The organism is Comamonas sp. JUb58, from assembly GCF_004364775.1.
In the GTDB taxonomy this organism is placed as follows: Bacteria; Pseudomonadota; Gammaproteobacteria; order Burkholderiales; family Burkholderiaceae_C; genus Comamonas.
This window is the reverse complement of the sequence record NZ_SOAL01000025.1, coordinates 1-57,671: the sequence shown is the minus strand read 5'-3', so window position 1 is coordinate 57,671 and position 57,671 is coordinate 1. Positions and strand designations below refer to the sequence as shown.

Annotated in this window: 49 protein-coding genes and 1 tRNA gene (1 of these 50 running past the window's edge); 33 read left to right on the top strand and 17 right to left on the bottom strand. The window is 65.3% G+C overall.

Features of this window, described 5'->3' with window-relative positions:
- Window positions 1-563 carry the 5' portion of an outer membrane lipoprotein chaperone LolA gene (lolA, locus tag EDF71_RS22045; protein ID WP_133858677.1) on the bottom strand. It extends 70 nt beyond the left edge of the window, so only the first 563 of its 633 coding nucleotides appear in the window; it begins with the start codon at window positions 561-563; the stop codon falls past the left edge of the window.
- Window positions 564-707: 144 nt separating this feature from the next.
- Window positions 708-3,059: a DNA translocase FtsK gene (locus EDF71_RS22040; RefSeq protein WP_243854404.1), complete on the bottom strand. Its 2,352-nt coding sequence runs from the start codon at window positions 3,057-3,059 to the stop codon at window positions 708-710.
- Window positions 3,060-3,630: 571 nt separating this feature from the next.
- On the opposite strand from EDF71_RS22040, the gene trxB reads away from it, so the two are divergent.
- From trxB to rpmG, 3 genes are all read left to right on the top strand, one after another.
- The gene (trxB, locus tag EDF71_RS22035; RefSeq protein WP_133858675.1) at window positions 3,631-4,584 is read left to right on the top strand and encodes a thioredoxin-disulfide reductase; all 954 of its coding nucleotides are present in this window, start codon (window positions 3,631-3,633) and stop codon (window positions 4,582-4,584) included.
- Between the two features lie 263 nt (window positions 4,585-4,847).
- Complete coding sequence (gene rpmB, locus EDF71_RS22030; RefSeq protein WP_021026859.1) at window positions 4,848-5,081, top strand: 50S ribosomal protein L28; 234 nt, start codon at window positions 4,848-4,850, stop codon at window positions 5,079-5,081.
- 11 nt (window positions 5,082-5,092) lie between these two features.
- Entirely contained in the window at window positions 5,093-5,263 is a 171-nt protein-coding gene (gene rpmG, locus EDF71_RS22025) for a 50S ribosomal protein L33 (RefSeq protein WP_133858674.1), read from the top strand.
- Window positions 5,264-5,369: 106 nt separating this feature from the next.
- Here the strand turns inward: rpmG and EDF71_RS22020 are convergent, their stop codons facing one another.
- The gene (locus tag EDF71_RS22020; RefSeq protein WP_243854405.1) at window positions 5,370-6,860 is read right to left on the bottom strand and encodes a PLP-dependent aminotransferase family protein; all 1,491 of its coding nucleotides are present in this window, start codon (window positions 6,858-6,860) and stop codon (window positions 5,370-5,372) included.
- A 303-nt stretch (window positions 6,861-7,163) separates the two neighbouring features.
- Between EDF71_RS22020 and EDF71_RS22015 the strand changes: the two genes are divergently transcribed.
- Window positions 7,164-7,556 (top strand): hypothetical protein, encoded by a 393-nt coding sequence (locus tag EDF71_RS22015; RefSeq protein ID WP_133858673.1) that lies wholly within the window; start codon window positions 7,164-7,166, stop codon window positions 7,554-7,556.
- 1 nt (window position 7,557) lies between these two features.
- Here EDF71_RS22015 and EDF71_RS22010 read toward each other — a convergent pair whose 3' ends face one another.
- Window positions 7,558-8,829 (bottom strand): RsmB/NOP family class I SAM-dependent RNA methyltransferase, encoded by a 1,272-nt coding sequence (locus EDF71_RS22010; RefSeq protein ID WP_133858672.1) that lies wholly within the window; start codon window positions 8,827-8,829, stop codon window positions 7,558-7,560.
- Window positions 8,830-8,874: 45 nt separating this feature from the next.
- Window positions 8,875-10,836 (bottom strand): M48 family metallopeptidase, encoded by a 1,962-nt coding sequence (locus EDF71_RS22005; RefSeq protein WP_133858671.1) that lies wholly within the window; start codon window positions 10,834-10,836, stop codon window positions 8,875-8,877.
- Between the two features lie 84 nt (window positions 10,837-10,920).
- Between EDF71_RS22005 and EDF71_RS22000 the strand changes: the two genes are divergently transcribed.
- Window positions 10,921-11,166, top strand: a complete 246-nt coding sequence (locus EDF71_RS22000; RefSeq protein WP_133858670.1) for a DUF1653 domain-containing protein — start codon at window positions 10,921-10,923, stop codon at window positions 11,164-11,166.
- Window positions 11,167-11,182: 16 nt separating this feature from the next.
- Here the strand turns inward: EDF71_RS22000 and purN are convergent, their stop codons facing one another.
- The gene (gene purN / locus EDF71_RS21995) at window positions 11,183-11,764 is read right to left on the bottom strand and encodes a phosphoribosylglycinamide formyltransferase (protein WP_133858669.1); all 582 of its coding nucleotides are present in this window, start codon (window positions 11,762-11,764) and stop codon (window positions 11,183-11,185) included.
- Window positions 11,765-11,884: 120 nt separating this feature from the next.
- Here purN and EDF71_RS21990 point away from each other — a divergent pair, with 120 nt between their 5' ends.
- A complete protein-coding gene (locus EDF71_RS21990) occupies window positions 11,885-13,204 on the top strand; it encodes a methyltransferase (RefSeq protein WP_133858668.1) in 1,320 nt (439 codons plus the stop codon).
- 84 nt (window positions 13,205-13,288) lie between these two features.
- Here EDF71_RS21990 and EDF71_RS21985 read toward each other — a convergent pair whose 3' ends face one another.
- Window positions 13,289-13,846, bottom strand: coding sequence for an HNH endonuclease (locus EDF71_RS21985; RefSeq protein WP_133858667.1), 558 nt, complete (start codon window positions 13,844-13,846; stop codon window positions 13,289-13,291).
- A 202-nt stretch (window positions 13,847-14,048) separates the two neighbouring features.
- Here EDF71_RS21985 and EDF71_RS21980 point away from each other — a divergent pair, with 202 nt between their 5' ends.
- From EDF71_RS21980 to EDF71_RS21885, 20 genes are all read left to right on the top strand, one after another.
- On the top strand, window positions 14,049-15,089 hold the full coding sequence (locus EDF71_RS21980; RefSeq protein WP_133858666.1) for a bifunctional riboflavin kinase/FAD synthetase: 1,041 nt from the start codon (window positions 14,049-14,051) through the stop codon (window positions 15,087-15,089).
- Between the two features lie 150 nt (window positions 15,090-15,239).
- The gene (gene ileS, locus EDF71_RS21975; protein ID WP_133858665.1) at window positions 15,240-18,095 is read left to right on the top strand and encodes an isoleucine--tRNA ligase; all 2,856 of its coding nucleotides are present in this window, start codon (window positions 15,240-15,242) and stop codon (window positions 18,093-18,095) included.
- Entirely contained in the window at window positions 18,095-18,613 is a 519-nt protein-coding gene (gene lspA, locus EDF71_RS21970) for a signal peptidase II (protein WP_133858664.1), read from the top strand. The genes ileS and lspA overlap by 1 nt, the downstream gene beginning before the upstream one ends.
- A gap of 203 nt (window positions 18,614-18,816) precedes the next feature.
- Window positions 18,817-20,475, top strand: a complete 1,659-nt coding sequence (locus EDF71_RS21965; protein WP_133858663.1) for a Na/Pi cotransporter family protein — start codon at window positions 18,817-18,819, stop codon at window positions 20,473-20,475.
- Between the two features lie 68 nt (window positions 20,476-20,543).
- Window positions 20,544-20,631: transfer RNA gene (locus EDF71_RS21960), tRNA-Ser, on the top strand.
- A 240-nt stretch (window positions 20,632-20,871) separates the two neighbouring features.
- Entirely contained in the window at window positions 20,872-21,408 is a 537-nt protein-coding gene (locus tag EDF71_RS21955) for a hypothetical protein (protein WP_133858662.1), read from the top strand.
- 552 nt (window positions 21,409-21,960) lie between these two features.
- Window positions 21,961-24,051, top strand: a complete 2,091-nt coding sequence (locus EDF71_RS21950; RefSeq protein ID WP_133858661.1) for a DUF11 domain-containing protein — start codon at window positions 21,961-21,963, stop codon at window positions 24,049-24,051.
- A gap of 226 nt (window positions 24,052-24,277) precedes the next feature.
- A complete protein-coding gene (locus EDF71_RS21945) occupies window positions 24,278-24,745 on the top strand; it encodes a sigma-70 family RNA polymerase sigma factor (RefSeq protein ID WP_133858700.1) in 468 nt (155 codons plus the stop codon).
- Window positions 24,745-25,740: a FecR domain-containing protein gene (locus tag EDF71_RS21940; protein ID WP_133858660.1), complete on the top strand. Its 996-nt coding sequence runs from the start codon at window positions 24,745-24,747 to the stop codon at window positions 25,738-25,740. Before EDF71_RS21945 ends, EDF71_RS21940 begins: the two co-directional genes overlap by 1 nt.
- A 144-nt stretch (window positions 25,741-25,884) precedes the next feature.
- Window positions 25,885-28,473: a TonB-dependent siderophore receptor gene (locus tag EDF71_RS21935; protein ID WP_133858659.1), complete on the top strand. Its 2,589-nt coding sequence runs from the start codon at window positions 25,885-25,887 to the stop codon at window positions 28,471-28,473.
- A gap of 51 nt (window positions 28,474-28,524) precedes the next feature.
- The gene (locus EDF71_RS21930; protein WP_208301115.1) at window positions 28,525-30,114 is read left to right on the top strand and encodes a PepSY-associated TM helix domain-containing protein; all 1,590 of its coding nucleotides are present in this window, start codon (window positions 28,525-28,527) and stop codon (window positions 30,112-30,114) included.
- The gene (locus EDF71_RS21925) at window positions 30,111-30,434 is read left to right on the top strand and encodes a hypothetical protein (RefSeq protein ID WP_243854402.1); all 324 of its coding nucleotides are present in this window, start codon (window positions 30,111-30,113) and stop codon (window positions 30,432-30,434) included. Before EDF71_RS21930 ends, EDF71_RS21925 begins: the two co-directional genes overlap by 4 nt.
- Window positions 30,431-30,874: a DUF3325 domain-containing protein gene (locus EDF71_RS21920; RefSeq protein ID WP_133858657.1), complete on the top strand. Its 444-nt coding sequence runs from the start codon at window positions 30,431-30,433 to the stop codon at window positions 30,872-30,874. The genes EDF71_RS21925 and EDF71_RS21920 overlap by 4 nt, the downstream gene beginning before the upstream one ends.
- Window positions 30,867-31,172, top strand: coding sequence for a transcriptional repressor (locus EDF71_RS21915; RefSeq protein WP_021027622.1), 306 nt, complete (start codon window positions 30,867-30,869; stop codon window positions 31,170-31,172). Before EDF71_RS21920 ends, EDF71_RS21915 begins: the two co-directional genes overlap by 8 nt.
- A 130-nt stretch (window positions 31,173-31,302) precedes the next feature.
- Window positions 31,303-31,806 (top strand): sigma-70 family RNA polymerase sigma factor, encoded by a 504-nt coding sequence (locus EDF71_RS21910; protein WP_243854401.1) that lies wholly within the window; start codon window positions 31,303-31,305, stop codon window positions 31,804-31,806.
- Complete coding sequence (locus tag EDF71_RS21905; RefSeq protein WP_133858656.1) at window positions 31,806-32,771, top strand: FecR family protein; 966 nt, start codon at window positions 31,806-31,808, stop codon at window positions 32,769-32,771. The genes EDF71_RS21910 and EDF71_RS21905 overlap by 1 nt, the downstream gene beginning before the upstream one ends.
- 87 nt (window positions 32,772-32,858) lie before the next feature.
- Complete coding sequence (locus EDF71_RS21900) at window positions 32,859-35,294, top strand: TonB-dependent receptor (RefSeq protein ID WP_166656616.1); 2,436 nt, start codon at window positions 32,859-32,861, stop codon at window positions 35,292-35,294.
- Window positions 35,294-36,415, top strand: a complete 1,122-nt coding sequence (locus tag EDF71_RS21895) for an iron ABC transporter permease (protein WP_243854400.1) — start codon at window positions 35,294-35,296, stop codon at window positions 36,413-36,415. The genes EDF71_RS21900 and EDF71_RS21895 overlap by 1 nt, the downstream gene beginning before the upstream one ends.
- Window positions 36,412-37,215, top strand: a complete 804-nt coding sequence (locus EDF71_RS21890; protein WP_133858654.1) for an ABC transporter ATP-binding protein — start codon at window positions 36,412-36,414, stop codon at window positions 37,213-37,215. Before EDF71_RS21895 ends, EDF71_RS21890 begins: the two co-directional genes overlap by 4 nt.
- A complete protein-coding gene (locus EDF71_RS21885) occupies window positions 37,212-38,354 on the top strand; it encodes an ABC transporter substrate-binding protein (RefSeq protein ID WP_133858653.1) in 1,143 nt (380 codons plus the stop codon). Before EDF71_RS21890 ends, EDF71_RS21885 begins: the two co-directional genes overlap by 4 nt.
- Before the next feature lies 1 nt (window position 38,355).
- Here the strand turns inward: EDF71_RS21885 and EDF71_RS21880 are convergent, their stop codons facing one another.
- Complete coding sequence (locus EDF71_RS21880; RefSeq protein ID WP_133858652.1) at window positions 38,356-39,279, bottom strand: LysR family transcriptional regulator; 924 nt, start codon at window positions 39,277-39,279, stop codon at window positions 38,356-38,358.
- A gap of 151 nt (window positions 39,280-39,430) precedes the next feature.
- Between EDF71_RS21880 and EDF71_RS21875 the strand changes: the two genes are divergently transcribed.
- Genes EDF71_RS21875 through EDF71_RS21865 form a run of 3 tightly spaced genes read left to right on the top strand, consistent with a single transcriptional unit; the run spans window position 39,431 to window position 42,655 of the window.
- On the top strand, window positions 39,431-40,615 hold the full coding sequence (locus tag EDF71_RS21875) for a CoA transferase (RefSeq protein WP_133858651.1): 1,185 nt from the start codon (window positions 39,431-39,433) through the stop codon (window positions 40,613-40,615).
- Between the two features lie 13 nt (window positions 40,616-40,628).
- Entirely contained in the window at window positions 40,629-41,645 is a 1,017-nt protein-coding gene (locus tag EDF71_RS21870) for an NADPH:quinone oxidoreductase family protein (protein ID WP_133858650.1), read from the top strand.
- A complete protein-coding gene (locus EDF71_RS21865) occupies window positions 41,642-42,655 on the top strand; it encodes a tripartite tricarboxylate transporter substrate binding protein (protein WP_133858649.1) in 1,014 nt (337 codons plus the stop codon). Before EDF71_RS21870 ends, EDF71_RS21865 begins: the two co-directional genes overlap by 4 nt.
- On the opposite strand, the gene EDF71_RS21860 is transcribed toward EDF71_RS21865, so the two are convergent.
- On the bottom strand, window positions 42,652-43,935 hold the full coding sequence (locus EDF71_RS21860) for an MFS transporter (protein ID WP_133858648.1): 1,284 nt from the start codon (window positions 43,933-43,935) through the stop codon (window positions 42,652-42,654). The two genes, EDF71_RS21865 and EDF71_RS21860, sit on opposite strands and share 4 nt — an antisense overlap.
- Window positions 43,936-44,023: 88 nt before the next feature.
- Here EDF71_RS21860 and EDF71_RS21855 point away from each other — a divergent pair, with 88 nt between their 5' ends.
- Entirely contained in the window at window positions 44,024-44,611 is a 588-nt protein-coding gene (locus EDF71_RS21855) for a TetR/AcrR family transcriptional regulator (RefSeq protein WP_166656615.1), read from the top strand.
- A gap of 106 nt (window positions 44,612-44,717) precedes the next feature.
- Here the strand turns inward: EDF71_RS21855 and aldA are convergent, their stop codons facing one another.
- Genes aldA through EDF71_RS21835 form a run of 4 tightly spaced genes read right to left on the bottom strand, consistent with a single transcriptional unit; the run spans window position 44,718 to window position 49,530 of the window.
- The gene (gene aldA, locus EDF71_RS21850; protein WP_133858646.1) at window positions 44,718-46,151 is read right to left on the bottom strand and encodes an aldehyde dehydrogenase; all 1,434 of its coding nucleotides are present in this window, start codon (window positions 46,149-46,151) and stop codon (window positions 44,718-44,720) included.
- Between the two features lie 10 nt (window positions 46,152-46,161).
- Complete coding sequence (locus tag EDF71_RS21845) at window positions 46,162-46,962, bottom strand: HpcH/HpaI aldolase/citrate lyase family protein (RefSeq protein ID WP_133858645.1); 801 nt, start codon at window positions 46,960-46,962, stop codon at window positions 46,162-46,164.
- A 57-nt stretch (window positions 46,963-47,019) separates the two neighbouring features.
- Entirely contained in the window at window positions 47,020-48,207 is a 1,188-nt protein-coding gene (rhmD, locus tag EDF71_RS21840; RefSeq protein ID WP_133858644.1) for an L-rhamnonate dehydratase, read from the bottom strand.
- 24 nt (window positions 48,208-48,231) lie between these two features.
- Window positions 48,232-49,530: an MFS transporter gene (locus tag EDF71_RS21835; protein WP_133858643.1), complete on the bottom strand. Its 1,299-nt coding sequence runs from the start codon at window positions 49,528-49,530 to the stop codon at window positions 48,232-48,234.
- 274 nt (window positions 49,531-49,804) lie between these two features.
- Between EDF71_RS21835 and EDF71_RS21830 the strand changes: the two genes are divergently transcribed.
- Window positions 49,805-50,773, top strand: a complete 969-nt coding sequence (locus tag EDF71_RS21830; RefSeq protein ID WP_243854399.1) for a LysR family transcriptional regulator — start codon at window positions 49,805-49,807, stop codon at window positions 50,771-50,773.
- Window positions 50,774-50,786: 13 nt separating this feature from the next.
- On the opposite strand, the gene EDF71_RS21825 is transcribed toward EDF71_RS21830, so the two are convergent.
- Window positions 50,787-51,680 (bottom strand): dihydrodipicolinate synthase family protein, encoded by an 894-nt coding sequence (locus EDF71_RS21825; protein ID WP_133858641.1) that lies wholly within the window; start codon window positions 51,678-51,680, stop codon window positions 50,787-50,789.
- A gap of 137 nt (window positions 51,681-51,817) precedes the next feature.
- Here EDF71_RS21825 and EDF71_RS21820 point away from each other — a divergent pair, with 137 nt between their 5' ends.
- Entirely contained in the window at window positions 51,818-53,284 is a 1,467-nt protein-coding gene (locus tag EDF71_RS21820) for a PLP-dependent aminotransferase family protein (protein ID WP_347876685.1), read from the top strand.
- Here the strand turns inward: EDF71_RS21820 and ygiD are convergent, their stop codons facing one another.
- Both ygiD and EDF71_RS21810 read right to left on the bottom strand, forming a co-directional pair.
- The gene (gene ygiD / locus EDF71_RS21815; RefSeq protein WP_243854398.1) at window positions 53,285-54,148 is read right to left on the bottom strand and encodes a 4,5-DOPA dioxygenase extradiol; all 864 of its coding nucleotides are present in this window, start codon (window positions 54,146-54,148) and stop codon (window positions 53,285-53,287) included.
- 158 nt (window positions 54,149-54,306) lie between these two features.
- Window positions 54,307-55,350, bottom strand: coding sequence for an NAD(P)-dependent alcohol dehydrogenase (locus tag EDF71_RS21810; RefSeq protein ID WP_133858638.1), 1,044 nt, complete (start codon window positions 55,348-55,350; stop codon window positions 54,307-54,309).
- Between the two features lie 628 nt (window positions 55,351-55,978).
- On the opposite strand from EDF71_RS21810, the gene EDF71_RS21805 reads away from it, so the two are divergent.
- The gene (locus EDF71_RS21805; protein WP_133858637.1) at window positions 55,979-56,785 is read left to right on the top strand and encodes an IPTL-CTERM sorting domain-containing protein; all 807 of its coding nucleotides are present in this window, start codon (window positions 55,979-55,981) and stop codon (window positions 56,783-56,785) included.
- On the opposite strand, the gene EDF71_RS21800 is transcribed toward EDF71_RS21805, so the two are convergent.
- Window positions 56,782-57,264, bottom strand: coding sequence for a GreA/GreB family elongation factor (locus tag EDF71_RS21800; RefSeq protein WP_133858696.1), 483 nt, complete (start codon window positions 57,262-57,264; stop codon window positions 56,782-56,784). The genes EDF71_RS21805 and EDF71_RS21800 overlap by 4 nt on opposite strands.
- Window positions 57,265-57,671: the final 407 nt, after the last annotated feature.

The window sequence follows — 57,671 nt, the reverse complement described above, 5'->3', positions numbered from 1 at the left end:
GCCTTGAAGCCGACAAAGCGCAGCACCGAGCGCTGGCCAAAGCCGTCTTCGATCTCCAGGGTCTGCAGTTCATCGCCCTTGAAGCCGACCTTGACCTGCTTGATCTGGCCGTCCTTGTTCTTCGGGATGGCCTGGGCCCATTGCTGGCCATCGGCCTCGGGCAGGCTGCTGACATCGAACTCGGCCTTCAGCGCCTGCAGGCTCGAAGCGGAGGCCAGCAAGGCGGCAGGCGTCTGGCCCAGGGCCTTGCTCTGCTGGCGCTGGGTGACCTGGTTCAGGTCGGCGTCATAGACGGTCAGCACCGTGCCATCGGCAACGATGGTCTGGTCAAACGGCTTTTGGTAGATGAACTTGAACTTGCCCGGCCGCTGGAAAGCAAAGCTGCCGCTGGAGGTCTTGACCCGTCCGGCCTGGCCCTGCTTGGCGGGGGACGTTACTGTCTGCGTGAACTGGGCTTCACCGGCCTGCGAGCTGGTCATGAACTTTTCCAGGCTTTGCAGGCCATCGGCCTGCGCCCAACCAGCCAGGCTGACCAGGGCTGCTGCTGCGATCCATTGTTTCATCGTGAATCCTTTCGGGCTTTGCGAACAAAGCCAATGCATGGGCCCTTTCAGGCCAACAAGGGGTTTGGAGTGCGGCAGCGGGCTACAAGTGCCCGCTGTGGGCCGCAAAGGCCTTGGCTTTGCGAATGTTTACCGGCAATGGCGCTATTCTTCACCGCCAGGGCGGTGGGCCACCAGCACTTCGCGCTGGCCGCTGCCCGTCAAGGCGCTCACCAGGCCGGCGCGCTCCATCTCTTCGAGCAGGTTGGCCGAGCGGTTGTAGCCGATGCGCAGCTTGCGCTGCACGTAGGAGATGCTGGCCTTGCGGTCCTTGAGCACGATCTCGACCGCCTGGTCGTACATCGGGTCCTTCTCGCCACTGCCGCCGCCTTCTTCATCGCCAAAGCCGGAATCGCCCTCGCCGGTGCCGCCTTCGAGGATGCCGTCGATATAGTCGGGCTCGCCTTGCTCCTTGAGGTAGCTGACCACGCGGTGCACTTCCTCGTCGGACACAAAGGCACCATGCACCCGCACCGGGAAGCCCGTGCCGCTGGCCATGTAGAGCATGTCACCCATGCCGAGCAGCGCCTCGGCGCCCATCTGGTCCAGGATGGTGCGGCTGTCGATCTTGGAGCCCACCGAGAACGCGATACGCGAAGGGATATTGGCCTTGATCAGGCCGGTGATCACATCGACGCTGGGGCGCTGCGTGGCCAGGATCAGGTGGATACCGGCGGCGCGCGCCTTCTGTGCCAGGCGCGCAATCAGCTCTTCGATCTTCTTGCCGACGACCATCATCAGGTCGGCCAGCTCGTCGATCACCACGACGATATGCGGCAGGCGCTGCAAGGGCTCGGGCGACTCAGGCGTCAGGCTGAAGGGGTTGGGGATGCTTTCCTCGCGCGCCTTGGCCTCGTCGATCTTGGTGTTGTAGCCCGCCAGGTTGCGCACGCCCAGCTTGCTCATCAGCTTGTAGCGGCGCTCCATCTCGGCCACGCACCAGTTCAGGCCATTGGCGGCCTGCTTCATGTCGGTCACCACCGGGCACAGCAGGTGCGGAATGCCTTCGTAGACCGACATTTCCAGCATCTTGGGGTCGATCATCATCAGCCGCACATCCTTGGCCTCGGCCTTGTAGAGCAGCGACAGGATCATCGCGTTGATACCCACCGACTTGCCCGAGCCGGTGGTACCGGCGACCAGCACATGCGGCATCTTGGCCAGGTCGGCCACCACGGGCTTGCCGATGATGTCCTTGCCCAGGCCCATGGTCAGCAGGCTCTTGGCGTCGTGGTACTCATGCGAGCCCAGGATTTCGGTCAGGCGGATGGTCTGGCGCTTGGCATTGGGCAGCTCCAGCGCCATATAGGTCTTGCCGGGGATGGTTTCCACCACGCGGATCGACACCAGGGACAGCGAACGCGCCAGGTCCTTGGCCAGGTTGACGATCTGCGAGCCCTTGACGCCGGTGGCCGGCTCGATTTCGTAGCGGGTGATCACCGGGCCAGGGGCGGCCTCGACCACACGCACCTCGACGCCAAAGTCCTTGAGCTTTTTCTCGATCAGGCGGCTGGTCATCTCCAGGGTTTCGTAGGAGACGCTCTCCTGCGTCTTGGGCGCGGCATCGAGCAGGTCCACCTGAGGCAAACGGGTGTCGCGCAGCTCGTTGAACAGAGGCTTTTGCCGTTCCTTGACCACACGGGCGCTGGGCTGCGTCTGGGGCTTGAGCGGCTGGGCGATGTGCAGGCCCGAATCGACAGCCGCGCCGCGCGGCGCGGTGGGCAGCATGCTGTCCAGGCCATCGCCGGTGGGTTCCATGCGTGATGCCATTGGCGCGGGGGCTGCGCTGCTGACCTCGGCCTCACGCGCCTGCGCTGCCTTCTTGCCCACGGCCTTGTCGGCGGCGGCTTCGCGGCGCAGCATCAGCTTTTGCAAGGTACGTTCGATCCCGGCGCCCACCTTCTCGGCGATCTGGCCCCAGGAGAAACCCAGAATCCAGGACAGGCCCAGCAGCAGCAGCATGACGCCGACAATGCCCGAGCCGGTAAAACCCATCCAGCGCTCGGCCAGCGGGCCCAGCAAAAAGCCCAGCACGCCGCCGGCAGCGCCGGGCAGGATGGGCTCAAAACGGTAGAGGCGCGACCACTCCAGCGCTGCGCTGGCAAGCAGCAAGACCACGAGGCCGCCCCAGAACACCATGCGGCGCAGCCACAGCGGGCGCGGATCGTTGGGCGGTGCTTCCCCGGCACGCAGCCAGCGCGCCAGCGACGAGAACCAGGCCAGCACGGCCGCCACCACCAGCCACCAGACCGAGAAACCGACCATGAAATAGCCGCCGTCAGACACCATGGCGCCCAGGCGCCCCATCCAGTTGCTGACATGGCCGGCAATCTGGGTGCCCGAGGTGGACCAGGCCGGGTCCTTGGGCGAGTAGCTGACCATGGCCGCAACGCAAAAGGCCATCAGTAAAAAACTGACGATGAGCACCAGCTCGTGCCCAAAACGGCGAACCCCCATCACCAGCGAATTGCCGGTCTGGGGTGCTGTCTTTGATTTCTTTGATGAGTAAGCCATAACCTAGGAGCGAGAGCTTACCTTAAGCGGATTGCAAATTCGATAGCAGGCCAGGCGCCTGGGGCCGGGTGATGCCCCGGTGCGACGCGGTGGTTCAGGCAAAGCGCGAGGGGCTCTGCAGCGCAGGACCGCCCGCCAGGGCAGTAGCAGCATCTGTGGATTGGCAAAAATACGCAATAAAAACATGGATCTCATGCAGCAAAAGCATTGGCTCGCGATGCCTGTGCAGCCCTGTCTCCAGGCAATACGCAACATTTTGTAATCTACCTATCTTCCTACAATCCCACCCCTTGCGCGCGCAGGCTGCAACGATTGTTGTCATTGGTGCGCCCAGGTCGTGCCAAGCGGCCGCCGACGCGGCGATGACTTGCAACAATCAAGGACATTGACACAAGCCATCCACAGGCGGGCCGTAGTGTTTGATACTCTTTCATGTTTTGCTGCGCACGAGCCAGCCCCCTTGATTGATTCGCAGATGCCCCGCATCTGCCCCCATGAATGCGATAGGAGTTCTATGTCCGCCATCCACCAACATGCCAAAGTACTGATTCTGGGCTCGGGCCCTGCGGGCTACACGGCCGCCATCTATGCAGCGCGCGCCAACCTGGACCCCGTTTTGATCACCGGCATGGCCCAGGGCGGCCAATTGACGACCACCACCGAAGTGGACAACTGGCCCGCCGACGTGATGGGCGTGCAAGGCCCCGCGTTGATGCAGCGCTTCTTGGAGCATGCCGAGCGCTTCAAGACCCAGATCATCTTCGACCACATCAACCAGGTTGATTTCAGCAAGCGCCCCTTCACCCTGACCGGCGACAGCGGCACCTACACCTGCGACAGTCTGATCATCGCCACCGGCGCATCGGCCAAGTACCTGGGCCTGCCCACGGAAGAGGCCTTCATGGGCCGTGGCGTGTCGGCCTGCGCCACCTGTGACGGTTTCTTCTACCGCGAGCAGCCCGTCTGCGTGATCGGCGGCGGCAACACCGCTGTCGAAGAAGCGCTCTACCTGTCCAACATCGCCAGCAAGGTGACCCTGGTGCACCGCCGCGACAAGTTCAAGGCCGAGCCCATCCTGGTCGACAAGCTGATGGAGAAGGTCAAGGAAGGCAAGATCGAGCTCAAGACCCACTTCACCCTTGATGAAGTGCTGGGCGACCAGTCGGGCGTCAACGGCATCCGCATCAAGAGCACGCAAGACGGCCGCACCGAAGACATCGCGCTGCAAGGCTGCTTCATCGCGATTGGCCACCACCCCAATACCGACATCTTCCAAGGCCAGCTGGAGATGGAAAACGGCTACCTGGTGACCCAGATGGGCCGTGGCGGCTTTGCCACACAAACCAGCGTGCCCGGCATCTTTGCCGCCGGCGACGTGCAAGACCACATCTACCGCCAAGCCATTACCAGCGCGGGTACCGGCTGCATGGCCGCGCTGGATGCCCAGCGCTTCCTGGAACAGGAATAAGCCGACCAGCGATGGGGATAGCCCGAATTTTGCTTTCGGGCTATAATCCTTGGCTTTGCTGCTTGCCGCCTTTTGCTATTTCGCAATCCCCGGCGCGTGAACAGGAAACTACGGCAGGTTGATCCAGGGTCTTGCACCTCGGGCAGACCTGCTGTGAACATGGGCTACCGCCACCCTTTGATTGGCGAGGTGAGGCTGCAAGCCGCGCTGCTTTTCACGAGGCAGACAGGGCAAGCAGCTGTTAAAACTTTCGGAGTGTCCTGATGGCACGCGTTTGCGAAGTAACGGGCAAGAAGCCCATGGTGGGAAACAACGTTTCCCACGCCAACAACAAAACCAAGCGCCGGTTCCTGCCGAACCTGCAATACCGCCGTTTCTGGGTGGAAACTGAAAACCGCTGGGTTCGCCTGCGTGTTTCCAGCGCCGCTCTGCGTCTGATCGACAAGAACGGTATTGATTCTGTGCTCGCAGACCTGCGCGCACGTGGCCAAGCTTAAGGAGTATCACCATGGCATCCAAAGGCGGACGCGAAAAAATCAAGCTGGAATCGACAGCCGGCACCGGTCACTTCTACACGACCACCAAGAACAAGAAGACAATGCCTGAAAAGATGTTGATCTCCAAGTTCGATCCCAAGGCTCGCAAGCATGTGGATTACAAGGAAGTGAAGCTGAAGTAATCAGCCTGTAGGCCACCATTCACATGGTGGCATGCAAACACCACAAAGGACACCTCGGTGTCCTTTGTGTTTTTCTGCGTCCGGTTCTCGTTGACCGGCGCCCGCATCAAGCCCTGGGTGGCAGGCCCAGCTGCGCATGCATCATGCGGCCCAGGCTGCGGTAGGCATCGTCCACCGCCTCGGTAAATGGCATGCCACAGCTCAGCCGCAGAAAGTGGTCGTAGTGACCGGTGTTGCTGAACATATCGCCAGGCGCCACACGGATGCCGACCGCCAGTGCCTCGTCATACAGGCGGCTGGACGATATCTGCTCGGGCAGCTCCAGCCAGATGCTCAGACCGCCAGCGGGCAGGCTCAGGCGCGTGCCGATCGGAAAATAGCGCGCAACCGCCTGCGCAGCGGCCTGGCGCTGCACGCGCAGCTGCTGGCGCAGCCGCACCAGGTGACGCATGTACGAAGGCGAGCCCACCGTGCGCGCCCCCAGCAACTGGGGCCAGACCGGCAGGTTGCGCGAGCGGGCGAACTTGATCATCTGCACCCGCTCCTGCCAGCGCCCGGCATTCATCCAGCCCAGGCGCAAGCCCGGCGCATAGCTTTTGGACAGCGAGGAGCAGTAGATCACCGAGCCATCGGTGTCCCAGGCCTTGCAGGGCTTGAGCACCTCATCGGATTCGACAAATTCGCGGTAGATATCGTCCTCGATCAGGGCCACCCGGTACTCGCGGCACAGGGCCACCAGGCGCTTCTTGTGGCTGTCGGGCATGGTGGCGCCCTGGGGCATCTGCAAATGGGGCACCACCACGACGGCCTTGAGGTTGGGGTGGGTGCGCAAGGCCAGCTCCAGCGCCTCGATCGACATGCCGGTGTGCGGGCTCGACGGGATCTCCAGTGCCTGCAGCTTCTTGGCTTCGATGGCCTGCAGGATGCCGTAGAAGGTCGGTGACTCAATCGCCACCATATCGCCCGGCTGGGTCAGCGCATCCAGCGCCAGGTTCACCGCCTCGGAATTGCCAAAGGTGGCTGCAATGTCCATCGGCGCCAGGCGCACGCCAAACCCCAGCGCATAGCGCGCCATCGAGGCCTGGAAATCCGGATGGGTGAACGGCGCCGAAGGCCCATGCACCAGGATCTGGGGCTGCTCGCGCAGCAGGGCCACCGCCAGCTGGTTGAGCAGTTTGGCGTCGAACAGCTCGGGCGCCGGCATGGCGCTGCCCAGGTCCACCTTCAGCGGCCCCTTGAGGCGCGCCTTGTTCAGGTACTCGGCCGCGCGCTCGCCAATGCCTTCAAAGCGGTGGTCCTGCATCGGGAAGGGGCCCAGCTGCTGGGGCTCGCGCGCAGCGGGCATCTGCAAGGCCGTATCACTGACGAAATAGCCCACGCGGGGCCGCGCCTCGATCAGGCCGCGCGATTCGAGCACGCGCAGCACCTGCAGCGCTGTGCTGTGGCTCACATGGTGCTGGCGCCGGATATCGCGCACCGAGGGCATGCGTGCGCCCACGCCCAGGGTCTGCTGCGCAATGGCCTGCTCAAAATGCGCCGCGATGCGCTCGTACAGAAAGGCATCGTCCGCGGGCGGGCTGTCCGCCGCGTCCGCCACGTGGCTTTCGGGGATGTCACACAGACTTTCTTCTAACAGCGGCACAGCAGGACTCCTGGTTCCAGAAACCTGTCCATTGCCTGGTGGCGCCAGCGCAGTGGCCAAGACGAGGTTTCCCTAAGCAGCGCTATGGTCTCAGGTTCAACCCTGGCAGAACAGATACAGAAACTGCGATTTTGAACCAGAACAGCCGCTTTGTGCTTGCGCTGTTCTGCCCCACCCTGGCCGCGACTGTGTCTGTTGCGTTGGGCGGCGTTTTTTTACGCTAGAGCCCTGTTCTGAAACGCTCAGGAAAGCGCAAAAATGACCACCTCCAGCACCACCGCCCGCCTCGCCACCGCCCTGCCAGGCAGCGCCACGACCCAGGCCCAGGCCAGCGCCCCGGCGCAGCCCGGCACCAATAGCAGCAGCCTGGCCTTGCGTGCAGGCCAGGGCCAATGGTTGTATCTGGAAGCGGGCAGCAGCCTGTACTGCCGCGCCGGGCAGCTGCAGATCAGCTCGCCCTGGCACAGCGCGCTGCGCCTGGTGGCGGAGGACGCCCCGCACTGCAATGGTGCGCATGCGGGCTGGTACTGGCTGCAAGCAGAAGGCCTGCAGCCCGCCCAATTGCTGGTGCTGGTGCAGGCCTATGCGGGCTGGCGTGCCGGTTGGCGCAGTGTGGCCGACTGGCTTGGCCTGCTGGGCTGGAAGGACTGACTTACTTGCGTTGCCAGACGGCGGCAAAGAAGCCGTCGGTCTGGTGCAGGTGGGGCCAGAGGCGCAGGTACTGGCTGCCGCTGTCGCCACCGCTGCAGAGGCTGGCGGCTTGCTCGACCTTCAGGCCTGCCAGCAGCTCGCCGGCGTCCAGCGGCACAAAGTCCGGGTGGGCGGCGGCAAAGGCTTCGGCGATCGCCTCGTTCTCGGCGGGCAGGATGCTGCAGGTGGCATAGACCAGGCGGCCGCCGGATTTCACCATGCGGGCACTGCTGGCCAGAATGGCGGTCTGCTTGGCCGTCAGCTCCTCGATCGCCTTGGGGCTTTGGCGCCACTTCAGATCGGGATTGCGGCGCAGGGTACCCAGGCCGGAGCATGGTGCATCGACCAGCACGCGGTCCATCTTGCCCACAAGGCGCTTGACCCGCTCATCGCGCTCATGCGCAATCGCAGCCGGGTGCACATTGGACAGGCCCGAGCGAGCCAGGCGCGGCTTGAGCGCTTCCAGACGGTGGGCCGACACATCAAAGGCATAGAGGCGGCCGGTGCTGCGCATGGTGGCGCCAATGGCCAGGGTTTTGCCGCCTGCGCCAGCGCAGAAGTCGGTCACCATCTCGCCGCGCTTGGCATCCAGCAACAAGGCCAGCAGCTGCGAGCCCTCGTCCTGCACCTCGACTCGGCCTTTGACAAAGGCCTCCAGGCGCGACAGCGCTGGCTTGTCGGCCACGCGCAGGCCCCAGGGCGAGTACGGGGTGGGCTCGGCCTTGATGCCGGCGTCCTTGAGTTCCTTTTGCAGCTCGCTGCGCTTGGTCAGCAAGGCATTGGCGCGCAGATCCAGCGGGGCCATCTCCAGCATGCTGGCGGCCAGTTGCTCGAACTGGTCACCGACCTGGGCCTGCAGCGGCTCCACCAGCCATTCGGGCAGATTGTGGCGGTGCTGGGGCATGAGGCTGCCCGGCGCAATCGCGTCACAGTCGTCCAGCCATTGCACTTCCTGGTCGCTGAGCGCGCTTTTGACAAAGCTGCGCGGGCCGGCAAAGCCCAGGATGGCCAGGCGGCGCTCACGCGCACCACTGCCCGAGCGGGCCAGGGATTCAAACAGCGTTTTCTTGCGCAGCACGGTGTAGACCGTCTCGGCCAGGGTGCCACGCTCACGCGGCCCCAGGTTGCGGTGTTCACGGAAATAACGCGACACCACGGCGTCGGCCGGGTGTTCAAAAGTAAGGGCCTGCGCAACCAGCTCGGCGCAGGCATCTAAAAGGGCTTTGGGATGCATAGCCGCTATTGTCCCATTGCGCCAGTATCCGGGCGCCAGGCCCGGCTAACCGGACAGGGGCGCTGCCCCGCTGCGCATGCCAGCGGGCTGCTCCGCGCGGTCATAGACCAGGCCCCAGGGCATGGCCGCCAGCTGCCGCACCCCCGTGGGGCCCAGCTCATCCACATGGCTGATCCACAGCGGCATCAGCTTGCACAACAGCAGCTCGCGCTCCAGATAGCCGCGCCATTGCTGCGCCAGCCGTCGGTTGTCCTGGTAGTGCACACCGGGCCGATCGAGCACCAGCACCAGCGCATAGGCATCGGGCACGCTGCGCAGCGGCCGCGCCAGCAGCCAGGCCCGGCGCAAGCGCGGGCAGTGCTGCAGGTGGATCTGCAAGCTGGCCAGCTCGGAGGCCCAGAGCGGATGGGGCAGCGCGGTGCAGGCGCGCGCGCCCAGCAGGCTGCCCAGCGCTAGGCGCTCATCGTGCAAGGCCTGCAGCTGCACGCGGGCCAGTGCCTCGCGCGCACGCCAGTCGCTGCGCAGCTGGCGCACCGAGGCTTCGTCAAAATCCTCGTCTTCCAGCACATCGAGCACGCCGGTGGCCAGCCGGCACCAGGCGCTGCCCATGGCCGGAAGCTGTGCAAATGCCTGGGCCAGGTACTGCAGCTGCGCCTCCCAGTCCATGCCCATGTGTAGGCTGGCACAGGCGGCCAGCGCGCGGGCATTGGCCGGCTCCAGCTCCAGTGCGCGCTGGTAAATGGGCAAGGGGGCATCCTGGTGCTGCAAGGCCGTGCTTTGCAGCTGCCAGCCCAGCTCCACCAGCTGGTCGGCATCGAGGTAGGGCTCGCGCGGCATCAGTGCAGCCACGCGCGCGGCCGAGGCAGCCAGGATCTGGCGGTAGGCCACCCAGTCATGGCCATGGCGCACACACCAGCGCTGGTCGAGCAGCTCGATCCAGCGCTCCGAGCGCTTGCCCAGCCAGGCCAGGCAGTTGCTGCTGGACATGGGTGTGAGGCCCGGAGGCACATCCAGGCCCCGCAGCCGCTCGCGCAGGCTGGGGGGCGTGTCCTGGTAGCTGGCGGGCGCATAGTATTCCTGCTTCCAGCCCTGGTAGACCCAGTTGACATCCATGCGGTGGTTCATCACCCCGGCCATCAGGCTGAACGGCCCCATCGGCGAGGCCAGTTCACGCGCGCGCAGCCAGTGCATGGTCCAGAACTGCTCCCGGAACCAGCGCCCGCGCACGGCCACCTCGGACAGCGCCTCGCCCATCAGCGGCTTGCTGACCCAGCGGGCCGCCATGCGGTCGGCCAGGGCCTCGTCCTGCCGCGCCACCACAAAGCTGGCGGCCCACCAGCGCGGCAAGTACCAGCGCATAAAGCGTTCATTGGCCCAGCCCAGGTGCGTCATCTGGCGCGCATCGGCCAGGCGCTCATGCAGACCTTGCAGGCGACGGCGGGCGCGGAAGACTGCCGCCTGCAGCCAGCCCTGGCGGCGGCGCAGATGGCTGTATTCCTGCGCAATCATCGCCAGCAGGCGCGGCCGGTCAATCGCCATCGCCAGCGGCAGGCCCAGCAGCAGGTGGTAGCGCGCTGGCAGCAGCCCGCCCAGCCGCATCTGCTGCGCTATGCGCAGACCGTAGTCTTCGGTGATCACCAGGTGGGAGATTCGGGGCCCGCGCAGCTTCTGGCGCACGCGCTCCAGTGCCTCAAACAGGCGCGGGCATTCAGCAGCGGGCACGGCAATGCCCTCGGGGGCGACCCAGTCGGAGCGGGTCAGGCGCAGCACGCTGATCAGCAGCGCCACACCGGCAAAGAAACCAAAGAATTGCAGGCCGTGAAAGCCCTGGTAGACATAGGACAGCAGGGACCAGGCCAACAAGACCAGGCCCAGCAGCAGACCGCCCCAGATCCACAGCCCTGCCAGCACAGCCATGCCCAAGACACTGCGGTCAAACCTGGCCGGGTCGTTCGCAGCGGCCTGCGCATAGGCATCGACCCGCTGCACAAAATCGATCTGCTCCACCCCACCCTCCGAATAAGTTCTTGTCCAGCAAAGCGATAGCGTCTGCTAGTCTTGTTTATTTTTCAGATTATGGAACAGCACCCTATGCCAGCACCAGCTATTTCGCCCGGGCTCTACCGCCACTACAAGGGCCGGCTCTACCAGGTCTGGCAGCTGGCGCAGCACAGCGAAACACGAGAATGGCTGGTGGTCTACCAGGCCTTGTATGGCGATTACGGCTGGTGGGTACGGCCAGCAGCCATGTTCAGCGAGGACGTGGAAGTGAACGGCCAGCGCCAGCCCCGGTTTGCGGCTTATACACCACAGACCGACACCCCTGACCCGGTTTGACAGCGCTGCGCAGCGCTCAGCGTAGCTGCAGCAGCGCGCGCACCGCCTTGGGGTAGATCTGGTGTTCTTGCACCAGCACGCGCGCGGCCAGCAGCTCGGCCGTGTCGCCCGGCAACACGGGCACCAGGCCCTGCTCCAGGATGGGGCCGGCATCCAGATCGGCCGTCACCTGGTGCACCGAGCAACCGGCAAACCTGCAGCCGGCATCGATCGCGCGCTGGTGGGTGTGCAGCCCGGCAAAGGCCGGCAACAGCGAGGGGTGGATATTGATGAGCCGGCCGCTGTAGTGCGCGACAAAGCCGGGGGTCAGAATGCGCATGAAACCCGCCAGCACCACCAGCGAGGGGGCATGGGCATCGATGCACTGCATCAGTGCCGCGTCAAAGCTCTCGCGGCTGTCATAGGCCTTGTGGTCTACCACGGCGGTGGCAATGCCCTGCTCCTGGGCAAACTGCAGGCCGCCGGCCTGGGCCTTGTTGCTGACGACCGCCGCCACCCTCGCTCCCAAGGTCTCCTGCCAGCGCTCTTGCTGCGCGGTTCGCACGATGGCAGCCATATTGGAGCCGCTGCCGGAGATCAGGATGACGATGTTTTTCATGGAGGCGGCATTATCGCAGGGTGCAGAACGTCCCGAAACACGCTGCAGCCTCAAATGGCGGATAATCAAAGGCTTTACTGAATTCACAGCCACGTTTACGGGCTCGCCCGCAGTTACTCCATGAGCGCAAAAGCACCTGTCGATCCGATTCGCAAATTCCTCGAAACCGCCCGCCACCAGATTGCTGTGGGCAACCTCACGGGTGCCGCCCAAACCCTCAACGATGCACGGCGTCGCTCACCACGCGATGCACGTTTGTTCATGCTGGCCGGCCTGATGGCCGAGAAGTCGGGCAACCTGCGCGGCGCCATTGATGCCATGCAGCGCTGCGAAAGCCTGGCCCCTGACTGGGCGCCCGGCCTGCTGGAACAGGCCCTGCTGTATGCCCGCCACAACCGCGAGCACGAGGCCATGGCTGCCGCCGAGAAGGTGATTGCGCTGGAGCCCAACAATGCCCGCGTGATCGCTGGCGTCATCGATATCGCCCACCGCGTGGGCAATACCGAGATGGCCATCCGCCACCTGCGCCGCGTGCTGGAGCTAACCCCTGAGGACCGCGTGCTGCGCCGCTACCTGGCGGTCGACCTGGGCACCGTGCGCCAGTACGACGAAGCTCTGGCCGTGTTTGGCCCGCTGATCGATGAAAAGCCGGACGACCACCTGGCACGCATCGCCCGTGTGCAGATGCTGCAGGCACGCGGCACCATGCAAGAAGCCCTGCCCGATACCGAGGCTTTGCTGGCCCTGCAACCCGACGACAAGATCTACCAGTACTACCACCAGCTGGCCCAGGGCCAGGTGCCCGCGCATGTACCGGTCGAACTGACCACCCACATGTTCGATGAGATGGCCTCGGTCTATGACATGCACATGGTGCGCCATCTGTCCTACCAACTGCCCAAGCAGGTGGCTGACCAGTTGCTGCAGATCTACCCGAACCGCCGCTTCAACCTGCTGGACCTGGGCTGCGGCACCGGCCTGCTGGGCGCAACGCTGGGCGCCATCGACGGCTACATCCTGGGCGTGGACATGTCGGCCAAGATGCTGGAGCAAGCGGCCAAGCACAAGGTCTACTACAAGTTCCACCAGGTGAACCTGCTCGAAGCGCTGGCGGCCACCCCCGCCAACACCTTCGAGGCCATCACCGCGCTGGACGTGCTGATCTATGTCGGCGATCTGCAGCAAACCCTGGCCGACGCCTACCGCGTGCTGGCCCCCGGCGGCGTGCTGATCTTCTCCTGCGAGCACGGCGATGTCACCGGCCCGGATACCCAGCTGCAAGCAGTCGGCCGCTACACCCACACCTTGAGCAGCACCGTGCGCCTGGCCAAGGCGGCCGGTTTCGACCAGGTCGATACCCGCGATGTGGAGCTGCGCATGGAAGGCGGTCAGGCCGTGGATGGCTTTGTGGTCACCGCCTACAAGCCCAAAGAAGCCTGATAGCCAGCGGCTGAGAGCCATCTCCTAAGGAAAAGGCCTTGTCTTGCGACAAGGCCTTTTTGCTGGTGACGCCAAAGGTAGCGGTCAAGCCGTCAAACGCGAGCTTTTGGGCACATGGGCCATCAGGAACTCCATCTGGTCGGTCAGGATGCGGCGGTTGCGCAGGATGAAGTCTTCCCAGAGGCTGGGGGTGTAGGGCGCATAGAGCAGCGGCATATGCGCCTGCTCGGGCGTGCGGCCGGCCTTGTGGTGGTTGCAGGATGCGCAGGCCGTCACCACATTCATCCAGGTGTCGGGCCCCTTCTGGGATACCGGAATGATGTGTTCGCGGGTCAGGTTTTCTTCGTCGAAATGCTCGCCGCAGTAGGCGCAGATATGACGGTCGCGGCCAAACAGCTTGCTGTTGGTGAGCGTCATGCGCATGGCAAAAGGGTCGATGCCGGGCTTGCCGCGCGTGCCGATGATGCTGGCCACATCGATGCGCGACTGCAGGCCGGTGATGGCGTTATGGCCGCCACGGAAGCAGGCCACACTCGAGCCCGCCTCCCAGCGCACATCGCCTGCTGCGTAGTGCGTCACCGCCTCCTGCAGACTGATCCAGGATTGCGGAACGCCACTTGCCGATAACTTCAACACCTTCACAATGGGCCTCCTGCGCATTGGGAATTGAACCGAAATACCGTCGACCCGCGCGGCGCCTGGCCACGAAAAATGCCACTGCCCACGCACATGCTGCACGCAGACCCGGGCACCAAGTCATAATGGTCAATATACACTTTTATTGTGAAATTGCACACCAGCGCTCGGCTCGAAAGCGCAAGCCGCTACAAAAAACAAAGCAAAGATGAAAATCTTCAGAGGACTTGACCACCCCGAGGTCACCAGGCACTGCGCGCTGACCATCGGCAATTTTGATGGGGTGCACCGGGGCCACCAGGCCATGCTGGCGCTGCTGCGCAGCGAAGCGCAGCGCCGGGGCCTGGCCAGCTGCGCGCTCACTTTTGAGCCTCATCCGCGCGACTACTTTGCCCAGATCCTGAACAAGCCCGACCTGGCGCCGGCCCGCATCTCCACCCTGCGTGACAAGCTCGACCAGCTCGCCCAATGCGGCATTGACCAGACGATTGTGCTGCCCTTCAACGCACGCCTGGCCGCGCAAGCCCCGCAGGCCTTTATCGACGATGTGCTGCTCAAAGGCCTGGGCACCGGCTACCTGCTGGTGGGCGATGATTTCCGCTTTGGTAACCAGCGCGCGGGCGACTACGCGATGCTGGTCGAGGCCGGCCGCAAGCAGGGCTTTGATGTGGCGCGCATGAACAGCTACGAGTCCGATGGCCTGCGCGTCTCCAGCACGGCAGTGCGCCATGCGCTCAGCCAGGGCGATATGCCGGCGGCAGCCAAGTTGCTGGGCTACCCCTATGCGATATCCGGCCATGTGGTGCATGGCCGCAAGCTGGGCCGCCAGCTGGCCGAAAGCCGCATGGGCGCGGGTGACGGCTTTCGCACCCTGAACCTGCGCTTTGACCACTGGAAACCGGCGGCCAGCGGCATTTTTGTCGTGCTGGTGCACGGCCTGTCGACCGAGCCCTTGCCGGGCGTGGCCAACCTGGGCGTGCGCCCCTCGCTGGACCCGAATGATGTCAACGGCGGCCGCGTGCTGCTGGAGACCCACTGCCTGCAATGGCCCGCTGAACTGGGTGGTGACGGGGCATACGGTAAAATCATCCGAGTGGAACTCCTACACAAACTGCACGACGAGCTCAAATACGACAGTCTGGAAGCCCTGACCACAGGGATTGCCAAAGACTGCGCGGATGCCCGTGCCTTCTTCCATACGGCCAGCCACGCTGAAACCCGTCGCCAGACCACGCGCGACCGAATTTGACGCTGACCTGACTGCGCCGTGCCGCGCAGAAGTCAGCACTCGCCTGCACCACGGTGCACGTCAGACAACACTTCTGCGCTATACATTTTTCCACTGACCGGCATGATCACCCCGCCCGGATCAGGACCATGTTTTGCTTTGAAGGTATTTATGTCCGACAAATCGTCCCCCGCAGAAAAGGCCTCTGCGTACCGCGCCACCTTGAACATGCCCGACACCCCGTTTCCGATGCGCGGCGATCTGCCCAAGCGCGAGCCGGGCTGGGTCAAGGAGTGGGAGGACCAAGGCATCTACAAGCGCCTACGTGATGCCCGCAGCGGTGCGCCCAAGTTCATCCTGCACGACGGCCCACCCTACGCCAACGGCAAGATCCACATCGGCCACGCCGTCAACAAGATCCTCAAGGACATGATCGTCAAGAGCCGCCAGCTGGAAGGCTATGACGCGCTGTACGCGCCAGGCTGGGACTGCCACGGCCTGCCGATCGAGAACGCGATCGAAAAACTGCATGGCCGCAACCTGCCCCGCGACGAGATGCAGGCCAAGAGCCGTGCCTTCGCCACCGAGCAGATCGGCCAGCAGATGGCGGATTTCAAGCGCCTGGGCGTGCTGGGCGACTGGGACCACCCCTACAAGACCATGAACTATGCCAACGAGGCGGGCGAGCTGCGCGCACTCAAGAAGGTCATGGAGCGTGGCTTTGTCTACCGCGGGCTGAAGCCCGTCTACTGGTGCTTTGACTGCGCCTCGTCGCTGGCCGAGTTCGAGATCGAATACGCCGACAAGCAAAGTCAGACCCTGGATGTGATGTTCCCGGCGGCCGATCCGGCCAAGCTGGCAGCCGCCTTTGGCCTGGCCAAGCTGGACAAGCAAGCCTTCATCGTCATCTGGACGACCACCGCCTGGACCATCCCGGCCAACCAGGCCCTGAACGTCAACCCCGACCTGGAATACAGCCTGGTCGATACCGAGCGCGGCCTGCTGGTGCTGGCCAGCGCGCTGGTGGACAAGTGCATGGAGCGCTGGGGCATCGAAGGCAAGGTGATCGCATCGGCCCCCGGCAAGGTGCTGGACCACATGCCCTTCAAGCACCCGCTGGCCCATGTGGACAAGGGTTATGACCGTATCTCGCCCGTCTACTTGGCTGACTACGCCACGGCCGACGACGGTACCGGTATCGTGCACTCCGCGCCCGCCTACGGTCTGGATGACTTCAACTCCTGCGTCAGCAATGGCATGGACTACAAGGACATCCTCAACCCGGTGCAGGGCAATGGCGTCTATGAGCCCGAGCTGCCGCTGTTTGGTGGCCAGCACATCTGGAAGGCTGTGCCCGTCATCCTGGACGCGCTCAAAGTTGCCGGCCGCCTGATGGACACCAAGACCATCACCCACAGCTACCCGCATTGCTGGCGCCACAAGACGCCGGTGATCTACCGCGCCGCCGCCCAGTGGTTCATCCGCATGGACGAAGGCGAAGGCGTGTTCACCGACCCGGCCCAAAAGCCGGCCCAGACCCTGCGCCAGATCGCGCTGGACGCGATCGAGCACACCAGCTTCTACCCGGAAAACGGCCAGGAGCGCCTGCGCGCGATGATCGCCGGCCGGCCGGACTGGTGCATCTCGCGCCAGCGCAGCTGGGGCGTGCCCATCCCCTTCTTCCTGCATGTGGACACGGGCGCACTGCACCCCCGCACGATGGAGATCCTGGACCAGGCCGTCGAGATCGTCGCAGAAGGCGGCATCGAGGCCTGGAGCCGGGTGACCGGTGAAGAGATCCTGGGCGCTGAAGAAGCCAAGCTCTACACCAAGAGCACCGACATCCTGGAAGTCTGGTTCGATTCGGGCTCGACCTTCTGGCATGTGCTGCGCGGCACCCACCCTGAGCACCACCACGACAGCGGCCCCGAGGCCGACCTGTACCTGGAAGGCCATGACCAGCACCGTGGCTGGTTCCACAGCTCCTTGCTGCTGGCCTCGGCCATCTTTGGCCGCGCGCCCTACAAGGGCCTGCTGACCCACGGCTTCACCGTGGACGGCCAGGGCAAGAAGATGTCCAAGTCCGTGGGCAACACCGTCGCGCCGCAGGATGTGAGCAACAAGATGGGCGCCGAGATCATCCGCCTGTGGGTGGCCTCGACCGACTACTCGGGCGACCTTGGCATCGACGACAAGATCCTCGCCCGCGTGGTGGATGCCTACCGCCGCATCCGCAACACCCTGCGCTTCCTGATGGCCAACATCAGCGACTTTGTTGTGGCCAAGGATGCGGTCGCCTACGAAGACATGCTGGAGATCGACCGCTGGGCGCTGGCCCGCTCGGCACAGTTCCAGGCCGAGCTGCTGGCGCACTACAAGGTCTATGAGTTCCACCCCGTGGTGGCCAAGCTGCAGCTGTTCTGCTCCGAGGACCTGGGCGGCTTCTACCTGGACGTCCTCAAGGACCGCCTCTACACCAGCGCCGAAGGCAGCCTGGCACGCCGCTCGGCCCAGACCGCGCTTCACCAGATCACACAGGCCATGCTGCGCTGGATGGCGCCCTTCCTGTCCTTCACCGCCGAAGAGGCCTGGAAGATCGTTGGCAACAGCGAGACCATCTTCCTGGAGAAGTTCTGCGACCTGCCCGCTGGCGACGAGGCCCTGCTGGCCAAGTGGGCGCGCATCCGCGAGATCCGCGATGTCGTCAACAAGGACATCGAAACCCTGCGTGCCGATGGCAAGGTGGGTGCATCGCTGCAGGCCGAAGTGGCCATCAGCGCCCAGCCGGAAGACCTGGCGCTGCTGCAGACCCTGGCTGACGACCTCAAGTTTGTGCTGATCACCTCGGCCGCTACGGTGGCCGCCGGTGATGCGCTCAGCGTGGCCGTCAACCCATCGGACAAGGCCAAGTGCGAGCGCTGCTGGCACTACCGCGACGATGTGGGCCAGAACCCTGCCCACCCGACCCTGTGCGGCCGCTGCGACAGCAACCTCCATGGCGCGGGTGAAACCCGTCTGATGGCCTGATGAACGCCGCCGCCACCCCTGTGCTGGGCAGCGCCGGCAAAGGCCGGTTTGTGCTGTGGCTGGTGATTGCTGCGGTGATTTTCTGGCTGGACCAGTGGAGCAAGGAATGGATCCTGGCCCACTACCAGCTGGGCGAGTACACCACCATCACCGGCTTCTTCAACATCGTCCGGGCGCACAACCCCGGCGCGGCCTTCTCCTTCCTGGCCAGCGCCGGCGGCTGGCAGCGCTGGCTGTTCACCGGTATTGGCGTGGTGGTCACCGCCGTCATCGTCTGGCAGCTCTACCGCCACAGCCACAAGTCCCTGTTCTGCCTGGCGCTTACCTGCATCATGGGCGGCGCCATCGGCAATGTGGTGGACCGCATGCGCCACGGCTATGTGGTCGACATGCTCGACTTCCATTGGATGGGCAGCCACTTTCCGGCCTTCAACCTGGCCGATTCGGCCATCTGCCTGGGCGCGTTCCTGCTGATTCTGGACGAGCTGCTGCGCATGCGCCGGGGCGAGAAAAGCTGATCAGGCTGTTGAACGCCTTTATAGGCAACACCCAGACACCGCCCTCGCACCACGACGGCGGTGTTTTTTATCCATTGTTCACCCTTCGCCCAAACCCGCCCTGCCAGGCGCAAACCAGCGCCTGGCCTGCATAAAAAGAGACACAATGGCATTCGCCCTACAGCGCGGCGCGCGTATCAGGGGTATAGTGTCCGGTTCGCCTTATGAAACACTTGCTCAATCTTCTTGCCGCCATTGCGTTGCTGGTTTGGGGCTCTCATATGGTGCGCACAGGGGTGCTGCGCGTCTTTGGCGCCAACCTCCGCAACCTGCTGGCGCGCAGTATGAGCAACCGTTTTACCGCGATGCTCTCGGGCATCGGGGTCACGGCCCTCGTCCAGTCCAGCAGCGCCACCTCCCTGATGACCGCGTCCTTCGTCGGCCAGGGCCTGATACCGCTCACCGCCGCCTTGTCGGTGATGCGCGGCGCCGACGTGGGCACCGCCTTGATGGCGGTGCTGTTCTCGACCGACCTCTCCTGGCTCTCGCCGTTGCTGATTTTCTCGGGCGTCGTGCTGTTCATCTCCAAGCAGGATTCCACACCCGGCCGCGTGGGCCGCGTCTTTATCGGCCTGGGCCTGATGCTGCTGGCGCTGCGCCTGATCGTGGAGGCCACCGAGCCCCTGCTCGCCTCCGACGCCGTGCGCACCCTGCTGGTCAGCGTCAAGAGCGACTTCTTCATGGAGCTGCTGCTGGGCGCCATCCTGGCCATCATCGCCTACTCCAGCCTGGCCATCGTGCTGCTGATCGCCGCCATGGCCGCGTCGGGCGCCATCACCGGCGACATGGCCCTGGGCCTGGTGCTGGGTGCCAACCTGGGCAGCGGTGTGCTCGCCGTACTGCAAACGGCCAAGTCCAGCATCGAAGTGCGCCAGGTCACCATCGGCAACCTGATCTTCAAGATCATGGGCGTGGCCATCGTCTCGCCTTTCGTCGGTCTCTGGGTCACCCATGCGATGCCCTACATCAACGATGCGGGCCGCTCGGCGGTGCTGTTCCACCTGGCCTTCAACATCCTCAACACCCTGGGCTTTATCTGGTTCACCGGCGTGATCGGCGACTGGATGCGCAAGCTCCTGCCCAAGGAAGAAGCGCACAAGGGCCCGCAACGCCCGCGCCACCTCGATGCCTCGGCCTTGTCGACCCCTTCGCTGGCCATCTCCTGCGCTGCGCGTGAGGCGCTGCATCAGGCCGATGTGGTCGAGTCCATGCTGATCGGCCTGCACAATGTCGTGCAGACCGACAACCAGCAGCTGTCGCAGGACCTGCGCAAGCTCGACGACACGGTCGATGAGCTGTACTCGGCCATCAAGTACTACATGACCAAGATCTCGCGCGCCGAACTGGACGAACGCGAGAGCCAGCGCTGGACCGAAGTGATCAACTTCACCATCAACATGGAGCAGATCGGCGACATCATCGAGCGCGTGCTCACCGACGTCGAAAACAAGAAGATCAAGAAGCGCCGCCAGTTCAGCAAGCAGGGGATGGAAGAAATCAACGAGCTGCATGCCCACCTGCTGGACAACCTGCGCCTGGCGATGAGCGTGTTCCTCTCGGGCAATGTGCGCGATGCGCAAAAGCTGCTGGAAGAAAAAGCGCGCTTCCGCGACCTGGAGCTGGCCTATTCGGCCTCGCACCTGGAGCGCCTCTCCCACAACACCGTGCCCAGCATCGAGACCAGTTCGCTGCACATCGACCTGATCAGCGACTTGAAGCGCATCAATTCGCTGCTGTGCTCGGTCGCCTACCCGATCCTGGAAGCGGCCGGCGCGCTGGCCCACAGCCGCCTCAAAGACGATCCCGAACCCGCCCGCCACTGAGGCTGCGGGCCGGAATTCGCATACAATCCCTGCTGCTGCCAGGCGACCACTCCGCCCAGCAGCCTCCAGGAAGTTTGGCAGAGTGGTCGATTGCACCGGTCTTGAAAACCGGCAACCCGAAAGGGTTCCAGGGTTCGAATCCCTGAGCTTCCGCCAGAAATACAAACCAAGTGATTGCTGTCACTTGGTTTTTTTATTGGCAGCATGGCCCCTCCCAACCCTGACACGGGCCAGAGCCGACCTGGCAGCGCCCAGGGTATGCCAGTGCAGTGAGATCCTTGGCTGCCCCGGGCGCCCTCCCCCTCAGCCTGTTGTACTGGCACACCAACCGCTGCGCCCGGGCGCAACGCCGGCCACTACACTGCTCTGCAGTCAAGCACACCGGGAGCACAAGCCATGTCGCTGAGAGAGCATTGGCAGGAGATCAACGCTGAGGACTGGCAAGGCGCCAGTTTAGGGTCAACGGTCGTCGTGGGCTTGGCGGCCTTGTATGTGTTGGCGCAGCACCTGTGGACGGCAGAGCAATGGGTGTTTTTGCTGGACCATGCCAACCTGGCCATCCATGAGGCAGGGCATCCCATCGTGGGCATCTTCTCCGACCGCCTGGCGGTGTATGGCGGCACCCTCTTCCAGCTGCTGTTTCCGCTGTTGTTTGTGCAGCACTTTTGGCGCCAGCGCCAGAGCCTGGGCTTTGCCGCAGCCTGGCTGTGGCTGGGGGCCAGTCTGCTGAATGTTGCACGCTATATGAAGGATGCCCGCAGCCAGCAACTGCCCTTGGTGGGCGGTGGCGAGCATGACTGGACAGAAATCTTCAGCCGCTGGAACCTGCTGGCCAGCGATACCCGCATTGCTGGCTTTGTCAGCCTGATTGGCGTCAGCATCTGCGTGCTGGCGGTGGTTTGGCTGTGGTTCAGAGGCCGCAGCGACGGCTAAGGTCGCAGCGCCTCTGATCCGCGCCGAGATCACCAGTGGTGCGTATAGCTCGCCGTCAAGGTCGCACCGGCTGCCGGCAAGCGGCTGTCGTTCTTGCCGCAGGCCACGCAGGCCACGCAAGCTACAGCGGAGGCATGCAGTGGAGCCATGGTCAGCGATCAGCTCCAGGCCGCGAATGCAGTCGCGGTTGGCCGCCAGCTGGATGCGCTGGTTGCCATCGATGCGAAACCCGATCTTGCGCCCAGGCTGTAGGTGTTCGAATCGAACAAGTCACCCTGGCTGGCATCGGAGGCAATGGGCATGCATCCCTCAGGCAAGGCGCTGCGTCTGCCCCATCCCCTCTTCTTGAAGCCGCCCACCTGGTTGCGGCACGCCCCTTGATTTGCAACAAGCCAGCCCCGCCTATTGAGAGCGACTCTGATTCTCAGTTTCATAAACATTGTCAAACGCCAGCAGGCCTGAAGACGTTTGACATTGCCAGCCTCCCAAGCTGCACCAATCCTATTAATATGCATATTCAAATCAAATAAACTTATTTAAGATTGGAATAGCATGAAAGGCATCAGAGTATCTCTGGCCCATTATCTGGGCCTGGGATGTGCGGTGGCGGCACTTCTACAACCCATGGTGGTGCAGGCCCAAACAGCGCCCGTCGTATCCTGCAATACCGATCCCGCAATTTTCAACACCGGTATTGACGGCAGCAATGGCTACAGCATCAACAGCCCCAAGCTGGCGATTGGCAGCCAGGATGCCCATTGGTCGATTGCCGCGGCCCTGGGCGATATAACGACCACGGCGGCGGCCGCTGGCCTGTCTTACGCCCAGGGGCCGGTGGACCGCCCGGGTGCCGGCAATGGCGCCTGGGTGGAATCGCCCTTTGGCAATGCCGAATGGATTGGGGTGCAATATGGCCGGGATTATTATGTCTACAAATATGATTTCAATTTGGACCCGGCCGTCGATCCCAGCAGTTTTAATCTCAGCCTGAGCCTGTATGTAGATAACCAGGTCAAGCGCATTTTCGTCAATGACGCGGTATTTGATTACACCAACAACGGCGCCATTGCAGGGGTGGGTGGTTTTGGCGCTGGCGGTAATGTGCCCGTACTGCTCAATAATGGTTTTAAAACCGGTGCCAACACCCTGTATGTAGTCGTCGGCAACCAGGGTGATCCTTCGGGCCTGCTGGTGCAGTCCAGCGGCACCGCTTCCTGCTCGCCACCGCTGTCGGTCGCCAAGCAGGCCGTCAACAGCGATGGCAGCGCCTACACCGGCCTGGCCAGCGCCAATGGTTTGGCCTACTACGACATCACCGTCACCAATGCTAGCAACCGCGATGCCAGCGGCACCCGCCTGCAAGATACCCTGCCCGACGGCCTGCAAACCGCCGCCAGCAGCTGGAGCTGCAGCCGCCCCGCAGGCAGCGCAGCCGTCTGCCCCACTCCAGCCACCGGCAGCTTTCCGCTCGATGCCGTCTTGCCGACCCTGCCCGCTGGTAGCGCCCTGGTGTTCCGTGTCAACTCGCGCTTCAGCAATCCGCTGCCTACAGGCGCCACGGTCATCACCAATACCGCCACCATCCTGCCGCCTGCCAGCAGCACCCTCAGCTGCGATGCACGTGACGGCTTTCCCACCCCTTGCAGCGCTTCCGCATCGGTGGCCACCAGCCCCTTGCTCAGCGTGGTCAAAACCGTAGACGCCACCGCCCCACTCCACCCCGGGCAAACCGCCACTTACAGCATCACCGTCAAGAACGAAGGGGCAGCCGAGCTGACGGGCGTGGTCCTGTCTGACCCCCTGCCCGCCGGCTTTGCCTCGGCCACCTGGAGCTGCCAATCACCCGTCGGCAGCCTGGCCGTCTGCCCCCAAGCCAGCGGCAGTCTCGCAGCCGCTGGTGTACTGAGCCAGACCATCGCCAGCATGCGCGCCAGTGCCAGCCTGGTCTACACCGTGGTCGCCACGGTGGACAGCATCACCACCCGCATGGACCAGGTCAACAACACCGCCACGGTGGCGGCCAGCAATGCCGAATGGCTGTGCTACAACCCCGCCACGGCGCAAACCCAGGCCAAGCCCTGCAGCGCGTCGGTGGCAGTGGATCTGTGGCCCAACCCCGTCCTGCAATTGAGCAAGAGCGTCAGTGCCAGCGGCGCATTGCAGCCCGGCAGCGCCATGGTTTACACCATCACCGTACGCAATGCCGGTGCCGTGCCGATTGCGCAGGCGCTGTTGACGGACCCCGCCCCCGCCAGCGTGGTGCTGGGCGCCTGGACCTGCGCGGGCAGCGGTGCCACCTGCCCGGCTGCAACCGGCAGCGGCCCCTTGAGCGAAACCCTGGCCAACCTGCCCGCCGGCGCCAGCCTGAGCTATGTGATCCAGGCCCAGGTCGCCGCATCTGCCCCGCGCAGCAGCAGCCTGACCAACCAGGCCAGCCTCAGCAGCACGGAGCCTGGCGCCCAATGCCTGGGCGGCAGCGCACTGCCTTGCACGGCCTCGGCCACGGTCACCACCACGGCGGCCGAAGTGCCCGGCAACCCCACCCCAGTGCCCAGCTTGCAGATCTGGAGCGTGCTGCTGCTGGGTCTGCTGACGGCAGGCTTGGGCGCCCGGCGCCTGTCTGCGCGCCGCCAACGGGTCTAATCCTTCGCCCCGCATCCACCAGCCCAGGGGCGCAGCACCGCGCCCCTGGGCTTTGCTGTTTCTGCACTGCGCCCGCAAGCCCTGCCACCCCGGCCTACTGGGTAGAGCGAACGGAAATGAGAGTCATTCCTGTTTTTTGATAAGATCGCGCCTTTGCTCCAGGGCAATGCCCCGCCCGCCGCTGTTGCCGGGCGCTCTCACCACCACCACGGCCAAGGTGTTCCTCGTGCTTGCGAGCTACTACGCAGAACTGCTGAATTTCTTCTCCCGCTCGCTCAATGACCGGCAGGCCGCTGCCGATGTCGTGCAGGAGAGCTATGCAAGGGTGCTGGCCCTGCAGGCGCGTGAAGTGGCAGTGAGAGACCTGCGGGCCCTGCTGTTTCGCACCGGCAAGAACATCGTCATCGACGATGCCCGTCGCCGCCAGACCGATGCCCAGCTGCTGCAGACCCTGGCCCTGGTCAGCGCCGACGAAGCCCCTTCCACCGAGCGCATCATTGCCAGCCGTCAGCAGCTGGAGCACCTGGTACGCCGCCTCTCGGCCATGCCCCGCAAGCGCCGCGAGGTGTTTGTGCTGGTGCGCATCTACGGCTACAGCCACGCTGAGGCGGCCGCGCACATGGACATCAGCCTGGCTTCGGTGGAAAAGCATGTGGTGCGCGCTGTCTGTGACTGCATGGGTCTGGAGGCCTGATGGCAGCCGCCGCCACTGGGGCAGACAGCCCGCGCAAACGCCTGGAATACGCCTTGCTGCTGATCGCCCGCCAGCACGCGGGTGAACCAGCCAGCGCCGAGGCCGCCACACAGACCTTGGCCCGTTGGCGCGCGCAATCGCCCGACAACGAGACCGCCGCCCAGCAGGCGCTGCAAGGCTGGCAGGCGACCGAGGCGCATGCGCTGCAGGCGGATTTCGCGCTGCCCGCCAGCCAGGCCGAGCGCAGCCGCCAGCAGCGCCGCCGCAGCTTGTCGCTGCTGGGCACGGCAGGCCTGGCCAGCCTGCTGGGAATGGGCGGGCGCTGGTACTGGCAGCAGCCGCTGGCACGCCTGGCCCTGCAAACCGGCCATGGCCAGATGCTGGCCCAGAACCTGCCCGATGGCACGCATCTGGACCTGGCACCGTCCACCGCCATGGAGGCCGTGCTCTACCGCGATCGCCGCGTGCTGCAGCTGGCCCGGGGGGAGATCCGGCTGGATGTGGTCCATGACGCGCAGCGGCCTTTGGAAGTGCAAACCCCGCTGGGCCGGGTGCGGGTGCTGGGCACCGTGTTCTCGGTCGCACTGCGGGAGTCGGGCCTGCAGGTCAGCGTGGCCCAGGGGCGCGTGGCCGTATGGGGCCTGCACAGCGATGCGTCCCAGGCCGCCGATGTGGTGCTCGCAGCGGGCGAGGCGGCGCGCCTCGATGCCCAGGGCAGCCTGCACACCGGCAAGGTCAATGCCCAGGATGTCGGTGCCTGGCGCGACGGCTGGCTGGTGTTTGACCACAGCCCACTGCCCGAGGTGCTGAGCCGTTGGAACGACTACCTGGACCGCCCCCTGCAACTGGACCCAGCCGGCGGCCTGCAATCCCTGCACCTGACAGGCAGCTTCAAGCTGCGCGACCCCGCCACCTTTGTCGCCAGCCTGCCGCGCTCTCTGCCCGTACGGGTGGAGCGCCTGCCCGATGGCAGCAGCCTGATCCGCCGCCGCTGAGCCCACCAGCGCGCCCAGCGCACAGGCCTTCTGCCCCGGGCCGCCGGGGTCATGCGCACAGGCCTCCATGCGTCTGAAAAAAATTTGTCCGGTATATCGCCGCTGCTGCGTCTTCACCGGGACAACACCCTAGAAAGCATTCGCATGTACCGAGATTTGCCACCCCTTTGCAGCCCCGCTGTCCGCACCCGCCTGGCCGCCAGCGCGGGCGCCCGGCAACGCACCATCGCATGGGCCTGCGCGCTGGCCTGTGCCAGCTCGCTGGCGCTGCTGTCCCTGTCCAGCACGGTGCATGCCCAGCCCGCTGCAGCCCAGACGGCGATGGCCACCACCCAGTCGCTCAATCTGCCCGCCCAGCCCCTGGGCCAGGCCATCAATGCGCTGGCGCGGACCTGGGGCGTGGCCATCTCGGTGGATGCGGCACTGATCCAGGGGCGCAGCGCCCCGGCGCTGCAAGGCAGCTTCAGCCTGCAGGCCGCACTGGCAAAGGCGCTGGCGTCCAGCGATCTGGAGGCCATTGCCAGCGGCGCATCTATCACCGTGCAGCGGCGCAGCCTGGCCACCCACACCATGCAGGAAGTGCTGGTCACCGCCAAGGCCCAACGCGAAGAAGCCACCGAAGGCAGCGGCTCCTACACCAGCGGTCGCGTGTCGCTGGGCAAGGGCCAGGATGTGCGCGAGACGCCGCAGTCCATCACCGTGATGACCCACCAGCTGATCGAGGACCAGGCGCTGAGCACCGTGGGCGAGGTGATGCAGCAGGCCACCGGCGTGACGGTGGACTACGCCGGTGCCGGCGGCCTGGGCGGTCAGGCCACGCGCTTTCTCTCGCGCGGCTTTGAGATTGGCAATGTGCAGATCGATGGCGCCAGCGTCGACGCCTTCAGCCAGCAGCTGTTTGACCCCAACCTGGCGATGTACGACAGCGTGCAGATCGTGCGCGGCGCCAATGGCCTGTTCAGCGGCAACGGCGAGCCCGGTGGCGCCATCAACCTGGTGCGCAAGCGCCCCACGGCCCAGCGCCAGATCCAGGCCTCGGCCAGCCTGGGCAGCTGGAACCGCAAGCAGCTGGAGCTGGATGTGGCCGGCCCCTTGAACAGCGATGGCAGCGTGCGCGGCCGCGCGGTGCTCGCCCATACCGACAAGGATTTCTTCTACCGCAGTGCCGATTCCAAGAACAGCCTGCTCTACGGCATTGTCGAAGCTGATCTCAGCCGCGACACCAAGATCAGCCTGGGTGCCAGCTACGACAAGCTTAACGCCACGCCCTGGCGCGAAGGCATTCCCCGCGCCCCCAATGGCGATGACCTGCACCTGCCGCGCAACACTGCGCTGATGGCCGGCTGGAGCCACTACGACAAAAGCGCCAAGGAGCTGTTTGCCCAGCTCGACCAGCAGCTGGCCGGCGGCTGGAAGGCCAAGGCCCAGCTCAACTACCAGAAGGTGGACAGCGATGGCCGCCTGGCCAGCCTGAGTGGCGCGGTCGACCCCGCTACTGGCCTGGGCGCCGAATGGACTGGTTTTTCCAACGACTTCCGCTCCGAGAAGAAAAGCGTTGATCTGAATATCAGCGGCCCCTTCAACCTGCTGGGCCGCAGCCACCAGCTGCTGCTGGGCGCCGACTGGGCCAAGATCCGCGATGACCAGGACACCTACTACTCCGAGATGGAGACGGACGAATCGCTCACCAATGTCTATGGCTTTGATCCTGACAAGATTCCGCATGCGGTCAGCGAGCGCAAGACCCGCAGCTACCCCGGCTATGGCGCCACGCAAAAGGGCCTGTATGGCCGCGTCAACCTGAGCCTGACCGACAAGCTCACCGCCATCGTCGGCGGTCGCTACGCGAGCTACGCCAACGTCACGCCCTACTTCAACTACAACGCCGATGGATCGCTGCGTTCCAGCGGCAAAAGCTACTACCAGGAAAGCGGCATCCTCACGCCCTACGCCGGCCTGGTCTATGACCTGGACAACCGCTGGACGGCGTATGGCAGCATTGCCGAGATCCGCAAGTCCCAGGCCAGCAGCCTGCAGGGCCCGCTGCCCGGCACGCCGCTCGATCCCATCAAGGGCCGCAACTTCGAGCTGGGCGTCAAGGGCGAGCTGGCCGATGGCAAGCTCAACACCGCCATCGCGCTCTACCGCATCGAACGTACCGGCGAGGCCGCGCGCGACCCGCGCTACCCCGACACCGATGTGGGCGACCTGGGCCTGAGCTGCTGCTACATCGCCCAGGGCAAGATCGTCAGCCAGGGGGTGGATATGGAGATCTCGGGCCAGCTGGCGCGCGGCTGGCAGCTGTTTGCCGGCTATACCTACAACCACAACCGCAACAAGAGCGATGCCGAGCAGCTGGTCTACAGCACCATCACCCCCAAGCACCTGCTCAAGCTCTGGAGCAGCTACCAGTTGCCCGGCGACTTCTCGCCCTGGACGGTGGGCAGCGGCGTGACCGTGCAAAGCACCACCTATGCCAGCGGCACCGCCTACCCCTACAACCCGGCCACCGGCAAGTTCGACAGCGAAGGCGTGCCCTACAAGTTCACCCAGGCCGGCTATGCGGTCTGGAACGCCAGCCTGCAGTACCGCATCGACCGCCACTGGTCGGCCACGCTCAACCTGAACAACCTCTTCGACAAGACCTACTACAAGACCGTGGGCAGCTCGGGCAGCGGCAACTGGTATGGCGAGCCCCGCAGCGTCAAGCTGACCTTGCGCGGCAGCTTCTAAATGCCCAGGTCCGTCCCCGGTGCGGCGCGGCAGCCAGGTTGGCGCCAGACCATGTCCTGGCTGCACACCTGGGGCGGCCTGGTCTGCGGCTGGCTGCTCTGCGCCATCTTTGTCACCGGCACCTTGAGCGTGTTCCGCGAGCCCATCACGCGCTGGATGCAGGCGGCGCCTGCCAACGGGCCACCCGGCGCGGCGCTGGGCTTGCAGGACCGGCTGCAGGCCCTGCACACGGCTGAGGACTATCTGCAGCAAAGGGCGCCGCAAGCCCGGCAGTGGCAGATCGATCTGCCGGCCCGCGCGGGCGACGCCCTGCAGCTGTCCGCACGCGGGCCGGACGGCATGCTGCAAGCAGCACTCAACCCGGCCAGTGGCCTGCCCCAGGCGCAGCCACCCATCCGCCAGACCGAGGGTGGCCGGCACTTCATGTCCTTTCACTATTCGCTGCAAGGCGGCCTGGCGGGCTTTTGGGTGGTGGGTGTCGTGTCCATGGGCATGATGGCGGCGCTGGTCTCGGGCCTCATCGTGCACCGGCGCATCTTTCAGGATTTTTTCTGCTTTCGCCCCGGCAAGGGCCAGCGCTCCTGGCTGGATGCGCACAACGCCTCGGCCGTGCTGACCCTGCCCTTTCTGTTCATGATCGTCTACACCGGGCTGGCCTACTTCTACACCAGCTACATGCCCCATGCGCTGCAGTCGCTCTATGGTGAGGATCGCCAGGCCTACAGCCGCTACCAGGCCGATCTGAACGCGGGCGCACCGTCGGCGCGCCCCGATCTGCCGCCAGCCGGCCCCCAGCTGGCCCGGCAGCTGCAACTGGCGCAGTCGCTGCTGCGCCAGCCGGTGGCATCCATCGCGCTGCAGCGCCCGCCGCAAGGCCCGGCCAGCCACCGCTTTACGGCGCAGCTGGCCGACAGCGCCTATTCCAGGCGCATACACAAGCTTGCCGAGCATGTCAGCATCGCCGCCGACACCGGTGAGGTGCTGCAGGCACCACCTCAGTCCGAGCCAGCCGCCAGCGCGCGCGATGTGCACCCGGTCATCGAAGCGCTGCACATGGCCCGCTTTGGCGGCTGGACCATGAAATGGCTGTACTTTGTCTGCGGACTGGCCGGCACGGCCATGGTGGCCACGGGCCTGCTGCTGTTTGCCAGCAAGCGCCGAACCCGCAGCGACCATGGCTGGGGCCGGGCCACGCCTGCCGTCTACCGCTGCATCGATGCGCTGAACATCGCAGCGCTGGTCGGCACCTCGCTGGCCTCCATCGGCTACCTCTACGGCAACCGCCTGCTGCCGCTGGCCATCGAGGCGCGCGCCAGTGCCGAGATACGGCTGTTCTTTGCGCTGTGGGCACTGAGTCTGCTGCATGCGCTGCTGCGCCCCGTGCGCTCGGCCTGGCAGGAGCAGCTCTGCGCGCTGGCTTTGCTGTGTCTGGCCCTGCCGCTGCTCAACGCCGCCACCACCGGCCAGCACCTGCTGCTCTATCTGGCACAGGCCGATGGCCTGCGCGCCGGGGTGGAGCTGACCAGCATCGCGCTGGGCCTGCTCGCCGCCTGGGGCGCCTGGCGCCACCGGCTTTCAACACACACCACGCCCCCCGCCCGCGCCGCCCGGCCCGGGCCCCGCCAAGGAGCACGCGCATGAACGCCCCCGCCAAAGTGGTCACTGCTCCACAGCCCTGGCGTCATGCAATGCGGCTGGGCTTGCGCATCAGCCTGGCGGCCGGTGGCGGCTACCTGCTCACCGGCCTGGGCTGCGCGGTGCTGGCACAGGCCCTGGTACTGGCGGGCCTGCTCGCGCCGGCACATGCAGTGCTGCTCAGCACCTTGCTGGGTTTTGTGCTGTACACCGGGCTGCTGCTCTGGGCCTTTCATGTGCAGGGCCTGGCCCGGCTGGCGCTGCAGTTTGCCGCTGCCGCGCTGCTGCTGGCCAGCTTGCGCGCGCTGCTGGAGTGCTGCGGATGACCGCCTTCAACCACATCACCCAGATCAGCACCATTGCGTTGCCGCTGGCACTGTGCCTGCCGGCGATGATGCTGCTGAGCCAGGCCATGGACCGCCACTGCGAGCAGATCCTGCGCCGGGGCGAACCTGGCCGCCCCTTGCGCTGGGCCTTGCGCCTGGCGGCAGGCCTGCTGTTGGCGCTGGCGCTGCAGCGCTGCATGGCAGCCTCGGGCGCAGCAGTGGGCGCGGTCGCCTGGCTGGGCTGGCTCAGTGTTGCGGCATGGTGCCTGGTGCTGATCTTGAGTTACGCCCCCCGGCGTGGCACGGCAGCAGCACTGCTGGCCTGCTGCGCGGTGCTGCTGTGTGGCAGCTGGGCGGATCAGCCACCGGGCATTGACACAAATTGCCACATTTCGACAAACCGTCTCCAAACTGCCATGCCAGGATGCGCCCATGAATGATGACCACGCACCCCGCAAGGCAGCGCCCGCCCTGCCCGCTGCCCACTGGTTCAAGCGCAGCCGCCAAGTGCGCATACGGCCCACGCCTGCAAGGCTGCGGGTGCTGGAGGCCATCGTCCAGCTGGGCCGCTCTCGCGTCAAATGCGCCGATATCTCCTCCCACCTCGCCCAAAGCGGCGCTCCCTTGCCAGCGGCCACCATCTACTGCGTGGCCAAGGAAATGGCCCAGGCCGGCCTGCTGATGCGCGACCGCGAAGATGGCGGCTTGACGGTGTACAGCTTGGCCGCTGGCGTCTAAGGGCTCTCTGCAAACCCCCATCGAGGTCTGAACGCTGACGCGGGCGATGCGCCGCGAATGCTGCTCTGCAGCAAGGCTAATTCCGCCAAGGCTAGAATGATAATAACTATCATTCACATCTTTTTCTGTGGTGGACCCCTCTCGCGACCAAGCCCTGCATACGCTCTACACCTCGCACCATTCCTGGCTGCTGGGCATGCTGAACCGCCGCATGCGCAACCGCAGCGATGCGCAGGACATCACCTCAGAGACTTTCCTGCAGGTGGTGGATTCCAGCCTGGACCCGCGCAGCTTCCAGGAGCCACGGGCCTTTCTCACAACGATTGCCAAGCGCATCCTGTTCCACTTTCAGCGTCGCCAGGCGCTGGAGCGCCAGTACCTGGAAAGCATGGCCGCGCTGCCCATGCCCTGTGTGCCGTCGGTGGAAGACCAGGCGCTGGTGATCGAGGCCATTGCCGAGATCGACCGCATCTTGCACGGCCTGCCGCTGCCGGTGCGCACCGCCTTTGTCTACAGCCAGCTCGACGACATGCCGCATGAAGAGATTGCCGCGCGGCTGCAGGTGTCGGTGCGCACCGTCTCGCGCTACCTGACCCAGGCCTTGCAGCACTGCATGCAGGCCCAGCTGCGCTGATGGCCTCGCAACCCGCCTTGGATGCGACCACCCAGCAGGCGATTGACTGGATGGTCCGCCTCAGCTCCGGCCGCGTGCAGCCGGCCGAGCGCCAGGCTTTTGAACGCTGGCAGGCCGCAGACCCCGCCCATGCCCAGGCCTGGGAACGCCTGCAAAACACCGTGGGCCGGCCGGTGGGCGCACTGCGCGCCGTGGATAGCCGCCAACCCGGCCAGGCCCAGCAGGCGCGGCAGCTCTTGCTGCAGCCCCGGCGCCGCACCGCCCTCAAAGGCTTGGCCGTGGTGGCCAGTGCCGGCGTGGGCCTGCTGCTGCTGGACCGCTGGCAACCGCTGGGCGCCGTGCTGGCCGATTACAGCACCGGCACCGGCCAGCGCGCCCGCTTTGCGCTGCCCGATGGCAGCACCCTGGTTCTCAATGCCCGCAGCCGCGTCAACCTGGCGTTTGATGAAGGCCTGCGGCGCCTGCGCCTGCTCGAAGGCGATATCGTCCTGCAGGTCGCAGCCGATGCGCAGCGCCCCCTGGTGGTCTCCACCGCACAAGCCGATATCCGCGCGCTGGGCACGCAGTTCGCTGTCGAGCAACTGGCCGAGCGCACCCAGGTGCGCGTGCTGGAAAGCCGGGTCGAGCTGCGCAGCCTCAGCGGCGAAAGTGCCGTGCTGCGCAGCGGCGAGGCGGCCCAGGTCGATGCGGCAGGGCTGCAGCGCCTGGCCGCCGACCAGCTGCCCAGCACCGAGTGGCAGCGCGGCTGGCTGGTGGTGCAGCAGCGCCCCTTGCACGAGGTCATTGCCCAGTTGCAGCGCTACCGCCATGGCCTGCTGCGCGTCTCCCCCGAGGCGGCGCAGATCCAGGTGCAGGGCGTCTTCCCGCTGGACGACATCGAGCGCGCGCTGACCGGTCTGGCCGAGACCTTGCCGATCCGGGTGCAGCGTTTTGGCAGCTGGCTCACCCGCATAGATGTGCGCTAAAAAATAATTTTCAAAAACACTGTCCGGTTTCGCGTGCTCGATACACAAGCCTTCCAGATGCACCACAAAAGCACAGGGAAGTTCCATATGTTTCGCAGCACACCTCTCGTTCGCCGCTCGGTTCTAGCCGCCTCGCTGGCGCTGGCCGGCGCCTCGGCCAGCCAGGCACAAACCTCGCCTTCTGCCGCCACCCGCAGCACACCGGCCGCCATGCAGTCGGCGCTGGGGATCGACATCGCCAGCGGCCCGCTGGCCCAGACCTTGAACCGCATTGCCACGCAGGCCGGTCTGGTCGCGTCGATGGACCCGGCCCTGCTCGCAGGCCGCCAGGCCCCGGCCATCAGCGGCCGGCTGACGGTGGAGCAGGCCTTGCAGCAAGCGCTGCGCGGCAGCGGCCTGGCACTGGCCATCACCGCCAGCGGCGCGATCAGCGTGCAACCGGCCGCCGCATCCTCAGCCACCCCGGCCGATGCCGCAGCCGGGGCAGCCGCCGCCATCTCGCTGCCCACCACGGTGGTGCGCGACAGCTATGCCGGCGCCACCACCGAGCACAGCCAGTCCTACACCACGCGGGCGGTGAGCATTGGCAAGGGCGAGCATGCGCTGCGCGAGATTCCGCAGTCCATCTCGGTGCTGACCCGCCAGCAGATCGAAGACCAGAACGCCACCACCTTGGCCGACTCCATGCGCTATGTCACAGGCATGCGCACCAAGCCCACGGGCACCGGCATCGTCAACATCGAGGCCCGGGGCTTTCTGATGGGCAACTACCTGATCGATGGCTTGCCGGCCAAGGGCGGCCAGGGCATCTGGGGCAACACCTTGATGGATGTGGGCCTGTACGACCGGGTGGAGATATGGCGCGGCCCCACCGGCTTGCTCGAAGGCGCGGGCGAGCCCTCGGGCACCATCAACCTGGTGCGCAAGCGCGCGCATGCGGATTTTCTGGTGCAATCGGCCACCGTGCTGGGCTCCTGGGGCCAGCGCCGCCAAGAGCTGGATGTGACCGGTGCGCTCAATGCCTCGGGCACGCTGCGCGGGCGCCTGGTCGGCATCTATGACGACCGCGACAGCTTTGTCGATGAGGTCTACCTGCGCCGCAACACGGTCTATGGCACCTTGGAGTACGACTTCAGCCCCAGCACCACCTTGTCCATTGGCGCGACCGAGCAGCGCGGCAGCTCGCTGTCTTTTGCCGGCCTGCCTCTGCTGGCCGATGGCCGCAACCCGGACCTGGATCGCTCGACCTTTCTGGGCTCCATCCATGGCAAGAAGGACGACTACGCAACGCGCTACTTTGCCGAGCTGGAGCACCAACTGGACGGTGGCGGCAAGTTCAAGCTGAGCGCCAACCAGTTTCTGCGCGGCACCGAGTTTGACCGCTACTGGTCCAACAGCTACCTGAACCCGGTCAGCCGCGAGGTGACCATCCTGTCCACCCACCAGAAGTCGCGCGAGCGCGACCGGGGCATCGATGCCTACCTGTCGCTGCCGATGGATTGGAACGGGCTGGAGCAGACCCTGATCGTCGGCGCCAACTACCAGACCTACCAGGGCGGCCAGGTGCAAGGCAGCCCCAGCAGCTTTCAGCAGAATGCCGACCAGCCCGACCATGACCTGCTGATGCAGCCGCAGCGCATCGGCACCTTGCCCAAGACCCGGGTCACCAACCATGGCGTCTATGCCCATGCCCGTATCAAGCCCGTGCAGCCGCTGACCGTGCTGGTGGGCGGCCGCCTGGCCTGGTGGGAGACGCAAGACCCCGAGCAACCGGCCAATGACCAGTCCATCCGCGCCAAGTTCGTGCCCAGCCTGGGCCTGGTCTATGACCTGAACACGCAGCTGTCCGTCTACGCCAGCGCCAACAAGGTGTTTGCTCCGCAGACCGATACGGTGGTGAGCGGCGCCTTCCTGCCGGCCCGCACCGGCAACCAGCTGGAGATGGGCATCAAGGGCGAGTTCATGGACAAGCGCCTCAACGCCCACCTGGCGATATTCCGCATCCAGGACGAAAACCGCGCGGTGACGGACCCGCTCAACGAAGGCTTTTCGCTGCCCTCCGGCGTCGTGCGCAGCCAGGGCTTTGAGGCCGAGGTATCGGGCAAGCTGAGCCCGCAGTGGGACATGACCGCCGGCTATGCCTACACCGACACGCGCCATGTCAGCGGCAGTGTGGATACCGAGGGCCAGCCGTTCAACAGCTCCTTCCCGCGCCACAACTTCTCGCTGTGGACCAAGTACCGCTTTGCCGCCGAGCCACTGCGCCGGCTGTGGATTGGCGGCGGCATGCAGGCCTATAGCAGCAATGCCACGACCTATGGCAACACCACCTGGCGCCAGGGCGGCTATGCCGTCTATGCGCTGCAGGCGGGCTATGAGATCAACCGCCACCTGCAGGCCACGGTAACGGTGAACAACCTGTTCGACCGGACTTATTTCGACCGCCTTGCCGGCGGCCGCTACCGCCAGACCTACTACGGCGATCCACGCAATATCACCGTCGCGCTGCGCGCCGCGTTCTGATGGCCCGCCCCTCCACCCCGGCGCTGCCCGCAGCGCCGCTGGGCGCCGCGTCTGCTGCCATGCCTGGCGCATTACCTGCCTCTGCGCAGGCCCTGGCGCAAGGCTATGCCCAGCTCATGCGCAAGCGCCTTTGCCTGTTGCTGGCGATGGCCGTCGGCCTGCTGCTCAGTGTGGCGGCCGATCTGTCGGTGGGCTCCACCGATCTGGGCTGGGCGACCTTGGCCACCGCGGTGTTTCTGCCCAGCCAAGTGCCATTGGAGACTGCACTGATCGTGCAGGACCTGCGCCTGCCCTATGCCCTGATGGCGGTGCTGGTGGGCGTGGCGCTGTCGCTGGCCGGCGCCGAGATGCAGACCATCCTGAACAACCCACTGGCCAGCCCCTTTACCTTGGGGGTCTCATCCGCCGCTGCGCTGGGCGCCGCACTGGCCTTGGTGCTGGGCCTGGGCATTCCGGGCCTGCCGGAAGAGGCCATGGTGCCGGTCAACACCTTTGTGTTTGCCTTTGCCTCGGTGCTGCTGCTGCAGGCCACCGCCCGGGCCCGGCCTGGCTCGCGCCAGATTCTGGTGCTGTTCGGCATTGCGCTGGTGTTCAGCTGCAATGCGCTGGTGGCGCTGCTGCAGTATGTGGCCTCGCCCGATGCGCTGCAGCAGCTGGTGTTCTGGAGCATGGGCAGCCTGGCGCGCGCCAACTGGACCAAGCTGCAGCTGCTGGCCCTGGTCATTGCCTGCGTGCTGCCGTTCTCGCTGCGCGCGGCCTGGCAACTCAATGTGCTGCGCCTGGGCGAAGAGCGCAGCTTGAGCTTTGGCATCGATCTGAACCGCCTGCGCCTGGCATCGCTGCTGCGCGTGAGCCTGCTGGCCGCCACCGCCGTGGCCTTTACCGGCACCATCGGCTTTGTCGGCCTGGTTGGGCCGCACATCGCGCGCATGCTGGTGGGTGAGGACCACCGCATCTTTCTGCCTGCCAGTGCGCTGATGGGCGGGCTCATCATGTCGCTGGCCTCCATCGCCAGCAAGACCCTGGTGCCCGGCACCTTGCTGCCGGTGGGCATTGTCACCGCGCTGGTCGGTGTGCCGCTGTTTGTGTGGCTGATCTTTCGCAGCGGGGCACGCGCATGAAACCGCCCTCCCCCTTGCTGGTAACGGGCCTGAGCGTGGGCTACCGCCAGCGCCAGGTCATCGACCAGCTGCAACTGCCGCCGCTGCAGCCCGGCCAGGTAACTGCGCTGGTGGGCCCCAATGGCGCGGGCAAGTCCAGCCTGCTCAAGGCGCTGGCGGGCCTGGTGCCTGCCCGTGGCAGCCTGCAGCTGGGCAGCACTGCCTTGCATGCGCTGCGGCCCGCGCAGCGCGCGCAGTATGTCGGCTATATGCCGCAGTTCGCTGCGGAAGGCGTGGCGCTGACGGTGTTGGAGAGCCTGCTGGCCGCTTTGCGCAGCCAAAACAGCTCCAGCAATGCACCGGCCAACGCCACCCCCATCGAACGGGTGCATGCCTTGCTGCAGCAGCTGGGCATTGCCCATTTGGCCCTGCTGCCGCTCGACAGCCTCTCGGGCGGCCAGCGCCAGCTGGTGAGCCTGGCGCAATCGGTGATCCGCGAGCCGGCCATCCTGCTGCTGGACGAGCCCACCAGCGCGCTGGATCTGCGCCACCAGGCACTCGTGATGGGCACGGCGCGCATGCTTGCCCAGCAAGGCCGCATCGTCATCGCCGTGCTGCATGATTTGAACCTGGCCGCGCGCTGGGCCGATGCGCTCATCGTGCTGCGGCGCGGCAGCCTTTACACCAGCGGCAGCCCGGCGCAGACCTTGACACCGGCGATGCTCGCCGAGGTCTATGGCGTGCAGGCCCGGGTGCAAAGCTGCTCACAAGGCTGGCTGCAGATCGTGGTGGATGGCACCACCGCAGGAGACCCGCCATGAAGGGCCTGCAGCGGCTACTCGCCGTCCTTGCGCTTTTGCTGGCCACCAGCACGGTCGCGCTGGCAGCCTACCCGCTGCAGGTGCGCGATGTTGCGGGCCGCCTGGTCCGCATCGCCGCGCCGCCCCAGCGCATCTATGTGCAAAACGGCAACACAATGACCGCGCTGGCACTGCTGGAGCGCGAGGACCCGTTTGCCCGCCTTGCCGGCTGGAACAACTCGCTGGGCGACTCCGACCCCAGCCTGTGGCGGCTGATGCAGCAGCGCTGGCCCCATGCCACGCAGCTGCCGCTGCTGCCGTTTGACAGCGCAGGCCATGTAGATCTGGAAGCACTGCTACGCCTGCGCCCCGACCTGGTGCTGCTGAGCCTGGAGAGCCGCCCTGCGGTAGAGGGCGGCCGCATTGCCGCGCTGCTGGCGGCGCTGCACATTCCGATCCTCTATGTGGACAGCTCGCGCAACCCGGTGGCGCACCTGCCCGCCATGCTGCAGATGCTGGGCCAGGTGCTGGGCCGCGAGGCCGAGGCCCAGGCCTATCTGGACTTCTACCAAGCGCGCCTGAACGCCATCCAGCAGGTGGCAGCCACCGCGCCACGCCCGCCACGCCTGTTTGTCGAGATACGGGCCGGGCGCCTGGGGTTGGCGCAGTGCTGCTTCTCGCAGGGCAATACCGCCTGGGGCTACCTGATCGAGGCAGTGGGCGGGCGCAATATCGCCAAGCAACTGCTGCCCGGCATGACGGGCGATATCGCGCTGGAAACCTTGATCGGCCTGCAGCCCGATGTCTACCTGATGACCGGCACCCAGCGCCAGCGCAAAGGCGCGCGCACCATCCCCTTTGGCTACGACATCTCCGTCAACGAGGCCGAGCAGGCCATGGCCCGGCTGATGCAACGCAAGGGCCTGGCGCTGGCCACTGCAGGGGCCGGCGGCTGTGTGCAGGCGCTCTACCACCAGTTCTACGACAGCGCCTTCCATATCGCCGCGCTGGAGCACCTGGCCAAGATGCTCTACCCCGAGCGCCTGGCAGCACTGGACCCGGACCAGACCTACCGAGAGGTACTGAAGCGCTTCACCAGCCTGCCCGACGCGGAGTTTGTGTTCCACATCAGTCGCAACCATGCCGGCGAGCCTTGCTAGCTCAAACCGCCGTGCCCAGGCGCCAGCCCGGCGCCATCTTCTGGATCGATGAGACCAGCAGCTCGATCAGCGCCAGGGTGGCCGCCGAGGGCTGGCGGTTGGGCGCGCGCACCACATAGAGCGCATCGCCCACGCCTTTGACGCCAAAACCATCCAGCACCTGCACGAGGCTGCGCTGGGCGATGGCATCCCGCACGGCATAGTAGGGCAGCAGCACCACGCCCAGGCCGGCCATCGCGGAGTTGAACAGGAACTGGTAGTCGCCCGACTGGATTGACGGCATGCTCTGCACCTGCTCATGCAGGCCATCGCTGTGCCGCCAGAACTCCAGCCGGTGGTGGATGTTGAGGGGCGCCAGCAGCCGGGCGTGCTTGATGTCCTGCGGGGTTTGCAGCGCCAGGCCCAGGGTCTGCAGATAGGCCGGGGTGGCAAACAGCCCCCATTCGATGCCGCAGACGCGGGTGGCCACATGGTCTTCCAGCGGTGCCGAGGTGATGTGGATGGCCAGGTCCACCTTGGAGGCCACCAGGTCATGGATCTGGTCGTTGATCACGAGGCGCAGCAGCAGATCGGGATGCGCCTGGCAAAAGTCCAGGATCAGCGGCTTGAGGTGGAAATGCCCCAAACCGGTGGGGATGCGCACGCGGATCTCGCCACTGATGGTCTGGTGGATCTGGTCGATCTGCAGCTGGGCGCTTTGCAGCGCATTGAGGGCCTGCAGGCATTGGCCATGCAGGATGCGGCCGGCCTGGGTCAGTTCCATATGCCGGGTGGTACGGCGCAGCAGCTGCGCGCCAAACTGCTTTTCCAGCAGCGCCAGCCGGCGCGACACATTCGAGCGCGTGACGCCCGAGCGCTGTGCCGCATCGCTCAGGTTGCGCGACTCGGCAATCGCCACAAACAAACGCACCAGGTTCAGGTCCATGGCCGGCATCCCCTTTTGATTGTTGATTCTGAATCACCACTGATGGCTGTGCTTTGGCAGTTCCCAAAGCGGCTTCGCGTTTTTAACATGGGTCTCACAACAAACGTCCGGGCGGGTGTCGCCTAGCCCGGGCCATGCAAGGAGACAATACGTGACGCCAGAGTCAACACTGGGGTTTACCCCGCTCGCCGGTTTCAAGGTCCTGGATTTGAGCCAGGGCGTGGCCGGCCCCTACTGCGCCCAGCTGCTCGCCCACCAGGGCGCCGAGGTCATCAAGGTCGAACCCGCCCAGGGCGACTGGGGCCGCCATGTGGGCGTCGCCCGCAATGGCCACAGCACCTTGTCCAGCACCTACAACGCCGGCAAGCAAAGCCTGGCGGTCGATGCCAAGCAGCCCGAGGGCAAAGCGCTGATCCTGCAACTGGCGCGTGATGCCGATGTGGTGGTGCAGAACTTTCGCCCCCAGGTCGTAGAACGCCTGGGCCTGGACTTTGCCGCGCTCCAGGCGCTGGGGCTGGAGCCGGTCTATGTGTCGATCAGCGGCTATGGTGCAGACGGCCCTTTTGCCGACAACCCGGCGACCGACTCGGTCATGCAGGCCGACACCGGCCTGATGAACAGCAACCGCGATGCGCAGGGCGCGCCGCAGCGCATCGGTTTTTTGCTGGCCGACATTGCCACCGGTGTTTATGCCGCGCAGGCCTGCACTGCCGCACTGCTGCAGCGCCTGAAGACCGGCAAGGGCCAGCATGTGGAGCTGAACCTGTTCAACGTTTGTTGCGCGCTGCAATCGACCGCGCTGTCGGAAGAGGTGCTGGGCGGCCAGACCGTCAAGGCGGCCGTCAGCGCGCCCAATGGCATCTTTGATGCGGCCGATGGTCGCTTGACGATTCTGGCGCTGAACAACGAGCAGTTTCTGCGCATTGGCAAGGCGCTGGACCTGGCCGGCTGGGACAGCGATCCACGCTTTGCCAGCAATGCGCTGCGGCTGCAGCACAAGGCGGTACTGCATGCCGAGCTGGCCCGCGCCGTGGCAGACCGATCCCTGGCCGAGCTGCGCGCACTGTTCAATCAGCACAGCGTGCTGCATGCCGTGGTGCATGGCGCGGCCGATGTGGTGCAGCACCCGCAGGCCCGGCACCTGGCCACCTTCAAGACCCTGCAGCAGCCCGATTTTGGCGAGGTGCTGATGGCGGCCACCCCTTGGCCGGCCAAGCCCGGTGCACCGCTGCCTGCACCGCGCATTGGTGCCGACAGCCTGCAGATTCTGCGCAGCCTGGGCCTGGCGCCAGACGAGATCGACGCACTGGCGGCCCGCCAGGTCATCGGCCTGTGAAAGGAACTGCGCCATGAAAGCCATTGTCTGCCGCAGCTTCGGCCTGCCCCGCGATGTGACTGCCGTCCAAAGCACCGAGCCTCCCTCCGCCTTGGCGGCCGACGAGGTGCTGATCGACGTGCGCCATGCCACCGTCAGCCACGCCACCGGCCTGCTGATCGAGGGCAAGTACCAGAAGACCCCGCCCCTGCCTTTTGTGCCCGGCACCGAAGGCGTGGGCCAGGTGCTGCAATGCGGCAGCGCCGTGGCCCATGTTCAGGTGGGCGACCCGGTGGTGTTTATCTGCGACTGGGGCGCCTATGCGCAGCAGGCCAAGGTGCATGCCAGCACCGTGTATGCCGTGCCGGCGGGGCTGGACCCGCTGCGCGCGCTGGCGCTGCCGATCTCCTACGGCACGGCCTACACCGCCCTGCACTGGCGCGCGGCGCTGCAGGCGGGCGACAGCCTGCTGGTGCTGGGTGCCGGCTCGGGCGTGGGTGCGGCGGCCGTCGAGCTGGCCGCCCAGGTGCCCGGTGTGCAGGTGATTGCCTGCGCCAGCAGCGAAGACAAGCGCCAGGCGGCCCTGCGCCGTGGCGCGCAGCATGCAGTCGACCCGCAGCACCTGATCGAACAGGTCAAGGCGGTGACCGGCGGCAAAGGCGCAAGCCTGGTATTTGACCCCGTGGGCGGCGACCTGCTGCTGCAGGCGCTGCGCTGCACCGCGCAGAACGGGCGCATCGTCATCATCGGCTTTGCCAGCGGCACGATCCCCAAGGTGCCGATGAATATCGCGCTGGTCAAGAACCTGACGATCCACGGCTTCTTCTATGGCCAGTACATCGGCTGGACGCCCGCCAACGAGCGCCAGCGCCATGCCACCGCCATGCAGGCCATGATGGCCGCGCTGTTTGAGATGACCCACCGCGACGCCATCCATCCCGACATCTCGCGGGTGTACGCCATGAACCAGCTCTGCGATGCGCTGGATGCGCTGCACAGCCGCGAGGTGCTGGGCAAGGTCGCGCTACAAATACAAGGAGACAAGACATGACACAAGGCCATTCACCCCAGCGCCGCCAGGCCCTGCAATCGCTGCTGCATACCGGCCTGGGCCTGGCCCTGCTGGGCAGCGGCCTGCCCGCAGCACTTGCGGCATCGACGGCCGACTACCCGGCCTCGACCATCCGCATGGTGATCCCCTACCCGCCCGGCGGCCCCACCGACCTGGTCGGGCGCCTGGTCGCCATCTCGATGAGCGAGAGCCTGAAGCAGACCATCTTCATCGACAACAAGCCCGGTGCCAGCGGCATGGTGGGCGCGGCCCAGGTCGCCAAGGCCCAGCCCGATGGCTATACCTTGCTGGCCAATGCCTCGCTGCAGGTGATCAACCCCTCGGTCTACGACAAGGTGCCGTATGACTCCTTCAACGACTTTGCGCCGATCACGCAGATCGTCGATGTGCCGCTGGTGCTGGTGGTCAACAGCGAGCTGCCGGTGTCGAACGTGCAAGAGCTGGTGGCCTATCTGAAAAAGAGCAAGGGCACGGTCAATTTTGGCTCGGCCGGCAATGCCTCGTCGCAGCACCTGTCGGGCGAGCTGTTCAAGCTCAAGACCGGCATTGCCATGCAGCATGTGCCCTACAAGGGAAGCTCGCCGGCGCTCACCGATCTGATGGGCGGCCAGATCCAGCTGATGTTTGATTCGATGCCCTCGGCCATGCCCTTTATCACCTCGGGCAAGCTCAAGGCGCTGGCCGTGACCACCGCCAAGCGCTCCAGCTCGCTGCCGCAGATTCCGACCATGCAGGAATCGGGCATTGCCGACTATGCCACCAGCACCTGGTATGGCCTCTGGGCCCCGAAGAACACGCCGCCCGAGATTGTGGGCAAACTGGCCCAGGCCGCGCAGCAGGCGCTGCGCAAGCCCGAGGTGGCCGCGCAGTACCAGCGCATGGGCGCCGAGCCGGTGGGGTCGAGCCCGCAGGAGTTTTTGGCCTATATGCGCAGCGAAGAAAAGAAATGGGCCGAGATTGTGAAACGCTCGGGCGCGCGGGCAGATTAACCCACGGCGCGCAAGGCGATCACTGGCTTGCGCACCCACAGCACCGCCGCTGCCGCCACCAGGCAGGCGGCGCCGGCCACAAACAACGCGGGTGAGTAGGACGACAGCACCGAGCGCGCCAGACCTGCGCCATAGGCGGCCACCGCAGCACCGAGCTGGTGCGCGGCAAACACCCAGCCAAACACCAGGGCGGCGCGCTCGGGCCCGAACTCGCTGGCCACCAGCTTGACGGTGGGCGGCACGGTGGCAATCCAGTCCAGGCCATAGAACACGGCAAACAGCGACAGGCCGGCTACGGTGAACTCGGAATACGGCAGCCAGAACAGCGACAGCCCGCGCAGGCCGTAGTACCAGAACAGCAGCTTGCGGCTGTCATAGCGGTCCGACAGATAGCCCGACAAGGTGGTGCCCACCAGGTCAAAAATGCCCATCATCGCCAGCACCGAGGCCGCTGGCACCGGCCCCAGGCCGTAGTCACCGCAGAGCGAGATGAAGTGGGTCTGGATCAGCCCATTGGTGCTGAGCCCGCAGATGAAAAAGGTGCCCGCCAGAATCCAGAAGGCCGGCACGCGCGAGGCAGCGGCCAAGGTGCTGAAGGGCAGGCCCCAGCTGGCGCGGGGTGCGGGCGCGGCGGGCGCTGCAGCAGGGTCAGCGCCATAAGGGGCCAGCTGCATCTGGGCCGGGCTGTCGCGCATGAACAACAGCACCAACACCAGCACCACGGCCGATGCCGCCACCACTGGCAGCAAGGCCCAGCGCCAGCCGTACTGCGCAATCAGCCAGGCAGCAGCCGGCAAGAACAGCAGCTGGCCGGTGGCACTGCTGCCCGCCAGCAAACCCATGACCAGGCCCTTGCGCTGTACAAACCAGCGGTTGGCCACCGTGGCACCCAGCACCATCGCAGTCAGGCCCGTGCCCATGCCCAGCACAATGCCCCAGAGCACAAAGGCCTGGCCCAGGTTGTGCATGAAGAGGCCTAGCAGCAAGGCACTGGCAATCACGGCGGCGGCCAGCGCCACCACGCGCGATACGCCATAGCGCAGCAAAATGACAGCAGCAAACGGACCGAGCAGGCCATACAGCGCAAAGCGGGTGGCAAACACCGAGGACAAATCACGCACGCTCCAGCCAAACTCCACCGCCAGCGGCTGCATTAGCACCCCCGGCAGGCCCAGCGCCGCTGAGGTGACCAGCATGGCCAAAAAGGTGATGGCGGCAATCACCCAGGCGTAATGGATGCCATGGCGCTGGAGCAGCATGGCGAGTCGGGAAGCGAGCATGTTATTTGGAGGTTATCGACGGAGGAGCTACAATGATAGCGATCACAATCAAAACCTGTCAAGCACAGGTTCAAGCAGGGTATTTGCGATGAAAGTCACCAAGGAACAAGCGCAACAGAACCGCCAGGCACTGCTGGATGCCGCCGCTGCGCTGTTCAAGGAACGCGGTATCGATGGCACGGGCGTGGCCGATATCTGCCAGCAGGCGGGCCTGACGCAGGGCGCCTTGTACAAGCATTTCAGCGACAAGCAGGATCTGGCCGCCCAGGCGCTGGCCTATGGGTTTGGGCAAGGCTTTGGCCGGGTCAAGCGGGCCAGTGAAAAGAGCGAGCATGCGATGGCCACCTACCTGGACAGCTACCTCAACCCCCAGGTGCGCGATGACATGACGCGGGGCTGCCCGCTGGTCTCCACCGCCTGCGATGCGGGCCGGCAGAGCGAGGCCGTGAGCCGCAGCTTCAGCGACGGCTTTGCCGAGCTGCGCGCCGGCATTGAGGCGGCCTTGCCACCCAGCGGCGACCCGCAGCAGCGCCAGGCGCTGGCCAGCACCCTGGTGGCAGCCCTGGTGGGCGCGATGGCCATCTCGCGCGGCGTCGTCAAGTCCGATCCGGCACTCGCCGACGAGGTGCTGCAGCAAGTGCGCGCGGTGGTGGAAGGGCTCAGCGCCAAGCCCTGATCGGCGCAACGCCACGAACAAAAGGCCGCCAACCTGGTGAACCCGGGTTGGCGGCCTTATTCATCGCGGATAGCTGGGGCTGTTAGGTCTCAGCAGCAGCGTTCCCTCAGGACTGCAGGTAGACCACATGGCTATGGGTGTACTCATACAGCCCGTGTTTGCCATCGGCACCACCCACGCCCGACTTGCGCACGCCGGCATGGAAGCCCTGCATCGCCTCGAAGTTCTCGCGGTTGATGTAGGTCTCGCCAAAGTCGATCTCGCGCATCGCCTGCATGGCCTTGGACAGGTCGCGGGTGTACAGCGAGGACGTGAGGCCATATTCGCAGTCATTGGCCAACGCAATCGCCTCGTCCAGGTCCTCGACCACCTGGATCGGCAGAACAGGGCCAAAGATTTCCTTGCGCATGATCTCCATATCGGCGCGGCAGCCGGCCAGCACCGTGGGCTGGTAGTGGAAGCCAGCACCCAGATCAGCCACCTGGCCACCGGTCACCAATTGCGCCCCATCGGCCAGCGCACGGCGCACCTTGGCGTCCACGCTGTCCAGGCCCTTCTGGTTGATCAGCGGGCCCATCTCCACATCGGCCTGTGCGATCGGGTCGCCATAGCGCGTGGCGGCCATCGCTTTGGCAATACGCGCGGTGAACTCGTCGGCCACCTGGCGCTGCACATAGACGCGCTCGGCACAGTTGCAGACCTGGCCGGTGTTGATGATGCGCGAATCACGGATGGCCTTGACGGCCAGGTCCAGGTCGGCATCGGCCAGCACAATCGCAGGCGCCTTGCCACCCAGCTCCAGGTTGAGCTTGGTGATATGCGGCGCAGCAGCTGCGGCAATGCGCTCGCCGGTGCCCACGCTGCCGGTAAAGCTGATCATGTCCACCCCGGCATGGGCCGACAGCGCACCGCCGGTGCCGCCCTGGCCATAGACCACGTTGAACACGCCGGCGGGCAGCTCGCACTGCGCCAGCAGCTCGGTGAAGGCATGGCAGTTGATGGGGGTCTCTTCGCTGGGCTTGATGACGATGGTGTTGCCGGTGAGCAGCGCCGGTGCCATCTTGCGCGCGATCAGGAAGAAGGGGAAGTTCCAGGGCAGGATGCCGGCCACCACACCCATCGGCTTGCGCAGCAGAAAGATCTGCTCGTTGGCCCGGTCGCTGCTGATGACTTCACCCTCAATGCGGCGCGCCCACTCGGCCATGTAGTCCAGGTAGTCGGCGGTGAAGTTCACCTCCACCTCGGCCAGGCCCAGCACCTTGCCCTGCTCCTCGGTGATGGTGCGCGCAATGCGGGCCACGTTCTCGCGCAGGCGGGCGGCAATGCGGCGCAGGTACTGCGCACGCTCGATCGCAGGGCGGCGCGCCCAGGCCTTTTGCGCGCCGCGCGCTGCCGCAATCGCGCGGTCCACATCGGCTTGGGTTGCCAGCGGCGACTGCGCCAGCACTGCGCCGGTGGCGGGGTTGCGGACCTCGTGCAGCTCGGCGCTGTCCGTGAAAGCGCCGGCAATGTAGTTGCGCAAAACAGGGGTGGTGGGCATGGGGTCGTCCTCAGTAGGTGGTAGAGACAATGGCCGGCTGGGTAGGAGCACGGTAGCGCGCCAGGTTGGCCACGGCGGCCTGGCGCATCAGGCTGATATCGATGGCCACCGCCACAAAGCGGCAGCCCCATTCGGTGTAGCGGCGCGCATCCTCTTCACGCGGCGCCAGAATGCCGCAGGCCTTGCCATGGGCCAAGGTGGTCTCGATGGTGCGGCGTATGCAGTCCTGCACCTCGGGCTGGCTGGCATCACCCGCATGGCCCATGCCGGTCGATAGATCTGCCGGGCCGATAAAGACGGCATCAACACCGTCGACCGCCGCGATCTCGGCGGCGTTTTCCACGCCCAGGCGCGACTCGATCTGCACGACCAGGCAGAGCTGCTCATGCGCGGTGCGGATGTAGTCGGGCACCGCATCCCAGCGCGTGGCACGGGTCAGGCCACCGCCCACACCCCGGATGCCATGCGGCGGGTAGCGCATGGCCTGTACCAGCGCGCGGGCCTGCTCGGCCGTCTCGACCATCGGCACCATCAGGGTCTGCACGCCGGCGTCCAGCAGCTGCTTGATCAGCACTGCATCGCCATGCACGGCACGCACCACCGGGTGTGTGGCATAGGGCGCCACGGCTTGCAGCTGCGCCAGCAGGGTGGGCACGGTGTTGGGCGCATGCTCGCCATCCACCAGCATCCAGTCGTAGCCGGTGGTGGCGATGATCTCGGCCGCATAAGGCGTGGCAAAGCCGGCCCAGATACCGTAGAGCGGCTCGCTGCGGCGCAGCGCGGCCTTGAAGGGGTTCAATGGCAAATCCATAGGGTGTCTCCTGGGTGGGCCGTCGGCGCGGGCCCACCAATGCTTATCAATGGTTGATCAATGGGTATAGGGGCGGTGCAGTTCGCAGGCGGGGTTCAGCTCCACGCCAAAGCCGGGCTTGTCCAGCGCCGACAGGCGCATGCGGCCCTGCACCGGCACGGGCTCGCACAGCAGCTGCGGGTGGAACATCGGCACCACCTCGTCGGCCTTGGGCGCCATCATCAGGAACTCGGCAAACGGGCTGTTGTGGCGCGTGGCCACAAAGTGGTAGCTGTAGACGCTGGAGCCATGTGGAATCACCAGCGCCTGGTGCGCATCGGCCAGCGCCGAGATCTTCAGCAGCTCGGTGATGCCACCGCACCAGCCAACATCGGGCTGGATGATGTCGCAGCAACCCATCTCCAGCAGTTGGCGAAAGCCCCAGCGCGTGGCCTCATGCTCGCCCGTCGTCACCAGCATGCCGGTGGGCACGTTCTTCTTCAGCGCGGCATAGCCCCAGTAGTCATCGGGCGGCAGTGCCTCTTCGATCCACTTCAGGCCGTGGGCCTGGGCGCCCTGGGCCAGGCGCGTGGCGTAGTTCAGGTCCAGGCTCATCCAGCAGTCCAGCATCAGCCAGAAATCCGGCCCCACGCGCTCGCGCATCGTGGCCAGTTCCTCCAGGTTGCGGCGCAGGCCTTCTTCGCCTTCAGCCGGGCCATGGTGCAGGGGCATCTTGCCGCCGATAAAGCCCATCTTCTGCGCCAGATCGGGGCGCGCACCGGTGGCGTAGAACTGCAGCTCATCGCGCACCGCGCCGCCCAGCAGCTGGTGCACCGGCTCACCGCGCACCTTGCCCAGCAAGTCCCAGAGCGCCAGGTCCACGCCGGAGATGGTGTTGATCACAATGCCCTTGCGGCCGTAGTACAGGGTGGACCAGTACATCTGGTCCCAGATGCGCTCGATGTCGGTGACCTTGGCGCCTTCGAGAAAGCGCGCCAGGTGCTTCTCGACGATATAGGCGGCCGGCTCGCCGCCGGTGGTGACGGCAAAGCCGACGTTGCCAGCGCTGTCCTCGATCTCCACCACCAGGGTGCCCAGAACATTGATGCCAAAGCTGCGGCGGCTCTGGCGGTACTCGGGGTACTTGGCCATCGGCGTGGCGATGTGGTCGTCGATCCAGTGGCCATCGGCCTGGTCGTGGTAGTCGGCACCGCCCCCTTTCAGGGTATAGGCGCGCACTTGCTTGATGGTGGGGATCTGGCTCATGGTGGTGTTTGCTCCTTATGCAATTTAGGCAGCGGCCTGGGGCTGCAGCGCAGCGGGCGCCATGCGGGCCCGGATGCCCAGCACCAGCAGCGCTGCCAGTACCGTTGTGCCTGCCAGCAGGTACAGGCCTGCGGCGGGTGAGTGGAAATGGCCTTCGGCCCAGTTCTTGACGATGGGGGCCACAAAGCCGCCGACAGCGCCCAGCGAATTGATCAGCGCAATGCCACCCGCTGCGGCAGCGCCGGCCAGCGTGTTGGCAGGAAAGGTCCAGAACACCGGCTGCACCGCGATAAAACCGGCCGCCGCAAAGCACAGGGCTGCGACGCCCAGCAGCGGGCTGGAAAAGCTGACCGATGCGGCCATGCCGATCGCGGCGACGATCAGGGTCGCGCTGGCCACGCTGCGGGGCTTTTGGCTGCGCTGGGCAAAGCCCGGCACCCACCAGGCGGCCAGCAGTGCGCAGAGCCAGGGGATGGCCGAGACCAGGCCCACCTGCAGACCCACCTTAGTACCCAACAGGCCCGCCACCTGGCTGGGCAGGTAAAACACCACGCCGTAGACGCTGGCCTGGATCAGCAGATAGACCAGGGCCAGATAGAGCACGCGTGGCTGGCACATGGCAGCGAGCAGGCTGTGCTGGTGGCCGCCCTTGGCGCGCTCTTCGCTGTCGATGATGTCCTGCACCTGGCGGCGCTCGTCGGCGGTCAGCCACTGGGCATCGGCCGGGCGGTTGGTGAGGTAGAAGTACGACCAGATACCGACGGCCACCGCCATCAGGCCCTCAACCGCAAACAGCCATTGCCAGCCGTGCCAGCCACCCATGCCATCGAGCTCCAGCAGCAAGCCCGACAAGGGGCTGCCAAAGATAAAGGCCAGTGGCGCGCCGAAGTAGAAAAAGCCCATGGCCTGCGCCCGGTGTGCTGCAGGGAACCAGTAGGTGAGGTACAGGATGACGCCGGGGAAGAAGCCCGCTTCGGCCACGCCCAGCAGGAAGCGCAGCACATAGAAGGTGGTCTCGTTATGGGCAAACATCATCGCGGCCGACACCAGGCCCCAGGTGACCATGATGCGGCACATCCAGATGCGTGCGCCGATGCGATGCATGATCAGATTGCTGGGCACTTCCAGCAGCGCATAACCAACAAAGAACACGCCGGCGCCAAACGCAAAGGCGGCGTCGCTGATGCCGGTATCGGCCTGGAAGGCCACCTTGGCAAAGCCCACATTGGCCCGGTCCAGGAAGGCCATGATATACATCAGCAGCAGGAAGGGCAGCAGGCGCCAGGAGATCTTGGCGAGCAAGGGAGCGGGGAGTTTTTTCACGACAAATCCTTAAAGACAATGCGCGGCCAGCACGCCTGCGAAAGAGCAGGCGCAGCGGGGAGCGAGAAAGGAGAAGCTGGCGTAGCGGTTGCTGCGCCGGTGGGGCGCGGCTTGCGCTAGCGCCGTCGTGAGGCGGGGGGTCTGAAAAAAGTGTGCGCGAAGGCGGTCATGTTTGTCTCCTGATAGGGTCATTCGTTCTTGTGTGGAGCTGAATGTACGCGCATGATTGATGCCTAACAAATCAAATTTCAGTCATATCCGATACCTTTTATTTATGTCTAAAAAGCCCGCTCTATCGGCCGCGCCACCGCTGCAACGCAGCCTGCTCAACCGCCTGCGCTACAAGCATCTGCACATGCTGGTGGCGCTGGGATCGAGCCTGAATCTGCACCGCGCATCGATCAGCCTGTCGATGTCGCAACCCGCTGCCACGCGCATGCTGCGCGAGATCGAAGACATGTTTGGCTGCCAGCTGTTTGAGCGCCTGCCACGCGGCATGCGCCCTACCGCGCTGGGCTTGCAGCTGGTGCGTTTTGCCGAGGCCTCGCTCAACAGCCTGGACCGCTGCGCCGAGGACCTGGCGGTGCGCCGCCAGGGCGGTTATGGCTACCTGGCGATTGGCACCATCATGGGTGCGGCGCCCGACCTGGTGATGACGGCCGTGGCCGAGATGAAAGCGCAGAACCCGCAGCTGCGCCTGCGCATCATGGGCGACACCAGCGACCAGGTGTTGCGCCTGCTGGACCAGCGCCGCATTGACCTGGCCATTGCGCGCCGCCGCATCGCCGGCGACAGCGAGGCCTATGACTTTGAAGCGTTGGGCAATGAGCGCCTGCTGGTGGTGGTGCGCAGCGGCCATGTGCTGGCGCGGCGCCGCAAGCTGAACTGGGAGGAATTGGTGCGCGACTGGCCCTGGATCTTGCAGCCTGCCAGCACGCCCGCGCGCATTGCGCTGGACCAGCTGCTGCAGAGCCTGGAGCTGCCCGTGCCGGCTGACATCACCGAGTGCAGCTCCGTCTACTCGATGCAGCAACTGGTGCAGCTGACCGATGCCGTCATGCTGCTGTCCGACTCGGCCTTGAAGGACTATTTGCGCATGGGCCTGGTGAAGACCTTGCCGGTGCAGATCGATGTGCCGATGGCCCCGTTTGGCATGCTGACGCGCAAGGACCAAGAGGCCTCGCAAGAGCAGCAGAACTTTATGGATCTGCTGCGCGAGCAGGCCCGACGCATGGCGGCTTGAACGCTGCTGAAGTTCAGGCCAGATCCAGCGTTTTCAGCATAGCGGCCAGGGCCTCGCGATCGGCCCCCTGCAAGGTGTGCAAGGGCAGCGGCAGGCAGGGCGAGCGGGCCAGGCCCATCAGCTCGGCAGCGGTGGCGACCGAGCGCAAACTGCCGCCCTTTTGCTGGAACCAGGACCACAGCGGCGCGAGGCGGTTGGACAGCTCCAGCGCCTGCTCCGCATGGCCTGCCAGTGCAGCGCGGGTGATGGCCAAGGTGGTCTGGGGCCAGAGGCCGCCGATGACCGAGTACCAGGCATCGCAACCCGCCACCAGGCCCTTGGCGCCCAAGGCGTCGCCACTGACGCCGATGCTGACATGGGCGGGCACAACAGCGCGCAGGCGCTGCACACGCGCCTTGGCCTCGGCCGCATCGGCCGGCACGCCGGGGATCTTGATCGAGGCGATATGGGGCAGCTGCGCAATGCGGCCATGCAGCGCATCGCTGAACTCAAAGCGCGTAGTGCCGGGGTTGTCGTACACGACGATGGGCACCGACACCGCACGCGACACGGCCTGGTAGAGGCCATAGACCTCGTCGTCGCACAGTTTTTGGTACGAGACGGGGGCCAGCAGCAGGCCGCTGGCACCGGCCTTTTGCGCATCCTCGGCCAAGGCCAGCACATCGCGGGTACGCAGCGCGCCAATGCCCACCACCACCGGCACCCCTTGCGCCTGCTCCACTGCCAATGCCGCCACTTCAGCCCGCTCGGCACGCGAGAGATAGGCATAGCTGCCGGTGGAGCCCAGCGCACCGATGGAATCCACACCGGCCGCCACCAGGCGCTGCACCAGCTGCGCAAATGCCGGCATATCGATGCCGCTCTCATCCATGGGGGTCAGCGGAAACGCACTCAAACCATTGAACATTCTGGGTCCCTGTCAAAACAGCTGCCGCGCCCGAACTGGGTCGCAGCCAAGCCCGGATTGTGCGGCTCCGGCTTCTGGTTAAAAATAGCCAGTTTTCAACAAAATCACTGGTCCAGTTGCCCGCGATGCCAGCGCCCTTGTCCAAACCATCCAGCAGCCGCAGCCTGTACCGCGACATCCGCGCGCGCATTGGCGATGGCAGCTACGCGGCCGGCACCGCCCTGCCCTCGACCCGGGCGCTGGCCGCTGAGCGGGGCCTGTCGCGCGGCACCGTGAGCCTGGTCTACGAGCAACTGGCCTCGGACGGCTTTGTCGACACCCGGCCCGGGGCGGCCACGCGCGTGGCCGCAGGTGCCGCCGACCGCATCCGCGCGCAGGGCCAGGCTGCCGCTGCCTCCGAACCCCAAAGCCAGCTGCCCGACACCGACCGCCTGTCTGCCTTTGCCCAGCGCCTGCAGGCCATGCCGCTGCGCCCGCCGGTGCCCGATCCAGCTGGGATGATCGACTTTGTCTACGGGCCGCTGGCGGGCAGCGACTTCCCCACCCTGCACTGGCTCAAGGCCTTGCGCCGGGCCGAAGGCCAGCGCGGCCAGCGGCTGGAATACGCATCGCCGCTGGGCGCACCCGAGCTGCGCCAGGCGCTGCAGCAGCACCTGCACCAGACGCGTGGCCTGGCCTGCTCGACCGAGCAGATCCTGGTCGTCAACGGCTCGCAGCATGCATTGGACCTCTGCGCCCGGCTGCTGCTGAACCCTGGCGACCCGGTGGTCGTGGAGAACCCCGGCTACCGCATGGCGCACCAGGTGTTTGAGGCCTATGGCGCGCAGCTGGTTTGCGCCGATGTGGATGACGATGGTCTGCAGACCGCGCAACTGGCGGCGCTGACCGCGCAGGCGCCCGCCAAGCTGGCCTATGTGACGCCGGGCCACCAGTTTCCGCTGGGTGGCTACCTGCCGATTGCCCGCAGGCATGCGCTGCTCGACTGGGCCCATGTCCAGGGCTGCTGGGTGATCGAGGACGACTACGACAGCGACTACCGCTACACGGTGCGGCCTGAGCCCAGCCTCCTGTCGCTGGACAGTGCGGACTGCGTGATCCATGTGGGCACCTTCTCCAAAACCTTGTCGCCGCAGCTGCGCCTGGGCTATATGGTGCTGCCCCCCGCGTTGGCCGGCCTGTTTGCCCAGGCCAAGCTGTTGACCGACCGCCATACCGCCACCGGCCCCCAGCGCGCACTGGCGCAGCTGATCGACGACGGCAGCTATGCCCGCCATGTGCGGCGCATGCGGCGCAAGCAACATGCGCGCCAGCATGCCTTGCTGCAGGCCTTGGACAAGCACTTGGGCAGCCAGGTGCGCATCCAGGGTGCCGCCAGCGGCCTGCATCTGTCGGTGTGGTTTACCGCGTTACCGGCCAGCCAGGAAGCGCAGCTGGTGCAAGCGGCAGCGCAGCGCGGCGTGCGCGTCTACCCGATCAGCCCGCTCTACCTGCAGCAGGCCGGGCATGCGCAAGCCGGCGTGGTGATGGGCTATGCCTTGCTGGACCTGCCCGAGATTGAGCGGGGCGTGCAGCGCCTGGCCGAGGCGCTGCAAAGCCTGCGCTGATCAGGCATCCCACTGCAGGCAGCGCATGCTGATGGTGCCGGACTGGAAGCCCTCGAACACCTGGCGCGCCGGGCCACTGCCATGGGCAGCGCCCAAGGCATACAGCAGGGGCCAGTAGTGGTCGGGTGTCGGCACAGCCATCTTGGCCGAGGCATGCAGTTGCTGGTAGGCCACCAGCGCTTCCTGGTTGCCCGCCAGCAAGGCCTGCTTGGCCGCTTCGTCAAACTGCTGGGCCCAGTCGCGGGCGGCCATCAGCCCTTCGGGCGCGCCACGCACCGTGGCCCGCAGGTTGTGCACGATGTTGCCGCTGCCGATGATCAGCACGCCCTGCTCGCGCAAGGCAGCCAGCTCCTTGCCCAGCGCATAGTGGTAGGGGCCGGGCTGGTTGTAGTCGATCGAGACCTGGAACACCGGCACATCGGCCTTGGGGTAGAGGTGGTGCAGAACGGTCCAGGTGCCGTGGTCCAGCCCCCATTGGTCCGTCAGCTGCGCCTGGCCGCTGCGCACCAAGGCAGCCGCCTTGGCCGCGAGCGCGGGGTGGCCGGCGGCTGGGTACTGCATCGCATGCAGATCGGCCGGAAAGCCGGAGAAATCGTGGATGGTGGAGGGCTTGTCGTTCACCGTCACCCCGGTGCTGCCGCGCGTGAGCCAATGGGCCGACACCACCAGGATGGCGCTGGGCCTGGGCAGGCTGCTGCCCCAGTTTTGCAGGTGCTGGGTAAAGGGGTTGGCGCTGATGGCATTCATCGGGCTGCCATGGCCGATGAACAGCACCGGCATTTTGCGTGGTGGCTGCGGGCTGCGGGCCAGCGCCTCGCCCATCGGCAGCAGCGCAGCCATCACCGCAGACAGACTGCCAGACATAACCAGGGAGCGACGTGACAACATAGCGGCGAGTACCAAAAACAAAGAGCCGCTGTCTGAGGCGGCCCCGGGGCACAAGTTCCGCCGCTGCGCCAAAAGAAAAATGCAGTGCTTGCCCAGGGCATGCACTGCATGGGGAGCGACAGGCGCTCAGCGGATCAGAGGCTGGCGTTGTCGATCACAAAACGGTAGGCCACATCGCCGCGCAGCATGCGCTCATAGGCCTCGTTGATATGGTCGGCGCGGATCAATTCGATGTCCGCGACGATGCCGTGCTCGGCGCAGAAATCGAGCATCTCCTGCGTCTCGGGGATGCCGCCGATCATCGAGCCGGCGAGGCTGCGGCGCTTCATGATCAAGCCAAACACACCAGGCGATGGATGCGGAGTCGAGGGCGCGCCCACCAGGGTCATCGTGCCATCGCGCTTGAGCAGGTTGAAGAAGGGGTCCAGGTCATGCGGGGCCGCAACGGTGTTCAGGATGAAGTCCAGGCTTTGCGCATGGGCGGCCATCTCATCGGCATTGCGCGAGACCACGACCTCGGCGGCTCCCAGCGCCTTGGCCGCATCGCGCTTGGATTCGGAGGTGGTGAAGGCCACCACATGCGCGCCCATCGCATGGGCCAGCTTGATGCCCATATGGCCCAGGCCGCCAATGCCCACCACACCCACCTTGTGGCCCGGGCCCACGCGCCAGTGGCGCAGTGGCGAATAGGTGGTTATGCCGGCGCAGAGCAGCGGCGCCACAGCGGCCAGTTGGGCCGGTGGGTGGCTGACCCGCAGCACATAGCGCTGGTGCACCACAATGCTTTGCGAATAACCGCCCAGGGTATGGCCAGGCGCATCGGCGGTGGCGCCGTTGTAGGTGCCGACCATGTGGTTGCAGTAGTTCTCCAGCCCCATGCCGCAGTCCACGCAGTGCTGGCAGCTGTCAACGATGCAGCCCACGCCCACCAGATCGCCGGGTTTGAAATCCTTCACCTCGGCGCCCACGGCTGCCACCTCGCCCACAATCTCATGCCCTGGCACACAGGGGTAGAGCGTGCCCGCCCATTCGGAGCGCACCTGGTGGATGTCGGAGTGGCAGACGCCGCAATAGGCAATGCGGATCTGCACATCCTTGGCGCCCGGCGTGCGGCGCTCGATGTTCAGGGCTTCCAGAGGTTGGTCACCCGCGTGGGCGCCATAGGCTTTGACGGTCATGATGAAGGTCCTATTCCGTTCGTGGAGATCACCGCGTGGCGCAGGCTGGGCAGCGCCCGTTGGCTGATGCACAGGGTCTGCCGCTGCGCAGGGACAGCGGCAAGGAAGCCGGCATCGCGGCGCGTCCATCTTACGCCGCTTGTATGGCAGATCTGCATACGCTTTGCCAGCGGCATCCGAACCGCCTGATCCACACCAAGCACAGCCATTGCCCTTTTGCACATATGGTTATTTGCGAATAGTTCTCATTTGCGAATATGATGCAACCAAGGTTCAGCGATTGCCGCCGTTCCTTGTTTCATCGTGGGGCGACCTACTGGGTTTTCACTCCAGTGGTCGTTTTTGCTAGCCAGCGGTTCTCCATGTAGCCAGGCATTTTTTTCACGTTGATCCTCTCTCGCCGTCTTTGCGACGCGCTCCGCCCCAGCCTTTCCACCGGACCTTGCCAGGTCTGTGTTCCGGAAGCAGGCATCTGCCCTCGCTGCATGGCGATACGCTCTCCCCCCTTCTGATCCATCGCGCTGCTGATGCACCGCCATGGCCGCTGCTGCGGCCGCCATCAGGTTTTACCCGATGATCCAGGGAAGTAGGCAAGTGCTAACATCCAGTTCAATTATCTGGAGTTGGTATGAAAATATTCATTTCATGGATTACTAAGTCGCTGCTTGTCTTGACGGCCGCGCTGGGCTTGCAGGCGGTGCAGGCGCAGGGTTTGAACTTCACGCCTGGCAGCATCAACTTCAGCAATACGGTGGCGGGCAGCGTATCGGCGCAGGAGACCGTGACCGTCCAGTACGAAGGCCCTTTTCCGCCCATCTTGACCGTCAACAGCATCACGCCTCCTGCCAACCCCGCATTTGCTGTCGTCAGCTCCACCTGTGTTGCAGGCCCCTATCCACAATTCGCTCCCTGCACCATCACCTTCACTTTCACCCCTCCCACCACTGCTGGGCCGGTGTCGGACACCTTTAGCTTTGCAAGCACGGAGCTAGGCACTCAGTCCATCAATCTGAACGGCGTATCGGATGGCGCCACGCCCCAAGCCATTGCATTTACCTCCACGCCGCCCGATCCAGCGCCTGTCGGAGGCAGCTACGACATTGCAGCCACCGGCGGTGGATCCGGCGAGCCCGTGGTCTTCTCGATTGATCCCTCGGCGGATGCGATTTGTTCAGTCACGGGCAATACGGTGAACTTCCTCAGCGTGGGCACCTGTGTGGTCAATGCCAACCAGGCAGGCAATGGCGCCTATTTCGCCGCCCCGCAAGTGCAGCAAAGCTTTGCGGTGACAGCCGGGCCAACGGCCAACCCCGGCACGCCCACCGCGGTCCCGACCCTGAGCACCTGGGCAGCGATGCTGCTGTCAGCCTTGCTGGCGGGGGCCATGGCGGTGCTACAGCTGCGCCGCAAGGGTCGCAGGCCTTCAGGGTCCTAGGTCACCGACAGCACTTCCAATTGCTGCTTGGCCTGCGCCACTTCCAGCGTCACTTCATCGCCCTCAGCCTTGCCCAGCAGCGCCTTGCCCAAGGGCGCTTGGCTGCTGATGACCTGGATGGTGTCAGCGCCGATGACCAGCTTCATATTTCCTCCTTCGGGGCCGAGAAAGATCTGCTGCTGTTTCCCGTCCGCATCCAGCAGGCAGACCAGCGCGCCCAGCTGTATGCCCCTGCTGGCGCTGTAGGGCTGCGGGCAGAAGAGCCGCCAATGCACCAGCGCCTGGCGGATCGCCTCAGCGCGACGCGCCTGGCCCGTCGCCAGGTAGGCCGCCTCCAGGCCCAGGGTGTCGTACTTGTTTTCGGCAATGTTTTCCTCATGCGTCGCTGCCTCATGCGCAGCACTCACCGCCTGCTCAACCTGCAACAGGTCCGCAGCAAGCCGCTCCAGCACCTGCTGCTGCAACCAGGATTTATCCACCATGAGAAATTGGCCTTTTGAACAAGTTGGGGGCTGATTATGAATGGGCTCTGCCAGCTTACGTTTCAGCGACATGCAGAGCACCAGGGCCTGGGTTTAAGGCTGCAATTGACCAGCCACGCAACGCAACGCATTGATAAACGATACGGCCTGAAAGCCCAGGTAACGCTAGCCTGTCTCCAGGTGCTGCAAGAGATGCATCCCTGACTCCCCCGGAATGCGTGAGGTCCAGGGCTGAATCTGGGCTCAACCAGGCAATCGGCGCCAGCTTTGCTAGCAAGACGGCGCACAGCAACGCCCAACAGCGCCAATAAAAAAGGTTCATCGAGGAATACCGGGGAACGCGGCGCGGATCTTGAGAAAGAAGTAGTCCTCATCTCGATATCCGTAGGCGCGGCGCTTGATGA

Bases quoted from the DNA above. Each gene is read 5' to 3' on its own strand.
- EDF71_RS22040 (WP_243854404.1), bottom strand. From the start codon at position 3,059: ATGGGGGTTCGCCGTTTTGGGCACGAGCTGGTGCTCATCGTCAGTTTT.
- trxB (WP_133858675.1), top strand. From the start codon at position 3,631: ATGTCCGCCATCCACCAACATGCCAAAGTACTGATTCTGGGCTCGGGC.
- rpmB (WP_021026859.1), top strand. From the start codon at position 4,848: ATGGCACGCGTTTGCGAAGTAACGGGCAAGAAGCCCATGGTGGGAAAC.
- rpmG (WP_133858674.1), top strand. From the start codon at position 5,093: ATGGCATCCAAAGGCGGACGCGAAAAAATCAAGCTGGAATCGACAGCC.
- EDF71_RS22015 (WP_133858673.1), top strand. From the start codon at position 7,164: ATGACCACCTCCAGCACCACCGCCCGCCTCGCCACCGCCCTGCCAGGC.
- EDF71_RS22010 (WP_133858672.1), bottom strand. From the start codon at position 8,829: ATGCATCCCAAAGCCCTTTTAGATGCCTGCGCCGAGCTGGTTGCGCAG.
- EDF71_RS22000 (WP_133858670.1), top strand. From the start codon at position 10,921: ATGCCAGCACCAGCTATTTCGCCCGGGCTCTACCGCCACTACAAGGGC.
- purN (WP_133858669.1), bottom strand. From the start codon at position 11,764: ATGAAAAACATCGTCATCCTGATCTCCGGCAGCGGCTCCAATATGGCT.
- EDF71_RS21990 (WP_133858668.1), top strand. From the start codon at position 11,885: ATGAGCGCAAAAGCACCTGTCGATCCGATTCGCAAATTCCTCGAAACC.
- EDF71_RS21980 (WP_133858666.1), top strand. From the start codon at position 14,049: ATGAAAATCTTCAGAGGACTTGACCACCCCGAGGTCACCAGGCACTGC.
- ileS (WP_133858665.1), top strand. From the start codon at position 15,240: ATGTCCGACAAATCGTCCCCCGCAGAAAAGGCCTCTGCGTACCGCGCC.
- lspA (WP_133858664.1), top strand. From the start codon at position 18,095: ATGAACGCCGCCGCCACCCCTGTGCTGGGCAGCGCCGGCAAAGGCCGG.
- EDF71_RS21965 (WP_133858663.1), top strand. From the start codon at position 18,817: ATGAAACACTTGCTCAATCTTCTTGCCGCCATTGCGTTGCTGGTTTGG.
- EDF71_RS21955 (WP_133858662.1), top strand. From the start codon at position 20,872: ATGTCGCTGAGAGAGCATTGGCAGGAGATCAACGCTGAGGACTGGCAA.
- EDF71_RS21950 (WP_133858661.1), top strand. From the start codon at position 21,961: ATGAAAGGCATCAGAGTATCTCTGGCCCATTATCTGGGCCTGGGATGT.
- EDF71_RS21940 (WP_133858660.1), top strand. From the start codon at position 24,745: ATGGCAGCCGCCGCCACTGGGGCAGACAGCCCGCGCAAACGCCTGGAA.
- EDF71_RS21935 (WP_133858659.1), top strand. From the start codon at position 25,885: ATGTACCGAGATTTGCCACCCCTTTGCAGCCCCGCTGTCCGCACCCGC.
- EDF71_RS21930 (WP_208301115.1), top strand. From the start codon at position 28,525: ATGTCCTGGCTGCACACCTGGGGCGGCCTGGTCTGCGGCTGGCTGCTC.
- EDF71_RS21925 (WP_243854402.1), top strand. From the start codon at position 30,111: ATGAACGCCCCCGCCAAAGTGGTCACTGCTCCACAGCCCTGGCGTCAT.
- EDF71_RS21920 (WP_133858657.1), top strand. From the start codon at position 30,431: ATGACCGCCTTCAACCACATCACCCAGATCAGCACCATTGCGTTGCCG.
- EDF71_RS21915 (WP_021027622.1), top strand. From the start codon at position 30,867: ATGAATGATGACCACGCACCCCGCAAGGCAGCGCCCGCCCTGCCCGCT.
- EDF71_RS21905 (WP_133858656.1), top strand. From the start codon at position 31,806: ATGGCCTCGCAACCCGCCTTGGATGCGACCACCCAGCAGGCGATTGAC.
- EDF71_RS21900 (WP_166656616.1), top strand. From the start codon at position 32,859: ATGTTTCGCAGCACACCTCTCGTTCGCCGCTCGGTTCTAGCCGCCTCG.
- EDF71_RS21895 (WP_243854400.1), top strand. From the start codon at position 35,294: ATGGCCCGCCCCTCCACCCCGGCGCTGCCCGCAGCGCCGCTGGGCGCC.
- EDF71_RS21890 (WP_133858654.1), top strand. From the start codon at position 36,412: ATGAAACCGCCCTCCCCCTTGCTGGTAACGGGCCTGAGCGTGGGCTAC.
- EDF71_RS21885 (WP_133858653.1), top strand. From the start codon at position 37,212: ATGAAGGGCCTGCAGCGGCTACTCGCCGTCCTTGCGCTTTTGCTGGCC.
- EDF71_RS21880 (WP_133858652.1), bottom strand. From the start codon at position 39,279: ATGGACCTGAACCTGGTGCGTTTGTTTGTGGCGATTGCCGAGTCGCGC.
- EDF71_RS21870 (WP_133858650.1), top strand. From the start codon at position 40,629: ATGAAAGCCATTGTCTGCCGCAGCTTCGGCCTGCCCCGCGATGTGACT.
- EDF71_RS21865 (WP_133858649.1), top strand. From the start codon at position 41,642: ATGACACAAGGCCATTCACCCCAGCGCCGCCAGGCCCTGCAATCGCTG.
- EDF71_RS21860 (WP_133858648.1), bottom strand. From the start codon at position 43,935: ATGCTCGCTTCCCGACTCGCCATGCTGCTCCAGCGCCATGGCATCCAT.
- EDF71_RS21855 (WP_166656615.1), top strand. From the start codon at position 44,024: ATGAAAGTCACCAAGGAACAAGCGCAACAGAACCGCCAGGCACTGCTG.
- aldA (WP_133858646.1), bottom strand. From the start codon at position 46,151: ATGCCCACCACCCCTGTTTTGCGCAACTACATTGCCGGCGCTTTCACG.
- EDF71_RS21845 (WP_133858645.1), bottom strand. From the start codon at position 46,962: ATGGATTTGCCATTGAACCCCTTCAAGGCCGCGCTGCGCCGCAGCGAG.
- rhmD (WP_133858644.1), bottom strand. From the start codon at position 48,207: ATGAGCCAGATCCCCACCATCAAGCAAGTGCGCGCCTATACCCTGAAA.
- EDF71_RS21830 (WP_243854399.1), top strand. From the start codon at position 49,805: ATGTCTAAAAAGCCCGCTCTATCGGCCGCGCCACCGCTGCAACGCAGC.
- EDF71_RS21825 (WP_133858641.1), bottom strand. From the start codon at position 51,680: ATGTTCAATGGTTTGAGTGCGTTTCCGCTGACCCCCATGGATGAGAGC.
- ygiD (WP_243854398.1), bottom strand. From the start codon at position 54,148: ATGTCTGGCAGTCTGTCTGCGGTGATGGCTGCGCTGCTGCCGATGGGC.
- EDF71_RS21810 (WP_133858638.1), bottom strand. From the start codon at position 55,350: ATGACCGTCAAAGCCTATGGCGCCCACGCGGGTGACCAACCTCTGGAA.
- EDF71_RS21805 (WP_133858637.1), top strand. From the start codon at position 55,979: ATGAAAATATTCATTTCATGGATTACTAAGTCGCTGCTTGTCTTGACG.